At 62.4% G+C, this 42,200-nt stretch carries 53 protein-coding genes and 1 tRNA gene (1 of these 54 running past the window's edge); 43 read left to right on the top strand and 11 right to left on the bottom strand.

Annotated features, from left to right (window positions below):
* Window positions 1-174: 174 nt before the first annotated feature.
* The 30 genes from rpsJ to bfr all read left to right on the top strand — a co-directional run bounded on the left by rpsJ (window position 175) and on the right by bfr (window position 16,120).
* Window positions 175-486, top strand: a complete 312-nt coding sequence (rpsJ, locus tag DN388_RS20310; RefSeq protein WP_003186070.1) for a 30S ribosomal protein S10 — start codon at window positions 175-177, stop codon at window positions 484-486.
* 81 nt (window positions 487-567) lie between these two features.
* Entirely contained in the window at window positions 568-1,203 is a 636-nt protein-coding gene (gene rplC, locus DN388_RS20305; protein WP_043861931.1) for a 50S ribosomal protein L3, read from the top strand.
* Between the two features lie 12 nt (window positions 1,204-1,215).
* Complete coding sequence (gene rplD / locus DN388_RS20300) at window positions 1,216-1,818, top strand: 50S ribosomal protein L4 (protein WP_010220305.1); 603 nt, start codon at window positions 1,216-1,218, stop codon at window positions 1,816-1,818.
* Window positions 1,815-2,114, top strand: a complete 300-nt coding sequence (rplW, locus tag DN388_RS20295; protein ID WP_009397515.1) for a 50S ribosomal protein L23 — start codon at window positions 1,815-1,817, stop codon at window positions 2,112-2,114. The genes rplD and rplW overlap by 4 nt, the downstream gene beginning before the upstream one ends.
* 14 nt (window positions 2,115-2,128) lie before the next feature.
* Window positions 2,129-2,953: a 50S ribosomal protein L2 gene (gene rplB, locus DN388_RS20290; protein ID WP_078481646.1), complete on the top strand. Its 825-nt coding sequence runs from the start codon at window positions 2,129-2,131 to the stop codon at window positions 2,951-2,953.
* Between the two features lie 16 nt (window positions 2,954-2,969).
* Window positions 2,970-3,245: a 30S ribosomal protein S19 gene (rpsS, locus tag DN388_RS20285; RefSeq protein WP_002555486.1), complete on the top strand. Its 276-nt coding sequence runs from the start codon at window positions 2,970-2,972 to the stop codon at window positions 3,243-3,245.
* Between the two features lie 11 nt (window positions 3,246-3,256).
* Window positions 3,257-3,589, top strand: coding sequence for a 50S ribosomal protein L22 (gene rplV / locus DN388_RS20280; protein WP_003103908.1), 333 nt, complete (start codon window positions 3,257-3,259; stop codon window positions 3,587-3,589).
* A gap of 13 nt (window positions 3,590-3,602) precedes the next feature.
* Window positions 3,603-4,289, top strand: coding sequence for a 30S ribosomal protein S3 (gene rpsC, locus DN388_RS20275; RefSeq protein WP_010220308.1), 687 nt, complete (start codon window positions 3,603-3,605; stop codon window positions 4,287-4,289).
* Between the two features lie 12 nt (window positions 4,290-4,301).
* On the top strand, window positions 4,302-4,715 hold the full coding sequence (gene rplP, locus DN388_RS20270; protein WP_003255479.1) for a 50S ribosomal protein L16: 414 nt from the start codon (window positions 4,302-4,304) through the stop codon (window positions 4,713-4,715).
* Entirely contained in the window at window positions 4,715-4,906 is a 192-nt protein-coding gene (gene rpmC, locus DN388_RS20265) for a 50S ribosomal protein L29 (protein WP_002555481.1), read from the top strand. Before rplP ends, rpmC begins: the two co-directional genes overlap by 1 nt.
* A gap of 2 nt (window positions 4,907-4,908) precedes the next feature.
* Complete coding sequence (rpsQ, locus tag DN388_RS20260; protein ID WP_008374160.1) at window positions 4,909-5,175, top strand: 30S ribosomal protein S17; 267 nt, start codon at window positions 4,909-4,911, stop codon at window positions 5,173-5,175.
* Between the two features lie 23 nt (window positions 5,176-5,198).
* A complete protein-coding gene (gene rplN, locus DN388_RS20255; protein ID WP_002555479.1) occupies window positions 5,199-5,567 on the top strand; it encodes a 50S ribosomal protein L14 in 369 nt (122 codons plus the stop codon).
* Between the two features lie 11 nt (window positions 5,568-5,578).
* Entirely contained in the window at window positions 5,579-5,893 is a 315-nt protein-coding gene (gene rplX / locus DN388_RS20250) for a 50S ribosomal protein L24 (RefSeq protein ID WP_008374158.1), read from the top strand.
* A 20-nt stretch (window positions 5,894-5,913) separates the two neighbouring features.
* Entirely contained in the window at window positions 5,914-6,453 is a 540-nt protein-coding gene (gene rplE / locus DN388_RS20245; RefSeq protein ID WP_043861930.1) for a 50S ribosomal protein L5, read from the top strand.
* A 13-nt stretch (window positions 6,454-6,466) separates the two neighbouring features.
* Window positions 6,467-6,772 carry a 30S ribosomal protein S14 gene (gene rpsN / locus DN388_RS20240; RefSeq protein WP_043861929.1) on the top strand — a complete coding sequence of 102 codons (306 nt, stop codon included), beginning with the start codon at window positions 6,467-6,469 and terminating at the stop codon, window positions 6,770-6,772.
* 208 nt (window positions 6,773-6,980) lie between these two features.
* Window positions 6,981-7,373 (top strand): 30S ribosomal protein S8, encoded by a 393-nt coding sequence (gene rpsH / locus DN388_RS20235; protein ID WP_010220313.1) that lies wholly within the window; start codon window positions 6,981-6,983, stop codon window positions 7,371-7,373.
* Window positions 7,374-7,385: 12 nt separating this feature from the next.
* Window positions 7,386-7,919: a 50S ribosomal protein L6 gene (gene rplF, locus DN388_RS20230; RefSeq protein ID WP_043861928.1), complete on the top strand. Its 534-nt coding sequence runs from the start codon at window positions 7,386-7,388 to the stop codon at window positions 7,917-7,919.
* Between the two features lie 10 nt (window positions 7,920-7,929).
* Window positions 7,930-8,280, top strand: a complete 351-nt coding sequence (rplR, locus tag DN388_RS20225; RefSeq protein WP_043861927.1) for a 50S ribosomal protein L18 — start codon at window positions 7,930-7,932, stop codon at window positions 8,278-8,280.
* A 3-nt stretch (window positions 8,281-8,283) separates the two neighbouring features.
* Entirely contained in the window at window positions 8,284-8,784 is a 501-nt protein-coding gene (gene rpsE / locus DN388_RS20220; RefSeq protein WP_043861926.1) for a 30S ribosomal protein S5, read from the top strand.
* A 2-nt stretch (window positions 8,785-8,786) separates the two neighbouring features.
* Window positions 8,787-8,963, top strand: coding sequence for a 50S ribosomal protein L30 (rpmD, locus tag DN388_RS20215; RefSeq protein WP_010220317.1), 177 nt, complete (start codon window positions 8,787-8,789; stop codon window positions 8,961-8,963).
* A 3-nt stretch (window positions 8,964-8,966) separates the two neighbouring features.
* Window positions 8,967-9,401, top strand: coding sequence for a 50S ribosomal protein L15 (gene rplO / locus DN388_RS20210; protein WP_010220318.1), 435 nt, complete (start codon window positions 8,967-8,969; stop codon window positions 9,399-9,401).
* The gene (gene secY, locus DN388_RS20205) at window positions 9,402-10,733 is read left to right on the top strand and encodes a preprotein translocase subunit SecY (RefSeq protein ID WP_043861925.1); all 1,332 of its coding nucleotides are present in this window, start codon (window positions 9,402-9,404) and stop codon (window positions 10,731-10,733) included.
* Window positions 10,734-10,761: 28 nt separating this feature from the next.
* Window positions 10,762-10,878, top strand: coding sequence for a 50S ribosomal protein L36 (gene rpmJ / locus DN388_RS20200; RefSeq protein ID WP_002555468.1), 117 nt, complete (start codon window positions 10,762-10,764; stop codon window positions 10,876-10,878).
* A gap of 131 nt (window positions 10,879-11,009) precedes the next feature.
* Window positions 11,010-11,366, top strand: coding sequence for a 30S ribosomal protein S13 (rpsM, locus tag DN388_RS20195; RefSeq protein ID WP_043861924.1), 357 nt, complete (start codon window positions 11,010-11,012; stop codon window positions 11,364-11,366).
* A 30-nt stretch (window positions 11,367-11,396) separates the two neighbouring features.
* Window positions 11,397-11,786, top strand: a complete 390-nt coding sequence (rpsK, locus tag DN388_RS20190) for a 30S ribosomal protein S11 (RefSeq protein ID WP_002555466.1) — start codon at window positions 11,397-11,399, stop codon at window positions 11,784-11,786.
* Between the two features lie 15 nt (window positions 11,787-11,801).
* Window positions 11,802-12,422 (top strand): 30S ribosomal protein S4, encoded by a 621-nt coding sequence (gene rpsD, locus DN388_RS20185; RefSeq protein WP_043861923.1) that lies wholly within the window; start codon window positions 11,802-11,804, stop codon window positions 12,420-12,422.
* Between the two features lie 22 nt (window positions 12,423-12,444).
* On the top strand, window positions 12,445-13,446 hold the full coding sequence (gene rpoA / locus DN388_RS20180; RefSeq protein WP_003186012.1) for a DNA-directed RNA polymerase subunit alpha: 1,002 nt from the start codon (window positions 12,445-12,447) through the stop codon (window positions 13,444-13,446).
* Window positions 13,447-13,489: 43 nt separating this feature from the next.
* The gene (gene rplQ / locus DN388_RS20175) at window positions 13,490-13,876 is read left to right on the top strand and encodes a 50S ribosomal protein L17 (protein ID WP_002555463.1); all 387 of its coding nucleotides are present in this window, start codon (window positions 13,490-13,492) and stop codon (window positions 13,874-13,876) included.
* Between the two features lie 175 nt (window positions 13,877-14,051).
* Window positions 14,052-15,500, top strand: a complete 1,449-nt coding sequence (locus DN388_RS20170) for a catalase (protein WP_078481647.1) — start codon at window positions 14,052-14,054, stop codon at window positions 15,498-15,500.
* Window positions 15,501-15,655: 155 nt separating this feature from the next.
* The gene (gene bfr, locus DN388_RS20165; protein WP_043861921.1) at window positions 15,656-16,120 is read left to right on the top strand and encodes a bacterioferritin; all 465 of its coding nucleotides are present in this window, start codon (window positions 15,656-15,658) and stop codon (window positions 16,118-16,120) included.
* Window positions 16,121-16,218: 98 nt separating this feature from the next.
* On the opposite strand, the gene uvrA is transcribed toward bfr, so the two are convergent.
* Window positions 16,219-19,053 (bottom strand): excinuclease ABC subunit UvrA, encoded by a 2,835-nt coding sequence (uvrA, locus tag DN388_RS20160; protein WP_255001920.1) that lies wholly within the window; start codon window positions 19,051-19,053, stop codon window positions 16,219-16,221.
* A 129-nt stretch (window positions 19,054-19,182) separates the two neighbouring features.
* On the opposite strand from uvrA, the gene DN388_RS20155 reads away from it, so the two are divergent.
* Both DN388_RS20155 and DN388_RS20150 read left to right on the top strand, forming a co-directional pair.
* A complete protein-coding gene (locus tag DN388_RS20155; protein ID WP_054916437.1) occupies window positions 19,183-20,577 on the top strand; it encodes an MFS transporter in 1,395 nt (464 codons plus the stop codon).
* 9 nt (window positions 20,578-20,586) lie between these two features.
* The gene (locus DN388_RS20150) at window positions 20,587-21,102 is read left to right on the top strand and encodes a single-stranded DNA-binding protein (RefSeq protein WP_043861918.1); all 516 of its coding nucleotides are present in this window, start codon (window positions 20,587-20,589) and stop codon (window positions 21,100-21,102) included.
* Between the two features lie 174 nt (window positions 21,103-21,276).
* Here DN388_RS20150 and DN388_RS20145 read toward each other — a convergent pair whose 3' ends face one another.
* Complete coding sequence (locus DN388_RS20145; protein ID WP_100634175.1) at window positions 21,277-21,849, bottom strand: hypothetical protein; 573 nt, start codon at window positions 21,847-21,849, stop codon at window positions 21,277-21,279.
* A 193-nt stretch (window positions 21,850-22,042) separates the two neighbouring features.
* Here DN388_RS20145 and fdnG point away from each other — a divergent pair, with 193 nt between their 5' ends.
* The 7 genes from fdnG to DN388_RS20110 all read left to right on the top strand — a co-directional run bounded on the left by fdnG (window position 22,043) and on the right by DN388_RS20110 (window position 31,162).
* On the top strand, window positions 22,043-25,108 hold the full coding sequence (fdnG, locus tag DN388_RS20140) for a formate dehydrogenase-N subunit alpha (protein WP_146094976.1): 3,066 nt from the start codon (window positions 22,043-22,045) through the stop codon (window positions 25,106-25,108).
* The gene (fdxH, locus tag DN388_RS20135) at window positions 25,108-26,055 is read left to right on the top strand and encodes a formate dehydrogenase subunit beta (RefSeq protein WP_229590318.1); all 948 of its coding nucleotides are present in this window, start codon (window positions 25,108-25,110) and stop codon (window positions 26,053-26,055) included. Before fdnG ends, fdxH begins: the two co-directional genes overlap by 1 nt.
* Window positions 26,052-26,705 carry a formate dehydrogenase subunit gamma gene (locus DN388_RS20130; RefSeq protein ID WP_088514373.1) on the top strand — a complete coding sequence of 218 codons (654 nt, stop codon included), beginning with the start codon at window positions 26,052-26,054 and terminating at the stop codon, window positions 26,703-26,705. The genes fdxH and DN388_RS20130 overlap by 4 nt, the downstream gene beginning before the upstream one ends.
* Window positions 26,702-27,622, top strand: coding sequence for a formate dehydrogenase accessory protein FdhE (gene fdhE / locus DN388_RS20125; protein ID WP_210014652.1), 921 nt, complete (start codon window positions 26,702-26,704; stop codon window positions 27,620-27,622). Before DN388_RS20130 ends, fdhE begins: the two co-directional genes overlap by 4 nt.
* Window positions 27,623-27,725: 103 nt before the next feature.
* Window positions 27,726-29,150: an L-seryl-tRNA(Sec) selenium transferase gene (gene selA / locus DN388_RS20120; RefSeq protein WP_210014651.1), complete on the top strand. Its 1,425-nt coding sequence runs from the start codon at window positions 27,726-27,728 to the stop codon at window positions 29,148-29,150.
* A complete protein-coding gene (gene selB / locus DN388_RS20115; protein ID WP_229590321.1) occupies window positions 29,147-31,060 on the top strand; it encodes a selenocysteine-specific translation elongation factor in 1,914 nt (637 codons plus the stop codon). The genes selA and selB overlap by 4 nt, the downstream gene beginning before the upstream one ends.
* Before the next feature lie 6 nt (window positions 31,061-31,066).
* Window positions 31,067-31,162, top strand: a tRNA-Sec gene (locus DN388_RS20110).
* 14 nt (window positions 31,163-31,176) lie between these two features.
* Here DN388_RS20110 and DN388_RS20105 read toward each other — a convergent pair.
* Window positions 31,177-32,169, bottom strand: coding sequence for an asparaginase (locus DN388_RS20105; RefSeq protein WP_054916430.1), 993 nt, complete (start codon window positions 32,167-32,169; stop codon window positions 31,177-31,179).
* 80 nt (window positions 32,170-32,249) lie between these two features.
* Window positions 32,250-33,698 (bottom strand): sodium:alanine symporter family protein, encoded by a 1,449-nt coding sequence (locus DN388_RS20100; protein WP_058541924.1) that lies wholly within the window; start codon window positions 33,696-33,698, stop codon window positions 32,250-32,252.
* 168 nt (window positions 33,699-33,866) lie between these two features.
* Here DN388_RS20100 and DN388_RS20095 point away from each other — a divergent pair, with 168 nt between their 5' ends.
* Complete coding sequence (locus DN388_RS20095; RefSeq protein ID WP_058541923.1) at window positions 33,867-34,685, top strand: helix-turn-helix transcriptional regulator; 819 nt, start codon at window positions 33,867-33,869, stop codon at window positions 34,683-34,685.
* Window positions 34,686-34,697: 12 nt separating this feature from the next.
* Here DN388_RS20095 and DN388_RS20090 read toward each other — a convergent pair whose 3' ends face one another.
* The gene (locus DN388_RS20090; protein ID WP_054916428.1) at window positions 34,698-35,540 is read right to left on the bottom strand and encodes an alpha/beta hydrolase; all 843 of its coding nucleotides are present in this window, start codon (window positions 35,538-35,540) and stop codon (window positions 34,698-34,700) included.
* Window positions 35,541-35,794: 254 nt separating this feature from the next.
* On the opposite strand from DN388_RS20090, the gene DN388_RS20085 reads away from it, so the two are divergent.
* Together DN388_RS20085 and DN388_RS20080 are read left to right on the top strand one after the other, a co-directional pair.
* Window positions 35,795-36,679 (top strand): sugar nucleotide-binding protein, encoded by an 885-nt coding sequence (locus DN388_RS20085; RefSeq protein ID WP_100634165.1) that lies wholly within the window; start codon window positions 35,795-35,797, stop codon window positions 36,677-36,679.
* Window positions 36,672-37,601 (top strand): NAD-dependent epimerase/dehydratase family protein, encoded by a 930-nt coding sequence (locus DN388_RS20080; RefSeq protein ID WP_058541922.1) that lies wholly within the window; start codon window positions 36,672-36,674, stop codon window positions 37,599-37,601. The genes DN388_RS20085 and DN388_RS20080 overlap by 8 nt, the downstream gene beginning before the upstream one ends.
* A 102-nt stretch (window positions 37,602-37,703) precedes the next feature.
* On the opposite strand, the gene DN388_RS20075 is transcribed toward DN388_RS20080, so the two are convergent.
* The 5 genes from DN388_RS20075 to DN388_RS20055 form a co-directional block, all read right to left on the bottom strand.
* The gene (locus tag DN388_RS20075; protein ID WP_043861904.1) at window positions 37,704-38,387 is read right to left on the bottom strand and encodes an OmpW family protein; all 684 of its coding nucleotides are present in this window, start codon (window positions 38,385-38,387) and stop codon (window positions 37,704-37,706) included.
* 110 nt (window positions 38,388-38,497) lie between these two features.
* A complete protein-coding gene (locus DN388_RS20070; protein WP_043861948.1) occupies window positions 38,498-39,010 on the bottom strand; it encodes a DUF3299 domain-containing protein in 513 nt (170 codons plus the stop codon).
* 11 nt (window positions 39,011-39,021) lie between these two features.
* Window positions 39,022-40,287 (bottom strand): ABC transporter permease, encoded by a 1,266-nt coding sequence (locus DN388_RS20065; protein ID WP_043861903.1) that lies wholly within the window; start codon window positions 40,285-40,287, stop codon window positions 39,022-39,024.
* Entirely contained in the window at window positions 40,287-41,006 is a 720-nt protein-coding gene (locus DN388_RS20060) for an ABC transporter ATP-binding protein (RefSeq protein WP_255001905.1), read from the bottom strand. Before DN388_RS20060 ends, DN388_RS20065 begins: the two co-directional genes overlap by 1 nt.
* A 1-nt stretch (window position 41,007) precedes the next feature.
* On the bottom strand, window positions 41,008-41,571 hold the full coding sequence (locus DN388_RS20055; RefSeq protein WP_088514366.1) for a DUF2796 domain-containing protein: 564 nt from the start codon (window positions 41,569-41,571) through the stop codon (window positions 41,008-41,010).
* 125 nt (window positions 41,572-41,696) lie between these two features.
* Between DN388_RS20055 and DN388_RS20050 the strand changes: the two genes are divergently transcribed.
* Window positions 41,697-42,038: a hypothetical protein gene (locus tag DN388_RS20050; RefSeq protein ID WP_213606396.1), complete on the top strand. Its 342-nt coding sequence runs from the start codon at window positions 41,697-41,699 to the stop codon at window positions 42,036-42,038.
* 79 nt (window positions 42,039-42,117) lie between these two features.
* Here DN388_RS20050 and trxA read toward each other — a convergent pair whose 3' ends face one another.
* Window positions 42,118-42,200: the final stretch of a thioredoxin gene (trxA, locus tag DN388_RS20045; RefSeq protein ID WP_054916424.1), read on the bottom strand. Its footprint extends 790 nt past the window's final position; only the last 83 of its 873 coding nucleotides appear in the window; the start codon falls outside the window, past its right edge; its stop codon occupies window positions 42,118-42,120.

The raw sequence follows: 42,200 nt of genomic DNA, 5'->3' as shown, positions 1-42,200 counted from the left end.
CGCCGGCGTCGTAGCCAAAATCATCGAGTAATCGTTGATCGTTTAGAAAGGCCCCCGCTTTTGCGGGGGCTTTTTTATTGGGTTGACACTCAGTGGGGGTGTCTATAGAATCACGCCTCCTTTTAACGGGCGTAGTGCGCCCGGTGGGAATAGCAGCCTGGAGTCTGAAATCCAATGCAAAATCAGCAAATCCGTATCAGGTTGAAGGCTTTTGACCATCGCCTGATCGACCAATCCACCCAGGAAATCGTGGAAACCGCGAAACGTACTGGTGCTCAAGTGCGTGGTCCAATTCCACTGCCTACCCGTAAAGAGCGGTTCACCGTTCTGGTCTCCCCGCACGTCAACAAAGACGCGCGTGACCAGTACGAGATCCGTACTCATAAGCGCGTACTGGACATCGTCCAGCCAACGGATAAAACCGTTGATGCTCTTATGAAGCTCGATCTTGCGGCAGGCGTGGAAGTGCAGATCAGCCTCGGCTAAGACTCGGGTCTTAGTCGTGTAACGCTCTGAAATGGGCGGCCATAGCGGGTGAAAGCCCCGTACACTCATGAGGTTTACAACATGACTATTGGTGTAGTCGGTCGTAAATGCGGTATGACCCGTATTTTCACCGAAGAAGGTGTCTCCATTCCGGTCACGGTCATTGAGATCGAGCCGAATCGCGTCACCCAGTTCAAAACCGAAGAAACTGATGGCTATCGCGCAGTGCAAGTCACTGTTGGCGAGCGTCGCGCTTCGCGTGTGACTGCTGCTCAAGCAGGTCACTTCGCTAAAGCGAACGTTGCCGCTGGTCGCGGTGTCTGGGAATTCCGTCTTGAAGAAGGCGAGTACCAGGCTGGCGACTTGATCAATGCAGAAATCTTCGCTGCTGGCCAAATGGTAGACGTTACCGGTCAGTCGAAAGGTAAAGGCTTTGCCGGTACCATCAAGCGTTGGAATTTCCGCGGTCAAGACAATACCCACGGTAACTCCGTTTCCCACCGCGTCCCGGGCTCTATCGGCCAGTGCCAGACTCCTGGTCGTGTATTCAAGGGCAAAAAAATGTCCGGTCACATGGGCGCCGAGCGCGTGACCGTTCAGTCCCTCGAAGTAGTGCGCGTCGACGCTGAACGCAATCTGTTGCTGGTCAAGGGTGCCGTTCCTGGCGCTACTGGCGGCAATCTGGTTGTGCGTCCGGCTGCCAAGGCTCGCGGTTAAGGGGAAGCTGACATGCAACTAAATGTAAATGACGCTCAAGCGATCGAAGTTTCCGAACTGACTTTCGGCGGCGAATTCAACGAGACGCTGGTACACCAAGCAGTCGTGGCCTACATGGCCGGCGGCCGTCAGGGCACCAAGCAGCAGAAAACCCGTTCCGACGTTGCTGGTGGCGGCAAGCGCCCATGGCGTCAGAAAGGCACTGGCCGCGCTCGTGCCGGTACTATCCGTAGCCCAATCTGGCGTGGCGGCGGTACCACTTTCGCAGCTCGTCCTCAAGACCACTCGCAGAAGCTCAACAAGAAGATGTACCGCGCAGCAATGCGTTCCATCCTCGCCGAGCTGGTGCGTACCGACCGTCTGGTCGTGGTTCAGGACTTCGCTGTTGAAGCACCGAAAACCAAAGACCTGCTGAACAAACTGAACGGCATGGGTCTGAGCGACGTACTGATCGTTTCTGATGCTGTTGATCAGAATCTGTACCTGGCTGCTCGCAACCTGCCGCACGTCGACGTACGTGACGTACAGGGTTCCGATCCGGTCAGTCTGATCGCATACGACAAGGTGTTGATCACCGTGTCGGCCGTGAAGAAATTCGAGGAGCTGCTGGGATGAACCAGGAACGCGTATTTAAAGTTCTACTTGGCCCGCACGTTTCCGAGAAGGCCACGGTTCTGGCTGACAAGAAAGGCCAGTTCGTTTTCAAGGTTGCTACCGACGCAACCAAGCTGGAAATCAAGAAGGCCGTCGAAAGCCTGTTCAGCGTGAAAGTGGAAAGCGTGACTACCCTGAACGTTCTGGGTAAGACCAAGCGTACCGCTCGCGGTCTGGGCAAGCGTAATGACTGGAAGAAGGCGATCATCTCCCTTCAACCCGGCCAAGATCTCGATTTCAGCAGCAGTGCTGAGTAAGGAAGGGGTGCATCATGGCAATCGTTAAATGCAAACCGACTTCCCCTGGCCGCCGTTTCGTGGTCAAGGTGGTCAACAAGGAGCTGCATAAAGGCGCTCCTCACGCACCGCTGCTCGAGAAGAAATCGAAGTCTGGTGGTCGTAACAACAATGGCCGCATCACTACGCGTCACGTAGGTGGTGGTCATAAGCAGCATTACCGTATGGTCGACTTCCGTCGCAACGACAAGGACGGCATCGTCGCCACTGTCGAGCGTATCGAATACGACCCGAACCGTACTGCTCACATCGCACTGCTCTGCTACGCAGACGGCGAGCGCCGCTACATCATCGCCCCTAAAGGCGTGAGTGCTGGCGACCAGCTGATCGCAGGTGCTCTGGCTCCAATCAAGCCAGGCAACTCCCTGCAACTGCGCAACATTCCAGTGGGTAGCACCATTCACGGCATCGAACTGAAGCCGGGCAAAGGTGCACAGATCGCTCGTTCCGCTGGTGCTTCGGCTCAGCTGATCGCTCGCGAAGGTGTCTATGTGACCCTGCGTCTGCGCTCTGGTGAAATGCGTAAAGTCCTGGCTGAGTGCCGTGCGACCCTGGGCGAAGTCTCGAACTCCGAGCACAGCCTGCGTTCGCTGGGTAAAGCTGGTGCCAAACGCTGGCGTGGCGTTCGCCCAACCGTTCGTGGTGTTGCCATGAACCCGGTTGACCACCCACATGGTGGTGGTGAAGGTCGTACCTCCGGTGGTCGTCATCCGGTATCGCCATGGGGCTTCCCGACTAAGGGCGCGAAGACTCGTGGTAATAAGCGTACCGACAAAATGATCGTCCGTCGTCGCAAGTAAATAGAGGGATACGACAGTGCCACGTTCTCTGAAAAAAGGTCCTTTTATCGATCTTCACCTACTGAAGAAGATCGAAGTGGCGGCGGAAAAGAACGATCGCAAACCAGTTAAGACCTGGTCGCGCCGTTCGATGATCCTGCCACAAATGGTCGGTCTGACCATCGCGGTACACAACGGTCGCCAACACGTCCCAGTTCTCGTGAACGAAGACATGGTCGGCCATAAACTGGGCGAGTTCGCCGGTACCCGCACCTACCGCGGGCACGTGGCTGACAAGAAAGCCAAGCGTTAAGGGGTAAGGAAATGGAAGTAGCCGCTAAGTTGTCGGGCGCTCGCATCTCCGCCCAGAAAGCCCGCTTGGTCGCCGACCAGATCCGCGGGAAGAAGGTGGGCGAAGCGCTCAACCTGTTGGCCTTCAGCAGCAAAAAAGCCGCTGAAATCATGAAGAAAGTCCTCGAGTCGGCCGTAGCCAACGCCGAGCATAACGAAGGCGCAGACGTTGATGACCTGAAGGTCTCCACCGTTTTCGTCAACGAAGGGCGTTCGCTGAAGCGCATCATGCCGCGTGCCAAAGGCCGCGCTGATCGCATCGTCAAGCGGTCTTGCCATATCACTGTCAAGGTTGCGGACAAGTAACGGAGTCGATCAGATGGGTCAGAAAGTACATCCCACTGGCATTCGCCTGGGAATCGTCAAGGAGCACACCTCCGTCTGGTACGCAGACGGTCGGACTTATGCGGACTATTTGCTCGCAGATCTGAATGTGCGTGAGTACCTCCAAGACAAACTAAAAAGCGCGTCCGTTAGCCGTATCGATATCCATCGTCCGGCTCAAACTGCACGCATCACCATCCACACCGCTCGTCCAGGTATCGTTATCGGGAAGAAAGGTGAAGATGTTGAGAAACTGCGTCAGGACCTGACCAAGCAAATGGGTGTGCCTGTGCACATCAATATCGAAGAGATCCGCAAGCCGGAACTCGACGGTATGCTGGTAGCTCAGAGCGTAGCTCAGCAGCTGGAGCGTCGTGTGATGTTCCGTCGCGCCATGAAGCGCGCCGTACAGAACGCCATGCGTATTGGTGCCAAGGGCATCAAGATCCAGGTGAGCGGTCGTCTCGGCGGTGCTGAAATCGCACGTACTGAATGGTATCGCGAAGGTCGTGTGCCACTGCACACCCTGCGTGCCGACATCGACTATGCCACTTACGAAGCTCACACCACTTACGGTGTGATCGGTGTGAAGGTTTGGATTTTCAAAGGCGAAGTTATTGGTGGTCGCCAAGAAGAACTGAAACCACAAGCACCAGCGCCTCGTAAAAAAGCTGCTAAGTAAGGGGTACGCCAAATGTTGCAACCAAAGCGTACAAAATTCCGCAAGCAGATGACTGGCCACAACCGTGGTCTGGCACTGCGCGGTAGCAAAGTCAGCTTCGGCGAGTTTGCTCTGAAAGCTGTTGCTCGCGGTCGTCTCACCGCTCGCCAGATCGAATCGGCACGTCGTGCCCTGACCCGTCACGTAAAACGTGGCGGCAAGATCTGGATCCGTGTATTCCCGGACAAGCCGATCTCCAAGAAGCCTCTCGAAGTGCGGATGGGTAAAGGTAAGGGTTCCGTGGAGTACTGGGTTGCCCAGATCCAGCCAGGCAAGGTCCTGTACGAGATCGAGGGTGTTTCTGAAGAGCTGGCGCGTGAGGCATTCGCCTTGGCGGCTGCAAAGCTGCCTCTCGCCACCTCCTTTGTTAAGCGGACGGTGATGTGATGAAAGCGAATGAACTTCGTGAAAAATCAGCACAGCAGCTGAACGAGCAACTGCTCGGCTTGCTGCGCGACCAGTTCAATCTGCGTATGCAGAAGGCAACTGGCCAGTTGGGGCAGTCGCACCTGCTCTCGCAAGTTAAGCGTGACATCGCTCGCGTGAAAACTGTGCTCAACCAGCAGGCAGGTAAGTGATCATGGCTGAAGCTGAAAAAACCGTCCGTACGCTGACTGGCCGTGTCGTCAGCGACAAGATGGACAAAACCATCACCGTACTGATCGAGCGTCGCGTAAAGCACCCGATCTACGGTAAATACGTTAAGCGTTCGACTAAGCTGCACGCGCACGACGAAACCAACCAGTGCCACATCGGCGACAAGGTCTCCATCCGCGAGACTCGTCCGCTGGCCAAGACCAAGTCCTGGGCACTGGTTGAAGTTCTCGAACGCGCTGTTGAAGTCTAAGGGCTAGGGGTCGGAGAAATTTTATGATTCAGACTCAATCCATGCTCGATGTGGCCGATAACAGCGGCGCTCGTCGCGTCATGTGCATCAAGGTGCTCGGCGGTTCGCACCGTCGCTACGCCGGTATCGGTGACATCATCAAGGTAACCGTCAAGGAAGCAATTCCTCGCGGTAAAGTGAAGAAAGGCCAGGTGATGACTGCTGTTGTAGTCCGCACTCGCCACGGTGTCCGTCGTGCTGACGGCTCCATAATCCGCTTTGATGGCAATGCTGCTGTTCTGCTGAACAACAAGCAAGAGCCGATCGGCACCCGTATCTTTGGGCCAGTGACCCGTGAACTTCGTACTGAGAAGTTCATGAAGATCGTCTCGCTCGCCCCAGAAGTGCTGTAAGGAGATCCGACATGCAAAAGATTCGTCGTGACGACGAGATCATCGTGATCGCCGGCAAAGACAAAGGTAAGCGCGGTAAGGTGCTCAAGGTTCTCGCTGACGACCGTCTGGTCGTTGGTGGGATCAACCTGGTGAAGCGTCATACCAAGCCTAACCCTATGTCGGGCGTACAAGGCGGTATCGTCGAGAAAGAAGCGCCACTGCACGCTTCCAACGTCGCCATCTTCAACGGCGAAACCAACAAGGCTGACCGCGTTGGTTTCAAAGTAGAAGAAGGCAAAAAAATTCGTGTCTTCAAGTCGACCCAAAAAGCGGTTGATGCTTGAACACTGCTAGGTAGAAGACCATGGCACGACTGAAAGAGATTTACCGGAAGGAAATTGCTCCCAAGCTTAAGGAAGAACTTAAGCTGGCGAACGTGATGGAAGTTCCGCGCGTTACCAAGATCACCCTGAACATGGGTCTGGGCGAAGCTGTCGGCGACAAGAAAGTCATCGAGCACGCTGTAGCTGACCTCGAGAAGATCACCGGTCAAAAAGCCGTTGTGACTTTCGCTCGGAAATCCATCGCGGGCTTCAAAGTCCGTGAGGGCTGGCCGATCGGCGTCAAAGTCACTCTGCGCCGTGATCGTATGTACGAATTCCTGGACCGCCTGCTGGCGATCTCCCTGCCTCGGGTTCGCGACTTCCGCGGCCTGAATGCCAAGTCCTTCGACGGTCGTGGCAACTACAGCATGGGCGTGAAAGAGCAGATCATCTTCCCGGAAATCGACTACGACAAGATCGATGCTCTGCGCGGTCTGGACATTACCCTGACCACCACTGCTCGTACGGATGACGAAGGTCGCGCTCTGCTGCGCGCTTTCAAATTCCCGTTCCGCAACTGATTGGAGTAGGAAAATGGCCAAGAAGAGCATGAAAAACCGCGAGCTGAAGCGTCAGCTCACGGTTGCTAAATACGCCAAGAAGCGTGCTGAGCTCAAAGCTACCATCGTTAATCTGAATGCAACTCCAGAAGAACGTTGGGCAGCCTCGATCGCTCTGCAGAAGCAGCCACGTGACGCAAGCGCCTCGCGCATGCGTAACCGCTGCCGCATCACCGGTCGTCCGCACGGCGTTTACCGCAAGTTCGGCCTCGGCCGTAACAAGCTGCGTGAAGCAGCAATGCGCGGTGACGTTCCAGGTCTGGTCAAAGCCAGCTGGTAAGACGTACCGGCAGGGCCCTGGCGGCGGGGGAGTGATCTTCCGACCGCCGGTGATCTTGCAACGAAACAAGCCCCTTATGGGGCTTGTTTCGTTTCTGGGATGTGTCTAGAATGACCGGCTCACCTGAGCCCGGGTTTTTTGCCCGTTGCGATCAGGTGACTGTAGTAGCCGAAAGGCTAATTTTTCTTGTATCAGGAGCGTCTAGCCCATGAGTATGCAGGACCCGTTAGCGGACATGCTAACTCGAATCCGTAATGCCCAGATGGCTGAAAAGTCCGTCGTAAGCATGCCGTCCTCGACCCTGAAGGTGGCTGTAGCCAAAGTTCTGAAAGACGAAGGTTACATCGCGGGTTATCAGGTCAGCAGTGAAGTCAAACCTTCGCTGTCCATCGAGCTGAAATACTTCGAAGGCCGTCCGGTCATCGAGGAAGTCAAGCGCGTAAGTCGTCCAGGCCTGCGTCAGTACAAGTCCGTCGAAGAACTGCCGAAAGTACGTGGCGGTCTGGGCGTGTCTATCGTCTCCACCAACAAAGGTGTGATGACTGATCGTGCTGCGCGCGCTGCCGGTGTCGGCGGCGAAGTACTCTGCACAGTGTTCTAAGGGGGGATAAGCATGTCTCGCGTCGCTAAGAACCCCGTTAAGCTGCCAGCCGGTGTCGAAGTCAAATTCGTCGGCCAACAGCTTTCGGTGAAGGGTGCCAAGGGCACTCTCGAACTGAACGTTCACTCGTCCGTTGAAGTTGTTGAAGAAGCTGGTGAGCTGCGTTTCGCTGCTCGCAACGGCGACCAACAAACTCGCGCAATGGCCGGCACTACCCGTGCACTCGTGAACAACATGGTCCAGGGCGTAAGCCAAGGCTTCGAGCGCAAGCTCCAGCTGGTCGGTGTTGGTTACAAGGCGCAAGCCAAGGGCACCGTGCTGAACCTGGCGCTCGGCTTCTCGCACCCAGTGGATTATGAACTGCCTGAGGGCATCACCGCTGAGACCCCTAGCCAGACCGACATCCTGATCAAGGGTATCGACAAGCAGCTGGTAGGTCAGGTGGCCGCTGAAATCCGCGACTTCCGTCCACCAGAGCCGTACAAAGGCAAGGGTGTGCGTTACGCGGACGAAGTCGTCCGTCGTAAAGAAGCCAAGAAGAAGTAGGGCATAGCAAATGACCGACAAAAAAGTTACTCGACTGCGTCGCGCTCGCAAAGCACGCCTGAAAATGCACGAACTCGAAGTCGTGCGTCTCTGCGTGTTCCGCTCCTCGCAGCACATCTATGCCCAGGTCATTTCGGCCGACGGCAGCAAAGTCCTGGCCAGCGCCTCGACTTTGGACAAAGACCTGCGTGATGGCGCCACTGGCAACATCGACGCGGCCACTAAGGTTGGCAAGCTGGTAGCTGAGCGCGCGAAAGCCGCCGGTGTATCTCAAGTTGCCTTTGACCGTTCTGGCTTCAAGTACCACGGCCGCGTTAAAGCGCTGGCAGATGGTGCTCGTGAAGGCGGACTGGAGTTCTAAGTTATGTCAAATAACGATCAAAAGCGCGACGAAGGCTACATTGAGAAGCTGGTTCAAGTTAACCGCGTAGCCAAAACCGTAAAAGGCGGCCGTATCTTCACTTTCACCGCGTTGACCGTGGTAGGTGATGGCAAGGGTCGCGTTGGTTTCGGCCGTGGCAAATCGCGCGAAGTACCTGCTGCGATCCAGAAAGCCATGGAAGCTGCCCGTCGCAACATGATTCAGGTAGACCTGAACGGCACCACTCTGCAGTACGCCACCAAGTCCGCCCATGGCGCTTCGAAGGTGTACATGCAGCCTGCTTCCGACGGTACCGGTATCATCGCCGGTGGCGCGATGCGTGCTGTCCTGGAAGTTGCTGGCGTTCAGAACGTCCTGGCCAAGTGCTACGGCTCGACCAACCCAGTGAACGTGGTTCATGCCACTTTCAAGGGTCTGAAGGCTATGCAATCTCCTGAATCCATTGCTGCCAAGCGCGGCAAGAGCGTCGAGGAGATCCGCTGATCATGGCTACCGTCAAAGTAACGCTGATCAAAAGCACCGCCGGCCGTCTCCCTAACCACAAACTGTGTGTTAAGGGTCTGGGTCTGCGCCGCATCGGTCACACTGTAGAAGTCCTGGATACTCCCGAGAATCGCGGGATGATCAACAAGGCTTACTACATGCTGCGCGTCGAGGGTTAATCGATGAAACTCAATGATCTGAGTCCAGCGCCGGGTTCCCGTCGCGAGAAGCATCGTCCGGGTCGTGGTATCGGTAGTGGTTTGGGCAAGACCGGTGGCCGCGGCCACAAAGGTCAGACCTCCCGCTCCGGTGGCACCATCGCTCCAGGCTTTGAAGGCGGTCAACAGCCGCTGCACCGTCGTCTGCCGAAATTCGGCTTCGTTTCCCTGAAAGCCATGGACCGCGCAGAAGTGCGTCTGTCCGAGTTGGCCAAAGTGGAAGGCGACGTTGTCACCGTGCAATCCTTGAAGGATGCCAACGTGATTAACCAAAACGTACAGCGTGTGAAAATCATGCTGTCCGGCGAAGTTACTCGCGCGGTCACCATCAAGGGTATCGCAGCCACCAAAGGTGCGCGTGCGGCTATCGAAGCAGCTGGCGGCAAGTTCGAGGAATAAATGGCTAAGCAAGGTGCTCTCTCTTCGCTCGGTAAAGGCGGGATGTCTGAACTTTGGGCTCGTCTGCGTTTTCTGTTTCTGGCGATCATCGTCTATCGGATAGGCGCACACATCCCAGTTCCAGGCATCAACCCGGACCGGCTGGCGGAACTGTTTCGACAGAATGAGGGGACCATTCTTAGCTTGTTCAACATGTTTTCCGGCGGCGCGCTGGAACGGATGAGCATCTTTGCACTGGGGATCATGCCGTACATTTCGGCATCGATCATCATGCAGCTGATGACCGCCGTCAGCCCGCAGCTGGAGCAGTTGAAGAAGGAAGGTGAAGCTGGCCGTCGCAAGATCAGCCAGTACACCCGCTACGGCACCGTTATCCTGGCGCTGGTCCAGGCTGTTGGCATGTCCATCGGCCTGGCCGGTCAGGGTGTAGCGTTTTCTGCTGACTTTGGCTTCCATTTCGTCGCTGTCTCCACGTTTGTGGCGGGTGCGATGTTCATGATGTGGCTGGGTGAGCAAATCACGGAGCGCGGTGTAGGCAACGGTATCTCGATGTTGATTTTCGCAGGTATCGTCGCCGGTCTTCCGAGAGCAATCGGGCAGTCTTTCGAGTCTGCACGTACGGGCGATATCAACATTTTCGCTCTGGTCGCTATCGGTTTGCTGGCAGTAGCGATTATCGGTTTTGTGGTGTTCATTGAGCGTGGTCAGCGTCGAATCGCCGTTCACTACGCCAAGCGTCAGCAGGGCCGCAAGGTCTTCGCTGCGCAGACTAGCCACTTGCCGCTGAAGGTGAACATGGCCGGGGTCATCCCAGCCATTTTCGCAAGCAGCATTTTGCTGTTCCCGGCTTCGCTGGGTGCCTGGTTTGGTCAGTCTGAAGGTATGGGCTGGCTGCAGGACATCTCGCAGTCGATCGCTCCTGGTCAGCCGTTGAATATTCTGCTGTTTAGTGCAGGGATTATTTTCTTCTGCTTCTTCTATACGGCGTTGATGTTCAATCCGAAAGACGTAGCGGAAAACCTGAAGAAGTCCGGTGCCTTTATTCCGGGCATCCGTCCAGGCGAGCAGTCGGCGCGCTACATTGATGGCGTTCTGACCCGCTTGACCATGTTCGGTGCTCTTTATATGACGGCCGTGTGTCTGTTGCCCCAGTTCCTGGTGGTAGCGGCAAACGTTCCGTTCTACCTTGGCGGGACCTCGTTGCTGATTGTGGTAGTGGTTGTGATGGACTTCATGTCCCAAGTACAATCGCACCTCGTTTCGCACCAGTACGAATCCCTGATGAAGAAAGCCAACCTGAAAGGCTACGGTGGCAGCGGAATGCTGCGCTGAGAGACCCTTAAGGTTCGAGGAGTTGGTGATGAAAGTTCGTGCATCGGTGAAAAAGCTGTGCCGTAACTGCAAAATTATTCGCCGCGAAGGTGTTGTGCGAGTGATTTGCAGCGCGGAACCACGTCACAAGCAGCGCCAAGGCTGAGTGTGATCTGTGCTTCAAACCCAGCAGCTAGTGCGCTGCTGGGTTGATTATTTGTTTCTACAGCGATATTATCTCGCGCCCTATTTCTTGGCTTCCGGGGCGTAGGTAGCTGTCAATTGGAGTCCCACTGAATGGCCCGTATTGCAGGCGTTAACATTCCAGATAACAAGCACACTGTTATCTCGCTGACCTACATCTATGGTGTCGGTCGCACAACTGCACAGAAAATCTGTGCAGACACTGGGGTCAACCCAGCCGTGAAGATCAAAGATCTGAGCGACGAGCAGATTGAACAGCTGCGTAGCGAAGTTGCGAAGTTCACCACTGAAGGTGACCTGCGTCGCGACATCAACATGAAAATCAAGCGGTTGATGGACCTGGGTTGCTACCGCGGCCTGCGTCATCGTCGGGGTCTGCCAGTACGCGGTCAGCGTACCAAGACCAACGCGCGTACCCGTAAAGGTCCGCGTAAGCCGATCCGCAAGTAATCGCACCAGCGAATCGACAGGAATATAGACATGGCAAAACCTGCTGCTCGTCCTCGTAAAAAAGTTAAAAAGACAGTGGTTGATGGCATCGCCCACATCCATGCGTCCTTTAACAACACCATCGTGACCATTACCGATCGTCAAGGTAACGCCCTGTCCTGGGCTACCTCCGGCGGTTCGGGTTTCCGCGGTTCCCGCAAGTCCACCCCGTTCGCTGCTCAAGTAGCTGCTGAGCGTGCTGGTCAAGCTGCGCTGGAATATGGTCTGAAGAACCTCGACGTCAACGTCAAGGGTCCAGGTCCAGGTCGTGAGTCCGCTGTTCGTGCTCTGAACGGCTGTGGCTACAAGATCGCCAGCATCACCGACGTGACGCCAATCCCGCATAACGGGTGCCGTCCGCCGAAGAAGCGCCGCGTGTAATCAGGAGACAGATAAATGGCACGTTACATTGGTCCAAAATGCAAACTGTCTCGTCGTGAAGGCACCGATCTGTTCCTGAAGAGCGGCGTTCGCGCTCTGGAATCGAAGTGCAACATCGAAGCAGCCCCAGGTATTCACGGTCAGCGCCGCGGTCGTCAGTCCGACTACGGCACCCAGCTGCGTGAAAAGCAAAAAGTCCGTCGTATCTACGGCGTGCTCGAGCGTCAGTTCAGCGGTTACTACAAGCAAGCGGCCTCCTCGAAGGGCGCTACTGGTGAGAACCTGCTGCAACTGCTCGAATGCCGTCTGGATAACGTCGTTTATCGTATGGGCTTTGGCGCTACTCGTGCCGAATCCCGTCAGCTGGTTTCGCACAAAGCGATCAGCGTTAACGGCAAGACTGTAAACGTTCCGTCCTACCAAGTTCGTCCGGGTGACGTGGTCGCGGTTCGCGAGAAGTCGCTGAACCAGCTGCGCATTGTTCAAGCCCTTGAACTGTGCGCCCAGCGTGGCCGCGTTGAGTGGGTAGATGTAGACACCGCGAAGAAGTCGGGCGTTTTCAAGAACGTTCCTGCTCGCAGTGATCTGTCTGCCGACATCAACGAAAGCCTGATTGTCGAGCTCTACTCCAAGTAAGGGCTAGAAAATAGGTGCATCCATGCAGATTTCGGTAAATGAGTTCCTGACGCCCCGCCACATCGATGTGCAGGTCGTCAGTCCAACCCGCGCTAAAATCACTCTCGAGCCTCTCGAGCGTGGTTTTGGCCATACCCTGGGCAACGCGCTGCGCCGCATCCTGTTGTCCTCCATGCCTGGCTGTGCAGTAGTCGAGGCCGAGATCGACGGTGTACTCCACGAGTACTCCGCCATCGAAGGTGTTCAGGAAGACGTCATTGAAATCCTGTTGAACCTGAAAGGCCTGGCTATCAAACTGCACGGTCGTGACGAAGTTACGCTGACCTTGTCGAAGAAGGGTTCGGGGGTGGTTACCGCTGCCGATATTCAGCTGGATCATGATGTCGAGATCGTTAACCCCGATCACGTAATCGCTAACCTGGCGTCCAATGGCGCCTTGAACATGAAGCTCACCGTAGCTCGTGGTCGTGGTTATGAACCGGCCGATTCGCGTCAGAGCGATGAAGACGAAAGCCGCAGCATTGGTCGCTTGCAGCTCGACTCTTCGTTCAGCCCGGTTCGCCGTATCGCATACGTGGTGGAAAACGCCCGTGTCGAGCAGCGTACTAACCTGGACAAGCTGGTTATTGATCTGGAAACCAACGGTACTCTGGATCCTGAAGAGGCAATCCGTCGTGCTGCAACCATCCTGCAACAGCAGTTGGCTGCATTCGTCGACCTCAAGGGTGACAGCGAACCAGTGGTAGTCGAACAGGAAGACGAGATCGATCCGATCCTGCTTCGTCCGGTTGACGATCTGGAATTGACCGTGCGTTCGGCCAACTGCCTTAAGGCGGAGAACATTTACTACATCGGCGACCTGATTCAGCGTACCGAAGTAGAACTGTTGAAGACTCCGAACCTGGGCAAGAAATCCTTGACCGAAATCAAGGACGTTCTGGCCTCCCGTGGTCTGTCCCTCGGCATGCGCCTCGACAACTGGCCGCCTGCAAGTCTTAAGAAGGACGACAAGGCGACTGCCTGATCGTCGTAATCACCGAACGTAGTGTTTGGTAAGGAATGAACCCATGCGTCATCGTAAAAGTGGACGTCACCTGAGCCGTACCAGCTCTCACCGTAAGGCCATGTTCCAGAACATGGCGGTGTCGCTGTTCGAGCACGAGCTGATCAAAACTACTCTGCCAAAAGCCAAGGAACTGCGCCGCGTTGCCGAGCCGCTGATCACCCTGGCCAAGGAAGACAGCGTTGCTAACCGTCGTCTGGCTTTCGACCGTACCCGTTCGAAAGAAATCGTCGGTAAGCTGTTCAACGATCTGGGCAAGCGCTATGCCACCCGTCAGGGCGGCTACCTGCGTATCCTCAAGTGCGGTTTCCGCGCTGGCGATAACGCACCTATGGCGTACGTCGAGCTGGTTGATCGTCCTGTTGGTGGCTCGGTTGAAGCTGCTGAGTAAGGCGAACAGTCTGTAACAAGGAACCGGGCCCAGTGCCCGGTTTTTTGTTTCTGCATGAATTGAAATAACCTATTGATCTCAGTCATGTAATGAATTTGATGGTGTCATGTTCCTGGTCGATACTTCTGCCTACGCCGATTAGCCGGCCGCAAAAGTCTGATTAAGGAGAGAGTGCATGAGCCAGAACAAAACGCTGACCACCGCCAGTGGCGCGCCGGTCGCCGACAACCAGAACTCGCGTTCGGCAGGCCCGCGGGGTCCGTTGTTGCTGGAAGACTTCCACCTGATTGAAAAGCTTGCGCACTTCAACCGCGAGAACATCCCTGAGCGCCGTGTGCACGCCAAGGGGTCGGGTGCCTATGGCACGTTCACCGTCAGCCGTGATATCACCCAGTACACCTGCGCCAAGCTGTTCAGCAGCGTCGGCAAGCAGACCGAGACCTTCCTGCGTTTCTCCACCGTGGGTGGCGAGCGGGGTTCGGCCGATACCGAGCGTGACCCTCGGGGTTTTGCACTCAAGTTCTACACCGAGGAAGGCAACTGGGACATCGTGGGCAACAACACGCCGGTGTTCTTCATCCGTGATCCATTGAAGTTCCCGGACTTCATCCACACCCAGAAGCGCCTGCCTCAAAGCAACCTGAAAAGCCCGCAGATGATGTGGGACTTCTGGTCGCATTCGCCCGAATCGCTTCACCAGGTCACCATCCTGTTTTCCGACCGCGGCATCCCGGACGGTTACCGTCACATGCACGGTTTCGGCAGCCACACCTACAGCCTGATCAACGCACAGGGCCAGCGTACCTGGGTCAAGTGGCACTTCAAGACCAAGCAGGGCATCAAGAACCTGGCGCCTGCCGAGGCGGCCCGCCTGGCCGGTACCGACCCGGATTACGCCCAGCGCGACCTGTTCGAAGCAATCGAGCGCGGTGACTTCCCGAAATGGAGCGTGTGCATCCAGGTAATGAGCGAAGCCGAGGCCGCCAGCCGTGCCGAGAACCCGTTCGACGTGACCAAGACCTGGTCGCAGAAGGACTATCCGCTGATCGAGGTGGGCGAACTGGAGCTCAACCGCAACCCGCTCAACTACTTTGCCGAAGTCGAGCAGGCCGCGTTCGGCCCCAGCAACATGATCCCGGGTGTGGGGCTGTCGCCAGACCGCATGCTGCAGGGCCGCGTATTCGCCTACGCAGACGCTCACCGTTACCGTGTGGGTACCAACCACCAGCAACTGCCGGTAAACGCCCCACGCAGCCCGGTGAACAGCTACCAGCGCGATGGTTCGATGGCCTTTGGCAGCAACGGCGGCGCGGCGCCCAACTACGAGCCCAACAGCTACGCCGACGCACCCAAGCAGGCCCCGCAGTACGCTGAGCCTGCACTGGCCCTCGGTGGTGCAGCAGACCGTTACGATCATCGTGAAGACACCGACTACTACAGCCATGCCGGTGCGCTGTTCCGCCTGATGAACGATGAGCAGAAGGCCCTGCTGATCGCCAACATCGCCGGCACCATGGCCAGCGTCTCGCGCGATGTCGTGGATCGTCAGCTGCAGCACTTCTTCAAGGCCGATCCGGCCTACGGAGGGGGAATCGCAAAGGCATTGGGTCTCAATCTGGCCTAAGTCGAAGTGATAAGAAGAACCGCCCTCATCTGGGCGGTTTTTCAATGCAATTGACTACTGTTTACCCACTTTTTTAGCGGTTTTAGCGCAATTTGCAGTGACCTTACAGTCATCCTGGTTCAAACTATGGCTTTCACACAGGGAGAGTCAGGGCAATGCAAGGTCACCCGGACGTAATCGATTATCTCAACACGTTGCTGACGGGCGAACTGGCGGCACGTGACCAATACTTCATCCACTCGCGCATGTACGAAGACTGGGGCTTCAGCAAGCTCTACGAGCGAATCAACCACGAGATGGAAGAAGAGGCACAACACGCCGACGCCCTGATGCGCCGCATTCTCATGCTCGAAGGCACCCCGCGCATGCGCCCGGACGACCTGGACATCGGCACCACCGTGCCCGAGATGATCGCTGCCGACCTGCGCCTTGAGTACAAGGTGCGCGCTGCGCTGTGCAAAGGCATCGAGCTGTGCGAGCTGCACAAGGACTACGTCAGCCGTGACATCCTGCGCGTGCAGTTGGCCGACACCGAAGAAGATCACACTTACTGGCTGGAGAAGCAGCAGGGTCTGATCAAGTCGCTGGGCCTGGAGAACTACCTGCAATCGCAGATGTAATCCGCCGCGCAACGAAAAAGGCCATCGGGGCGTACCCGATGGCCTTTTTTGTGTCCGCATGCCGCTGTGCAGGAGCCGGCAAGGCCGGCTCCTGCAGTTCAGGCCCGGTCGCGCGCCAGCAGCGGCTTGAGGTAATACCCCGTGTGCGACTGCTTCATCTCGGCCAGCTCCTCCGGCGTGCCGCAGGCGATGATCTGTCCGCCCTTGGAGCCGCCTTCCGGCCCAAGGTCCACCAGCCAGTCGGCGGTCTTGATCACGTCCAGGTTGTGCTCGATCACCACCACGGTGTTGCCGTGGTCACGCAGGCGATGCAGCACGTCCAGCAGTTGCTGGATATCGGCAAAGTGCAGGCCAGTGGTCGGCTCATCGAGGATGTACAGCGTCTTGCCGGTATCGCGCTTGGACAGCTCGCGTGACAGCTTGACCCGCTGCGCCTCACCACCGGACAGCGTGGTCGCCGACTGGCCCAGCTTGATGTACGACAGGCCCACGTCCATCAGCGTCTGCAGTTTGCGCGCCAGTGCCGGCACCGCATCGAAGAACTCGCGGGCTTCCTCGATGGTCATTTCCAGCACCTCGTGGATGTTCTTGCCCTTGTACTTTATCTCCAGCGTTTCGCGGTTGTAGCGCTTGCTCTTGCACACGTCGCACGGCACGTAGATGTCGGGCAGGAAGTGCATCTCGACCTTGATCAGGCCATCGCCCTGGCACGCCTCGCAGCGCCCGCCCTTGACGTTGAACGAGAAACGCCCCGGCCCGTAGCCGCGCGAGCGCGACTCCGGCACGCCGCTGAACAGCTCGCGGATCGGCGTGAACAGCCCGGTGTAGGTCGCCGGGTTGGAGCGCGGTGTACGCCCGATCGGGCTCTGGTCGATGTCCACCACCTTGTCCAGGTGCTGCAGGCCATCGCAGCTGTCGTGGGCCGCAGCTTCCAGCGTGCTGGCACCGTTGAGCGCGGTTGCCGCCAGCGGGAACAGGGTGTTGTTGATCAGCGTCGACTTGCCCGAACCGGACACGCCGGTCACGCAGGTCAGCAGGCCGATCGGGATCTCCAGGTCGACGTTCTGCAGGTTGTTGCCGCGTGCGCCCTTGAGCTTGAGCGACAGCTTCTTGTTGCGCGGGGTGCGCTTGGCCGGCACGGCGATCTTCACGCGGCCCGACAGGTACTTGCCGGTCAGCGAGTCCGGGTGCGCCATCACCTCGGCCGGGGTGCCCTCGGCCACGATCTGGCCGCCATGCACGCCCGCGCCCGGGCCGATATCCACCACGTAGTCGGCCATGCGGATGGCGTCCTCGTCGTGCTCCACCACGATCACCGTGTTGCCGATGTCGCGCAGGTGGTTGAGGGTGCCCAGCAGGCGATCGTTGTCGCGCTGGTGCAGGCCGATGGATGGCTCGTCGAGAATGTACATCACCCCCACCAGGCCGGCGCCGATCTGGCTGGCCAGGCGGATACGCTGGGCCTCGCCGCCCGACAGGGTATCGGCGCTGCGATCCAGCGTCAGGTAGTCCAGGCCCACGTTCACCAGAAACTGCAGGCGTTCGCAGATTTCCTTGAGGATCTTGTCGGCGATCTCGCCACGGCGCCCGGTCAGCTTGAGGCCGCCGAAGTAGTCGCTGGCATCGCCGATCGGCAGGTTGGTAACCGCCGGCAGGGTCTTCTCGCCCACCCACACATGGCGCGCCTCGCGGCGCAGGCGGGTGCCGCGGCAGTCGGGGCAGGGCTGGGTGCTGAGGAACTTGGCCAGCTCATCACGCACGGTGGCCGATTCGGTCTCGCGGTAGCGCCGCTCCAGGTTCGGCACGATGCCCTCGAAGGGGTGCGAACGCTTAACGATATCGCCCCGGTCGTTGAGGTACTTGAAGTCGACGTTGTGCTTGCCACTGCCGTTCAGGATCACCTTCTGCTGGTCGGCCGGCAGCTCGTTGAACGGCACCTCCAGGCTGAACCCGTAATGCGCGGCCAGCGAGCCGAGCATCTGGAAGTAATACACATTGCGCCGGTCCCAGCCGCGAATCGCGCCCTCGGCCAGGGTCAGCTCGCCGTTGACCAGGCGCTTGATGTCGAAGAACTGCTTCACGCCCAGGCCGTCGCAGGTCGGGCAGGCGCCGGCCGGGTTGTTGAAGGAGAACAGCTTGGGCTCCAGCTCGCTGATCGCGTGGCCGCAGATCGGGCAGGCGAAGCGCGCCGAGAAGATCATCTCTTCACCCGGCTCGTCGTCCATCGGCGCCACCAGGGCGATGCCATCGGCCAGCTTAAGGGCTGTTTCGAACGATTCGGCCAGGCGCTGCTGCAGGTCGTCGCGCACCTTGAAGCGGTCGACCACCACATCGATGCTGTGCTTCTTCTGCTTGTCGAGCTTGGGCAACTCGTCCAACTCGTACAGCTTGCCGTTGACCCGTGCGCGCACGAAGCCCTGGGCACGCAGCTCTTCGAACACCGCCAGGTGCTCGCCCTTGCGCTCGCGAATCACCGGAGCCAGCAGCATCAGCTTGCTGCCCTCGGGCTGCGCCAGCACCAGGTCGACCATCTGGCTGACAGTCTGGGCTTCGAGCGGGATGTCGTGGTCGGGGCAGCGAGGGGTGCCCACACGGGCATACAGCAGGCGCAGGTAATCGTAGATCTCGGTGATGGTGCCCACGGTCGAGCGCGGGTTGTGCGAGGTCGACTTCTGCTCGATCGAGATGGCCGGTGACAGCCCCTCGATGGTGTCGACGTCTGGCTTTTCCATCATCGACAGGAACTGGCGGGCATACGCCGACAGCGATTCCACGTAGCGGCGCTGGCCTTCGGCATACAGGGTGTCGAACGCCAGCGATGACTTGCCGGACCCGGACAGACCGGTGATGACGATCAGTTTGTCCCGGGGCAGGGTCAGGTCGATGTTCTTAAGGTTGTGGGTACGTGCCCCACGTATCAGGATCTTGTCCACTGCGGCCTCGCTTGGCGGGCATAAACGGAGGAGTATACGGCGCGCTGCCACCACGCGGCAAAGCGTCGCGTATATGCCGTTAACCGATCCGACTGGTAGAATCGCCGCCGGTTCACACGAGGTTTATCCATGCACGATCCCCACAGCGAACGCATGAGCGGCAGCGAGACCCGCGCCGCAGGCGGCCTGGCCCTGGTGTTCGCCTTCCGTATGCTGGGCATGTTCATGGTGCTGCCGGTACTGGCCACCTATGGCATGGACCTGGCGGGCGCCACGCCGGCGCTCATCGGCCTGGCCATCGGTGCCTATGGCCTGACCCAGGCCGTATTGCAGATTCCGTTCGGGGTCATTTCCGACCGCATCGGCCGTCGGCCGGTGATCTACCTGGGGCTGGTGATCTTTGCCCTGGGCAGCGTGCTGGCAGCGCAGGCCGACTCGATCTGGGGCGTGATCGCCGGGCGCATCCTGCAGGGTGCGGGCGCCATCTCCGCGGCAGTCATGGCGTTGCTCTCGGACCTCACCCGCGAACAGCACCGCACCAAGGCCATGGCCATGATCGGCATGAGCATCGGCCTGTCGTTCGCCGTGGCGATGGTCGTGGGGCCACTGGTAACGCGGGCCTTCGGCCTGTCGGGGTTGTTCCTGGCCACCGCGGCGATGGCGGTGGTGGGCATCGGCCTGATCGCCTTCGTGGTGCCGGCCTCCAACGGCCCGCTGGCGCACCGCGAGTCGGGCGTGGCCAAGCAGGCCCTGGGGCCGACCCTGCGTCACCCCGACCTGCTGCGCCTGGACGTCGGCATCTTCGTGCTGCACGCCATCCTCATGGCCAGCTTCGTCGCCTTGCCGCTGGCGTTCGTGGAGCGTGGCGGGTTGCCGAAAGAGGAGCACTGGTGGGTCTACCTCACCGCCTTGCTGGTTTCATTCTTCGCAATGATTCCGTTCATCATCTACGGTGAAAAAAAGCGCAAGATGAAACGTGTCCTGCTGGGCGCGGTCAGTGTGCTCATGCTCACAGAGCTGTTTTTCTGGGAGCTGGGCAACAGCCTGCAGTCACTGGTGATCGGCACGGTGATCTTCTTCACCGCCTTCAACCTGCTCGAAGCCTCGTTGCCTTCGCTGATCAGCAAGGTGTCGCCGGCCGGTGGCAAGGGCACGGCGATGGGGGTGTATTCCACCAGCCAGTTCCTGGGGGCGGCGCTGGGCGGGATCATGGGTGGCTGGTTGTTCCAGCATGGCGGCTTGAGCGTGGTTTTCCTGGGGTGCGCAGGCCTCTGTGCCCTTTGGTTGGCCATAGCTGTTACTATGCGCGAACCACCTTACGTGACGAGCCTGCGCTTGCCGTTGTCGCCAGAAGCGATGCGCGAAGCGGGCTTGACCGAGCGCCTCAAGGCCGTGCCGGGTGTGACCGACGCAGTGGTGGTGGCAGAGGAAGCCGCCATCTATATCAAACTGGATACACAAATTTTGGATCGTACGGCCCTGGAGCTGCTGGTAAACCCGGCGCCCGCGGCGTGCCAAGCCTAGGAGAACGTTATGGCCCGTGGGGTTAACAAAGTCATTTTGGTCGGCACTTGCGGCCAGGACCCTGAAGTTCGCCACCTGCCCAACGGCAACGCGGTGACCAACCTCAGCCTGGCCACCAGCGAGCAGTGGACCGACAAGCAGACCGGCCAGAAGGTCGAGCGTACCGAGTGGCACCGTGTGTCGATGTTCGGCAAGGTTGCCGAGATTGCCGGCGAGTACCTGCGCAAGGGTTCGCAGGTGTACATCGAGGGCAAGCTGCAGACCCGCGAGTGGGAAAAGGACGGCATCAAGCGTTACACCACTGAGATCATCGTCGACATGCAGGGCACCATGCAGCTGCTGGGTGGTCGTCCGCAGAACCAGGACGGTTCGCAGCAGGGTGGCAACAACTACAACCAGGCCCCGCGTCAGCAGGCGCCTCAGCAGCGTCCGCAGCAGGCCCCTCAGCAGCGCCCTGCGCCGCAACAGCCTGCGCCGCAGCCGGCTGCCGACTTCGACAGCTTCGATGACGACATCCCGTTCTGAGCCCTGGCCAACGCCGCGCTTCAAGACAAACGCCCGATGCGCTGCATCGGGCGTTTTGCGTTCTGGGGAAACCTCGGTGGGCGGTGGCCCTGACACGCTTGCGATGTTCAGCGCACGTGCGGGCCTCGCGGTACCTCTAGCGGGCCGCCAGGAGGTGAAGCGGCCCGTGAGCACTCACGCCGCGGCCACGCCTTGGCCCACCAGCCCGGCCAGTGCATTGAGCATCGGTGCGCGATACTCCACGTCCTTCTCGTTCCAGTACACATGACCGGCTGGCAGGTCGACATTGAAGAAGCTTTCGTAGTAGCTGCCTGGCGCCGAATCCGAACGGTCGTTGCCGAACACCTTCAGGCGCACCGCACCCGCTTCAAGCCCGGTGTCCGCCTGGTGCAGCGCAATCACGCTGAAGCGCTCGCCGACCGCCCCGGGGCCATCGACCAGCTCGATTTCATACAGCTGTGCCAGCGCCTCGATGAACCGCTCGGTCTCCAGGCCCAGCGACGAGATCTCGAGCCCGTCGCTGTAGAAGTGCGCCTGTATCACGTTCATCTCGCCATCGAACCCCGGCTGCACGTCGCGCCGCAGCCGCGCCCGCACACCCACCGAGTACCCGGCGAACGCGGCACGCAGGTCAAAGTGGTAGTGCACGTCATCCTGCATCAGGTGCTGCACCTGAAACACGCAGTCCACAAAACCTTCTTCGCCAAACTGCTCCAGCAGCGGCAACCCGTTCTTGTCCAATTGCATCATGCAGTCCCTTGGCGATGGTGGTCAGGCTGGCGATTATGCACCCGTTGCACGCATCGATAATCCGTTTTAATGGTGCTTGGCCCGATCTTGGCTAGAGTGAATATTGACGACCACCCAGTGGCCGCCACCGTGACTGTTCACGAGACGCCGGCAATGCTCCGCGCGTCCACCACCTGATCAGGAGTGCACGATGGATCTCAACCGTCGGCAATTTTTCAAGGTCGCCGCCATCGGCCTTGGAGGTTCGAGCCTGGCGGCGCTGGGCATGGCCCCCACGCCGGCCTTCGCCGAACAGATACGCCACTTCAAGCTGGCCCGCACCAAGGAAACCCGCAACACCTGCCCCTACTGCTCGGTCGGCTGCGGCCTGATCCTGTACAGCCAGGGCGATGCGGGCAAGAACGTGGCGCAGAGCATCATCCACGTCGAAGGCGACGCCGATCACCCGGTCAACCGCGGCACCCTGTGCCCCAAAGGTGCAGGCCTGCTGGACTTCATCCACAGCCCCAGTCGCCTGCAGTACCCGCAGGTGCGCAAGCCGGGCAGCAACGAGTGGACGCGCGTCAGCTGGGATGAGGCCATGGACCGCGTGGCCGAGCTGGTCAAGGCCGACCGCGACGCCAACTTCATCGAGAAGAACGCCCAGGGCCAGACCGTCAACCGCTGGCTCAGCACCGGGTTCCTCGCGGCCTCGGCGGCTTCCAGCGAAGCCGGCTACCTGACCCACAAGGTCATTCGCAGTTTGGGCATGCTGGGGTTCGACAACCAGGCGCGTGTCTGACACGGCCCGACGGTGGCAAGTCTTGCCCCGACGTACGGCCGTGGTGCCATGACCAATCACTGGACCGATATCGCCAACGCGAACCTGATCCTGGTGATGGGCGGCAACGCAGCAGAAGCGCACCCGTGCGGTTTCAAATGGGTGACCGAAGCCAAGGCGCACAACCAGGCGCGGCTGATCGTGGTCGACCCACGGTTTACCCGTACCGCCTCGGTGGCCGATTACTACGCGCCGATTCGCACCGGCAGCGACATCGCCTTCATGGGCGGCCTGATCAACTATCTGCTCAGCACTGACCAGATCCAGCACGAGTACGTGCGCAACTACACCGACGTGTCGTTCATCGTCAAAGCCGGCTTCGGCTTCGAGGACGGGCTGTTCAGTGGCTACGATGCGGCCAAGCGTACCTATGCCGACAAGTCCGGTTGGGGCTACGAACTGGGTGAAGACGGTTTCGCCAAGGTCGACCCGACCCTGCAGGACCCGCGCTGCGTCTACCAGCTGATGAAGCAGCACTACAGCCGCTACACCCCGGAGCTCGCCAGCATGACCTGCGGCATGCCCCAGGCCAGCATGCAGAAGATCTGGGAAGAGATCGCCACCTGCTCCACACCCGGCAAGACCATGACCATCCTCTATGCCCTGGGCTGGACCCAGCATTCGATCGGTGCGCAGATCATCCGCAGCGCGGCGATGGTGCAACTGCTGCTGGGCAACGTCGGCATGCCGGGTGGCGGGGTCAACGCCCTGCGCGGGCACTCCAACATCCAGGGCCTGACCGACCTGGGCCTGCTGTCCAACTCCTTGCCGGGCTACCTGACCCTGCCCGGTGATGCCGAGCAGGACTACGACGGCTACATCGCCAAACGCGCCCTCAAGCCGCTGCGCCCAGGGCAGCTGTCGTACTGGCAGAACTACGGCAAGTTCCACGTCAGTCTGATGAAGGCCTGGTATGGCGCCAACGCCACTGCCGAGAACCACTGGGGCTACGACTGGCTGCCCAAGCTCGACATCCCAGGCTACGACGTGCTCAAGATGTTCGACATGATGGGCAGGGGCGAGGTGCACGGCTACATGTGCCAGGGCTTCAACCCGATTGCCGCGCTGCCCGACAAGAACCGCGTCACTGCCGCGCTCAGCAAGCTCAAGTGGCTGGTGGTGATGGACCCGCTGGCCACCGAAACCTCGGAGTTCTGGCGCAACGCAGGGCCGTACAATGACGTCAGCACGGCCGACATCGCCACCGAGGTCATCCGCCTGCCCACCACCTGCTTCGCCGAGGAGGACGGTTCGCTGGTCAACAGCAGCCGCTGGCTGCAGTGGCACTGGAAGGGCGCAGACGGCCCGGGCGAAACCCGTACCGACGTGCGCATCATGAGCGACCTGTTCCTGCGCCTGCGTGAACGCTACCGCGCCGAGGGTGGCGCGTTTGCCGAACCGCTGCTCAACCTCAGCTGGCCGTACAAGGTCGCCGATGAACCCTCCCCCGAAGAGCTGGCCAGGGAGCTCAACGGCGTGGCCGTGACCGATCAGGTCGATGCCACCGGCGCCGCGCTCAAGGGCGGCCAGCAACTGTCGGGGTTCGCCCAGCTCAAGGACGATGGCAGTACCGCGTCCGGCTGCTGGATCTTCTGCGGCAGCTGGACCGAGCAGGGCAACCAGATGGCTCGGCGCGACAACAGCGACCCGTATGGCATGAAGCAGAACCTGGGCTGGGCCTGGGCCTGGCCGATGAACCGGCGAATCCTCTACAACCGTGCCTCGGCCACCCCGCAAGGCCAGCCCTGGGACCCGAAAAAACGCCTGGTATGGTGGAACGGCAAGGCCTGGACCGGCACCGACACCCCGGACTACAAGGCCGACGTGCCCCCCGAGGCGGGCATGAACCCGTTCATCATGAACCCCGAAGGGGTGGCCCGGTTCTTCGCCGTCGACAAGATGGCCGAAGGCCCGTTCCCCGAGCACTACGAACCCTTCGAGACGCCGATCGGGATCAACCCGCTGCACCCCACCAACAAGAAGGCCACCAGCAACCCGGCCGGACGCATCTTCGACTCGGTGTGGGACACCCTCGGCCAGGCCAAGGACTACCCCTACGCGGCCACCACCTACCGGCTGACCGAGCACTTTCACTTCTGGAGCAAGCATGCGCGCCTGAACGCCATCGCCCAGCCCGAGCAGTTCGTCGAGATCGGTGAAGTGCTGGCGCAGCAGAAGGGTATCCAGGCCGGCGACCGGGTGCGGGTGAGTTGCAAGCGTGGGCATATCGAGGCGGTGGCGGTCGTCACCAAGCGGATTCGTCCGCTGCAGGTCAACAACCAGACCGTGCACCAGGTCGGTATCCCGCTGCACTGGGGCTTCACCGGGCTGACGCGGCATGGCTACCTGACCAACACCCTGGTGCCGTTCCTCGGCGATGGCAATACACAGACCCCGGAATCGAAGTCGTTCCTGGTCAACGTGGAGAAGATCTGATGGCCAGCCAAGACATCATTGCCCGTTCGGCCACCACCACGCTGCCCCCCTCGGTGCGCCAGCAGGAGCAGGTCGCCAAGCTGATCGACACCACCAAGTGCATCGGCTGCAAGGCCTGCCAGGTGGCGTGTTCGGAATGGAACGAGCTGCGCGACGAGGTGGGTCACAACCACGGCACCTATGACAACCCGCAGGACCTCAGTGCTGAAAGCTGGACGCTGATGCGCTTCACCGAGCACGAGACCGCCGACGGCAATCTGGAGTGGCTGATCCGCAAGGACGGCTGCATGCACTGCGCCGACCCCGGCTGCCTCAAGGCCTGTCCCAGTCCGGGGGCGATCATCAAGCACGCCAACGGCATCGTCGACTTCAACCAGGACCACTGCATCGGCTGCGGCTACTGCATCACCGGCTGCCCGTTCAACATCCCGCGCATCTCGCAGAAGGACCACAAGGCCTACAAGTGCACCCTGTGTTCCGACCGCGTGGCCGTGGGGCTGGAGCCGGCCTGCGTGAAGACCTGTCCCACCGGCGCCATCGTGTTCGGCAGCAAGACCGACATGCAGGAGCACGCCGCCGAACGCATCGTCGACCTCAAGTCGCGGGGCTTCGAGCATGCCGGCCTGTACGACCCGGACGGCGTGGGTGGCACCCATGTGATGTACGTGCTGCACCACGCCGACACGCCGCGCGTGTACGCGGGGCTGCCCGACAACCCGGTGATCAGCCCGCTGGTCGGGCTGTGGAAGGGCGTGAGCAAACCGCTGGCGCTGCTGGCCATGGGTGCGGCGGTGCTGGCCGGGTTCTTCCACTACGTACGCGTCGGCCCGCAGCGGGTCGAGGAAGAGGATGACGAGCATCCTGACACCAGCGTGCATCAGGTCGACCCGTCGGTGCATGTGTATGACCCGGGCAAGCCCACCGCACCAGGGGAGCAACGGCCATGAAGCACAAGCCGATACTGCGTTACACCGCCAACGAGCGCACCAACCACTGGCTGGTGGCGATCCTGTTCTTCATGGCGGCACTGTCGGGGCTGGCGCTGTTTCACCCGGCGCTGTTTTGGCTCAGCCACCTGTTCGGCGGCGGGCCGTGGACACGCATCCTGCACCCGTTCATGGGCGTGCTGATGTTCGTGCTGTTCCTGGGGCTGGTGCTGCGCTTCTGGCGGGCCAACTTCATCACCGCCACCGACCGGCAGTGGCTGCGCCGGGTCGACCGGGTGATCCGCAACGAGGAGGAGGGCGTACCACCGGTGGGCAAGTACAACGCCGGGCAGAAGCTGCTGTTCTGGACCCTGCTGGCGTGCATGCTGGTGCTGCTGGTGAGTGGCGTGGTGATCTGGCGTGCCTACTTCAGCGCGTACTTCGGTATCGACACCATTCGCCTGGCCACCCTGCTGCATGCCCTGGCCGGCTTCGTGCTGGTGCTGAGCATCATCGTGCACATCTATGCCGGCATCTGGATCAAGGGCTCGGTCAGCGCCATGCTGCATGGCTGGGTCAGCCGCGCGTGGGCGCGCAAGCACCATGCGCTATGGTACCGGGAGGTCACTCGGGACGAGCGGCCCGACACGCACAAAGGAGCCAAGCCTTGAGTACCGTGATGGAACCCGATCAGATCCAGGCGTCGGCCAGTTCGCCGCCGTTTCTGCACCCGCCGCCGCCTCAGCTGTTTGCGCTGCGTGCCGAACGCCTCGACCTGCTGGCCGAGGGGCATGCGCTGGGCGACTACCTGCGCTTCGTGGCCGGGTTGTGCCGCGTGCAGCAGGGGTTGCTGGACAACCCGCCGGCAGCGGCCATGCCCGACCCGCAGCGCCTGCAACTGTGCGTGACCCACGGCCTGGCGCCCCTGGCCGCCGACAGCCTGGTGCGCGAGGGCGCCTGGCAGGGCTGGCTGGATGCCCTGTTGCAACGCTACGAGGCGTCTTCGCCGCTGGCGCATCAGGCCCAGACGCAATTGCGCGAGGCCGGGGCAGGGCAGCGCATGGTGTGGGCGCTGGCACTGCTGGGCGGGCAGTACAGCGCGGTGCCGGCGGCGCTGGTGCCGTTTCTGGGGGCCGCGCTGCAGGCGGCGTGGAGCCATTGGCTGCTGGCCATGCCCGGCGTCGAACTCAAGCCCGGCGACAGCCTGGGGCAGTGCCCGGCATGTGGTTCGCCGGCGATGGCGGGGGTAATCCGCCACCGCGGCAAGTACAACGGCCTGCGCTACCTGGTGTGTGCGTTGTGTGCCTGTGAATGGCACGCGGTGCGGGTCAAGTGCGTGTATTGCGAGCAAAGCAAGGGCTTGCAGTACTTCAGCCTGGAGGATGACCGCCATGTCGCCGGGCAGGCGCCGTTGCGGGCCGAATGCTGCCCCGAATGCCACAGTTACCTGAAGCTGGTCTACCTTGAAAGCGATGCGCAATCGGAGGCCCTGTCGGCAGACCTGGCCAGTCTGGCACTGGACATGCGCCTGGATCAGGAGGGCTACCAGCGCCTGGCGCCGAACCTGTTGCTGGCCCCAGGCCTGTAGGGCCGGCCTTGCGCGAAGGGCGCACTACACTGTGGGATCCGTCCCTGCGCGGTGTTCCATTCGCCGGCAAGGCCGGCTCCTACATAGGCCGGAGCGTTTTTGCATGTCCTCCAACGTCACTCAGTGCACCCACCGTCTACCCTCCATCGACACCCTCCTGCGCAGCCCCGCCTGCGTTCCCCTGGTGGACCGCTACGGCCGCGACGCCGTGCTCGCCACCTTGCGCCAACTGCTCGATGACCTGCGCGAGCCCGCCCGCCACGGCCAGCTCGGCGCTGCCGAACTGGCCCCCGAGGTGCTCGCCGGCCGCACCAACGAACGCCTCGCCGCCCGGCACCGCAGCCACATCCGCCGGGTGTTCAACCTCACCGGCACCGTGCTGCACACCAACCTGGGCCGCGCGCTGCTGCCCGAAGCCGCCATCGAGGCCGTCCAGCTTGCCGCGCGCCACCCCCTCAACCTCGAGTTCGACCTGGACAGCGGCAAGCGCGGCGACCGTGACGACCTGATCGAAGGCCTGATCCGCGAGCTCACCGGCGCCGAGGCCGTGACCGTGGTCAACAACAATGCCGCCGCCGTGCTGCTGGCGCTCAACAGCCTGGGCGCGCGCAAGGAGGGCATCATTTCGCGCGGTGAACTGATCGAGATCGGTGGTGCATTCCGCATCCCCGACATCATGGCCCGCGCTGGGGTCAGGCTGCACGAGGTGGGCACCACCAATCGCACCCACGCCCGCGACTACGAAGCGGCAATCAACCCGCGCAGCGGCCTGCTGATGCGCGTGCATTGCAGCAATTACAGCATTGAAGGCTTCACCAGCCATGTGCCCACCGCCGAGCTGGCGCAACTGGCCCACCAGCACGGCCTGCCGCTGCTCGAAGACCTGGGCAGCGGCAGCCTGCTCGACCTGACCCGCTGGGGCCTGCCCGCCGAACCCACGGTGCGTCAGGCCCTGGCCGATGGCGCCGATATCGTTACCTTCAGCGGCGACAAGCTGCTCGGCGGTCCGCAGGCCGGGATCATCGTGGGCAGCAAGGCGCTGATCGCGCGCATCAAGAAGAACCCGCTCAAGCGTGCCCTGCGGGTCGACAAGTTGACCCTCGCCGCGCTGGAAGCGGTGCTGGGCCTGTACCGCGACCCCGACCGCCTGGCCGAGCGCCTGCCCAGCCTGCGCCTGCTGACCCGGCCGCAAGCCGAGATCCTGGCCCAGGCCGAACGCCTGGCGCCGCGCATGGCACAGGCGTTGGGCGCGTCGTGGAGCGTTGCCGCGCTGCCTGCACTGGGCATGATCGGCAGCGGCAGCCAGCCGGTGGCACGCCTGCCCAGTGCTGCGCTGTGCATGCGCCCACAGGTGTCCAAGCGCCTGCGCGGGCGCAGCCTGCTGGCGCTGGAAGCGGCCTTGCGCGCGTTGCCCATCCCGGTGCTCGGGCGCCTGGACGACGACGCGCTGTGGCTCGACCTGCGCCAGCTGGATGACGAACCCGCGTGGCTGGCGCAGCTGGCGCAACTGGCGGTACTGCCCACGTGATCGTCGGCACCGCCGGGCACATCGACCATGGCAAGACCGCGTTGCTCGAAGCCCTCACCGGCCAGGCTGGCGACCATCGGCGCGAAGAGCGTGAACGCGGCATCACCATCGACCTTGGCTACCGTTATGCAGCGCTGGCGGCGGATGCGCCTTTGACCGGCTTTGTCGACGTGCCGGGCCACGAGCGGTTTATCCACAATATGCTGGCCGGCGCCCAGGGTATCGACCTGGTGCTGCTGGTGGTGGCGGCCGACGACGGGGTGATGCCCCAGACCCGCGAGCACCTGGCCATCGTTGAACTGCTGGGCATCGCGCAGGCGCTGGTGGCCATCACCAAATGCGACCGGGTCGAGCCGGCGCGGGTGCAGGCGGTGCAGGCCCAGGTGCGCGGGCTGCTTGCGCCGGGACCGTATGCCGGGGCGGCGCAGTTCGCGGTGTCGAGTGTCAGCGGCCAGGGTATCGAGGCACTGCGTCAGGCATTGCTCGCCGCGCAGCACGCCCTGCAGCCGCGTAGCCAGGGTGGCGCTTTTCGCCTGGCCATCGACCGGGCCTTCAGCGTGGCCGGGGCCGGTATCGTGGTCACGGGCACCGCGTTGTCCGGGCAGGTTCAGGTGGGCGACAGCCTGGTGCTGGGCAAGGCGGGCAAACCGGTGCGGGTGCGCGGCCTGCACGCGCAGAACCAGGTCGCGACCCAGGCCTTCGCCGGGCAGCGCGTGGCCCTGAACATCAGTGCCGAGCGGCTGGCGCTGGAGCATATCCACCGCGGCGACTGGCTGCTGGCCGAGTGGCTGCATGCGCCTACTCAGCGGCTGGATATCGAACTGCACCTGCTGGCCGGGGAAGCCCGTGCACTCGAGCATTTCAGCCCGGTGCACCTGCACCTGGGCACCCAGGACGTCACTGCCCGCGTCGCATTGCTGGAAGGCGAGCGGCTGGCGCCCGGGGCGCGCATGTTCGCGCAGCTGCTGGTCAACGCGCCGGTGCAGGCGGTGCATGGCGACTCCGTGGTGCTGCGCGACCAGAGTGCCCAGCGCACCCTTGGCGGCGGGCGCGTACTCGATCCATTCGCCCCGGCCCGCCAGCGCCGCAGCCCGCAGCGGCTGGCGCAGCTGCAGGCACTGGCGGCGGCCGACAGCCTGGAACAGGCCTTGCCGGCGCTGCTTGCGCAAGGCACGGGCGGGCTCGACCCGCAGCGCCTGGAGCGCCAGTTCAATCGCTTGCGCAACCACTGGCGGCTGGATGCGCAGGTGCAGGTGGTGGCCACGCGGCAGGGGCCGCTGCTGTTCGACACGACGCAATGGCAGGCGCTCAAGGCCCGGGTGCTGGCGCAACTGGCGCGCTTTCACGAGCTCGAACCCGACCAGCTCGGCCCTGACCGCGACCGCCTGCGCCGTTTCGCCAGCCTGGCACTGGAGCGGCCGGCGTTCATCAGCCTGGTGGACGAGTTGCTGGGCGAGCAGGCGATTGCCAGCAGCGGCCCGTGGCTGCACCTGCCCACGCACCAGGCGCGCCTGAACGAGGCCGACACGGCGCTCTGGCAACAGGTGCAACCGTTGCTGCTGGCGGCGCGTTTCGATCCGCCCTGGGTGCGCGACCTGGCCCGCGCCACCGGCAGCGAAGAAGCCGAGGTACGGCTGCTGCTGCGCAAGATGGCGCGTCTGGGCCAGGTGCACCAGGTGGTGCGCGATCTGTTCTATCCCGAGGCCACAGTGCGGCAAATGGCGGCTATGCTGTTGCGCATGGCGGGTGATGAGGTGCAGGTGACGGTTTTTCGTGATGCGCTGGGTATCGGGCGCAAGCGCAGCATCCAGGTGCTGGAATACTTCGATCGCATCGGCCTGACCCGGCGCCTGGGCGACCAGCGCCGCATTCGCCGCGACAATGCCCTGGCTCAACCGGGCGACAACTGAATTCAAGGAAGGCAATCGCGCCCGGTGGCGCGGCCGGGCTTCAAACCCGGTTGGGGACGGCAGCCGTTCCCGGGCAGGTTCGACTCCGGCTGCCTTCCGCCATTTTTCGCAGTGCCTCAGGCCACCCGTTCACCGCACAGGTCCAGGGCGAACCAGTGCTCGGCGGTGTCGATGTCCAGCCCCGCGCCCAGCAGGGCGAACAGCTTGCCCAGCGCCGCCTCGCGGGTCATGCCGCCGCCCGATACCAGGCCGGTCTCGCGCAGGCGGCTGCCGGCGGCGTAGGTATCGAACAGCACACTGCCCTCGATGCACTGGCTGATGGCGGCAATCAGCACGCCACCCTGGCGCGCCTTCTGCAACGCCTGCATCAGTGCTGCATCTTCCGATGGGCCGGTGCCGCTGCCATAGCATTCAAGCAGCAGGCCGCGCACGCCGCTCGCCACCAGTGCCTGCACCTGCTCGGCCTGCAAGCCGGGGTACACCGGCAGCACCGCCAGTTTCACCGGCACCCGCGGCTGGGCATAGCCGAGTACCGCGGGCAACGCGCTGGCGCGGCTGCCTTCGCGGTGGCGCGCCGGCGCGGCAAACGCATCGAAGGCCTCGCTGCGCAGTTTGCTGGCCCGTGCGCCGTGCAGCAGCTGGCCTGCGAAATACAGCTGCACGCCGCTTTGCAGGCCGCTTTCGAACAGGGCCAGGGCGCCGTGCAGGTTGTCCCAGGCGTCGCTGTGCGGTGCGCCGGCCGGCAGCATCGAGCCGGTGAGCACAACCGGCACATCCAGCCCCAGCAGCAGGAACGACAACGCTGCTGCGCTGTAGGCCAGGGTGTCGGTGCCGTGCAGCAGCAGGATGCCGTCGTGGCCATCACGCGTCACCGCCGTGACGATGGCCGCCTGCATGGCCAGCCAGTTGGCCTGCTGCATGTTGGCGCTGTCGAGCAGCGGTGACATCTCCTGCAGGCGCCAGTGCACCCGGGGTGGCGTCGGGTGCGTGTCCAGCCAGGCGCGCATGCGTGCCTCGAAGCCACCGGCCGGCGCCAGGCCATGGGGCGTTTGCAGCATGCCGATGGTGCCGCCGGTGTAGAGGACGAGAAGGTTCTTGACCGCGCGCATGGTGAGCATTCCAGGCAGGTGAGAAAAGGGGCATCGCGAATCGGCTGCCGCCCGCGAACGGGGCGGCGGCACAGGGTTGCTCAGCGTTGCGCTTGAGCTTGAGCTTCGCCCACGCTGGCAGGGCGTGCGCTTTCAGCGGGCTGGACAGCAGGCCAGGCCTGGGTGTCCAGGTCCAGGTCGGGGAACCTGGCCGAGTCGAATACCGGCTGCTTGATGCCTGCCTTGCGCTGGTCGTCGTAGTCGCGCATCACGCGCAGGCCGATCTTGAACAGCAGTGCCAGGGCGATCAGGTTGACGAAGGCCAGGCACGTCATGGTGATGTCGGCGAAGGCGAACACGGTCGACAGGTTCTGCACCGAGCCCCACACGATCAGCGCCAGCACCAGGGCACGGTAGACCATCAGCACCGCACGGTTGCGGGTCAGAAACTGCAGGCTGTTTTCGCCCAGGTAGTAGTTGTAGAGGATGCAGGTGAACACGAACAGCGACAGCGCCACGCTGACGAACAGGCGACCCCAGTCACCGACCACGGCAGCCAGCGAGTTCTGGGTCAGCACGATGCCGTCACCTTCGAAGCCCGGGGTGTAGAAGCCCGACAGCAGAATCAGCAGCGCGGTGCAGGTGCAGATCACGAAGGTATCGAGGAACACGCTGAATGCCTGCACCACGCCCTGGGCGCCCGGGTGTTTCACTGCCGCCACGGCGGCCACGTTGGGCGCACTGCCAAGGCCCGCTTCGTTGGCGAACACGCCACGCTTGACGCCCATCACGATGGCACTGCCCAGCAGGCCGCCGAATGCAGGGTCCAGGCCGAAGGCGCTCTTGAAGATGGTTTCGAGCATGGCCGGCACGTGTTCGATCTGGCTGCCGATCACGTACAGGGTAACGCCGATGTAGGCCAGGGTCTTGACCGGCACCAGCAGGTCGGACACCGAGGCGATGCGCTTGATCCCGCCCAGGAACACGATGGCCAGCAGCACGGCCAGGGCAATCCCGGTGTGCTCCGGGGCGAAGCCGAAGGCGTTCTGCAGCGAGTGGGTCACGGTGTACGACTGCAGGCCGTTGAAGGCGAAGCCGTAGGTCACCAGCAGCAACACCGAGAACACCACTGCCATGGTGCGCAGGTTGAGGCCGTGCAGGATGTAGTAGGCCGGGCCGCCGCGGTACAGGCCGTCACCGTCGGCGCGCTTGTAGACCTGCGCCAGGGTGCATTCGAAGAAGCTGCTGGACATGCCCACCAGCGCCGTCACCCACATCCAGAACACCGCGCCCGGGCCGCCCAGGGTCACGGCGATACCGACGCCGGCGATGTTGCCGGCACCCACGCGCCCGGCCAGGCTCAGCATCAGTGCCTGGAACGAACTCAACTGGCCCGCCTGGCCGCGCAACGATTCCTTGAATACGCCGAACATATGGATGAAATGGCGAAACTGCACAAATCGCGAGCGCAGGGTGAAATAGCTTCCCAGTCCGACGATAAGCACGATAAGGAGCTTCCCCGAAAGGAAATCGTTGAGCACTTCGAGCATGGCGTGACCTCGGTTCTTGTTCTGAATGACAGTGGCTGACGGCGTGCGCCGTTTGCCTGGGGGCGCATGGTTGGTCATGACAAACGTCGTTACAATTTCGCGGGTTGCTCTGAATTGATGCGACCTGATGCTAAACTGGCGCCTATCGCATCAATCGGTACCTGATCAATGAGTCAACACCTGGGCCCCAACCTCAAGCTGGCGTGCAGCCATTACCGCTCTATTTCCGAGGTTTGCCGGCAGCTGTCGATCAACCGGGCGCAGTTCAACAAGTACCTGAGCGGGCAGAGCCAGCCGACGGCGTACAACCTCAAGCGCATCGGCGACTTCTTCGGCGTCGAGGACTACGAACTGGGCCTGCCGCCGGAACAGTTCGCGCGCCTGATCGGTGCGCGCAGCTCGGCGCTTGCCAGCCCGGCCCAGGCCGACCCGTTGCTGGAACTGCTGCGCCCGCTGCGCGAGCACGAGGGCAATCTGTCGCGCTACTGCGGCTACTTCTTCGAATATTCCAACTGCATGTCGGTGCCGGGCAGCATCCTGTTGTCGCTGGTGCACCTGCGCGAAGAACGCGGCACGTTCCTGTTCGAGCGCCAGGAACGCCAGGAGCGCTCCAGCAGCACCGACGTGCAGGCCGAAGACTGGGTGCGCTGCCGCTATCTGGGCGCAGCCTTTCAGTTGCAGGACCGGGTGTTTCTGATCGACTACGAATCGCTGACGGTCAACGAGATGAGCCAGACCATCCTGATTCCCAGCTTCAAGAGCCGCATCACCCGGCTCAACGGCCTCAAGACCGGCGTCTCCAGCGGTGACCGGCGCACTCCGGCGTGTACCCGCGTGGTGTGGGAATACCTGGGCCCGGAAATCAACCGCATCAATGCCTACCGCCAGGTCCGGCTGTACCGCCCGGATGACCCGCGCATCGATGACGATGTACGCGCACGGCTCAACGTCGGGCCGATTCGCAACGGCCTGTTCGAGATCGAGTGAAGGGCGCCGTGCTCAGCGGCGAATGAATGCCGCCACCTGCTGCGCCAGGGCCCCGGCCTGTGGCGGATGGGCGCGCAGGTGGGCGGCGATGCCGTGGTCGCAGTCGGGCAGGGTCAGCTGTTCGAAATGCCCGGGGGGTAGGGTGTCGCTCAGCGCCTGGATGACTTCGGCCGGGATCGGGCTGTAGCGCAGCATGCCGTCGATTTCCACATGGCCTGCCGACGTGCCCGGGGTTCGCCCGTGGTGGGCGGCCAGCAGGCCATCGTATTGTCCCAGCACCAGCAGCACCTGGCCGCGATAGCTGCGCAGGAACTTGTAGCTGTCGCTGTCGAGAAACCCGTGGGGGGTGCTGATGGCGCGGGTGAAGGCCGGGCCGAACGGTGCATCGTAAGCGCTGTCGGCATAGACCGCCGGGCACAGCAGCACCAGCTTGTTCACCTGGCGTGCATGGTGCGCTGCCACTTTCAGCGCCAGCGCTGCGCCCAGGCTGTGGCCGATCACGGTGTTGCAGCGATGCTCGACGTGGCGAAAGAAGCGCAGCGCCTCGGCCAGGTTGGTGTGCAGCGAGGGCGCCCGGGCCCCCGGCAGGCTGGCCAGGCTGTGCCCCGACAGGTTGCCGGTCAGCGAGCCGATGCCCAGGGCCTGCAGGCGGTACAGCAGCGGGTTGAGGTGGGTGAAGTCGCTGCGTGCGCCGCCGAGCATGAACAGCGGCGGCGCGTGCTCGATATCGGGGATCAGCAGGCGACCTTCCTGGCTGTAGCCGTCGAACGTTTCGACCACCAGGCACTCGCGGCCCGGGCTGGGTTCGTCGAATTGCCAACGCTCACGTCCGTGTGCGGCCGTCTTGATCGGCATGAAGCGGTCCTCTTGCCCGGGGTGAAGGGTCGACAAGTCGACATGAACCAGCGAGGCTGACGCTTTTACAGTAGATGCAGTCGGGCATTTCTGGTGGGCGCGCAGGTTATTTCTTGAACTACGTTGAACCCGTCACACTTTGCGCTGACACACTCTAGACTTTGGCGCCAGTCGGCCCCGCGTTGGACTTCGCCTGCTGGAAGCCGCAAAATATCCGCTTTCCCTCAATTTATCTGACCGGACCTGCTGACTCTATGCGAATGCGCCTGATGCTGTTGGGTGGTGGAAATGCCCTTGGGCAAGCGCTGATTCGCCTCGGGGCCGAGGAAGATATCGGCTTTCTGGCGCCGCGCCCACCTGACCAGGGCTGGGATGCCGCGAGCCTGACCCAGCTGCTCGATGACACCCGCCCCGATGCGCTGATCAATCTGGCCTACTACTTCGACTGGTTCCAGGCCGAATCGGTGAGCGAGCAGCGCCTGTCTTCGCAGGAGCGTGCGGTCGAGCGCCTGGCCGAACTGTGCCAGCACCACAACATCATCTTGCTGCAACCCTCCAGCTACCGGGTATTCGACGGTTCGCGGGCCACGGCCTACAGCGAAAAGGACGAGCCGGTACCGCTCGGCCAACGTGGCCAGGCGTTGTGGCGCATCGAACAGAGCGTGCGCGCGACCTGCCCGCAGCACGTGCTGCTGCGCTTTGGCTGGGTGCTCGACGACAGCGTCGACGGCGTGCTGGGGCGTTTTCTGACCCGCGCCGAGCACTCGCAGGAACTGCTGCTGGCCGACGACCGGCGTGGCAACCCGACCCCGGTCGACGATGCAGCGCGGGTGATCCTGGCGGTGCTCAAGCAACTGGACTGTGGCGCGCCACTATGGGGCACCTACCATTACGCCGGCAACGAGGCGACCACGCCGCTGGCGCTGGGTCAGGCGATCCTCAGCGAAGCCGGGCAACTGCGTCAGCTGGCCGTCGAAGCGCCCACTGCGCAGGCCCACGCCGCCCGCCCGGATGCTGCCGAAGAACCCCAGCACGCAGTGCTGGCCTGCAAGAAAATCCTCCACACCTTCGGCATCAAGCCGCGTGCCTGGCGCGCCGGCCTGCCGACCCTACTGGACCGGTTCTATCGTCATGGCTGATGCTCCTATCCTGATTACCGGGGGGGCCGGCTTCATCGGCTCCCACCTGAGCGACGCGCTGCTGGCCAAGGGGTACGCGGTGCGCGTGCTCGACGACCTGTCTACCGGCCGGCGCCTGAACCTGCAGCTGGACAACCCGCGCCTGCAACTGATCGAGGGCGACGTGGCCGATGCCGCCCTGGTGGCCCGGGCCGCCGAGGGCTGCCAGGCCGTGGTGCACCTGGCGGCGGTGGCCTCGGTGCAGGCCTCTGTGGAAGACCCGGTCAGGACCCACCAGAGCAACTTCATCGGCACGCTGAACGTGTGCGAGGCGATGCGTGTGGCCGGCATCAAGCGCGTGCTGTTCGCCTCCAGCGCTGCGGTGTACGGCAACAACGGTGAAGGCCAGGCCATCGACGAGGACACGCCCAAGGCGCCGCTGACCCCCTATGCGGTGGACAAGCTGGCCAGCGAGCAGTACCTGGACTTCTATCGCCGCCAGCATGGGCTGGAGCCGGTGGTGTTCCGCTTCTTCAATATCTTCGGCCCGCGCCAGGACCCGTCGTCGCCGTATTCGGGAGTGATCAGCATCTTCTGCGAGCGCGCCCTCAACGGCACGCCGATCAACCTGTTTGGCGATGGCGAGCAGACCCGTGACTTCCTGTATGTGGCCGACCTGGTGGCGGTGCTGGTGCAGGCGCTGGAACAGGCGCAGGTGCAGGAGGGCGCGGTGAACGTGGGGCTGAACCGCGCCACCACGCTGAACCAGTTGCTCGAGGCACTGCGCAAGGTGGTAGGGCCGTTGCCCGAGGTCAATCACGGGCCGGCGCGCGCGGGTGATATCCGTCATTCGCGGGCCGACAATGCGCGGCTGCTGGCGCGCTTCGACCTGCCCGAGCCGACGCCACTGGCCGATGGGCTGGCGCACCTGCTGGGGCGCTGAACGTAAAAAGCTTCGCCGGCAACGCCGGCTCCTGCAGGCGGTATCTCCCTGACGGGAATCGCAGCCAAAAAAAAGCCCCGAATGATCGGGGCTTTTTCATGGTCAGAACTTGTAACCCACACCCACCATGTAGACCCATGGGTCCACATCCACGCTCACCTTGGTCTTGCCCACGCCCAGCGCGCTTGGGCCGTCGATGGTGGCCTTGGTGTCGATGTCCACGTACCAGACCGCGGCGTTGACCAGCAGGTTGTCGGTCAGCATGTAGTCCATGCCCAGTTGGCCGGCCAGGCCGACCGAGTCCTTGAGCTTCATGTTGCTGAAGCCCTGGGCCTTGCGGCTGCTGCTCAGGTCTTCATCGAAGAACAGGGTGTAGTTAAGACCGATACCGGCGTAAGGCTGGAACTTGGAAGTCGGCTCCATCGGGTAGTACTGCAGCGACAAGGTCGGTGGCAGTTGCTTGATGTTCGCCAGCTTGCCGTCCAGGCCCGCGCCCAGGCCCTTTACGCCCACTTCGTGCTGGAACGGGGTGGCTGCCAGCAGTTCCAGGCCGATGTGGTCGGTCAGCATGTAGGCAAAGGCCAGGCCCAGCTGGGTGTCGCTGTCCAGGGTGGCCTTGGTGCCGCCAACCTTGGTGCCGTCGAGCTTGATATCGCCGCTGTCTTCGTTCGGTGCGGTGGTGATCGCACCGGCACGCAGAATGAAATCGCCCGCCTGGTGGGCGTGGGCAACAGGGGCTGCAAGCGCGAGGGCAATGAGCGAGGCGCTGAGCAAGGACTTGTTCATGGAAGCTCCCAAAGGACGTTTAGAATTTAATGTGTCCAATGGTAAGGAGCTGACAGGCGGTGATTCTTGACGCAGCTCAATGAAACCGCAAACGCCCTGGCGCGGGGCTTCTATTGTAGTTCATAGGCGTAGATCTTCTCGGCTTCCATCTGGTAGCCGGCCTCGGCCAGCTCGCTGCTGGAAGCCTTGACCTGCATCGGCCCCTCGATCCAGTAGGGCTGGTACAGCTCCTCGACCTTGATGCCGATTTCGCTGAACACGTGCACGATCTGGTTCGACGGTGGGGGCGGCACGTGAATGCACGCGCCGTAGTACGGCACCAGCAGGAACTCGGTGGTACGGCCTTCCTCGCTGACTTCCAGTGGCACGATGTAGCCCGGCAGCTTCACCTGCTGGCCATCCAGTGCCTTCACCACCGGCGCGTCGGGCGCCTGCTGCTGCGCCGCCGGGCCGCTTTCGCCGGCCAGCGCGTTGCTCAACTGCGAAAGGTCGTGCAGCGGGGTCATCTGCGGCACGATCACCGGTGCACCCTCGGGGATCAATTGCGGCCATTCCAGCGTGCGCGGCTCACCCGCCCACAGGGGCGGGGCAATCAACAGCAACAACAGCAGAGCACGACGTATCACGGGCGTTCTCACAGGTGAATGGACAAACCGTCGGCCAGCGACTGGCGGTAGGCCCGCCAGGCCGGAATGCTGCCCATCAGCACGGCGGCGCCGAGGATGATCCCCAGCAGGCTCCACTCGTGGGCGCTGGGCAGCGCCAGCGGCAGGTACAGGCCGTAGTTGGCCTGCACCGTGCCCTGGGCCAGGGCGATGCCAAGGTAGAGCAGGCCCAGCCCGGCGGCAATCCCCGCCAGCGCCAGGGTGAACGCCTCCATCACCAGCAGCCCTGCAATATGCCAGGGGCGTGCACCCACCGAGCGCAGGATGGCCATTTCGCGGCGGCGCTCGTTGAGGCTGGTGAGGATCGCCGTAAGCATGCCGATCAGGCCGGTCAGCACCACGAACAGCGACACCACGAACAGCGCCTGTTCGGCGGTGCCCATCAGGCTCCACAGCTCCTGCAGGGCCACGCCGGGCAGAATCGCCAACAGCGGCTCGCCGCGAAACTCGTTGATCTCGCGTTGCAGGGTGAAGGTGCTGATCTTGTTGTTCAGGCCCAGCATGAACGCGGTGATGGCCTTGGGTGTGAGGTCCATGCCACGGGCCTGTTCGGCGCTGACGCGGCCGGCGCCGCGGGCGGGCACGCCGTTGTGCCAGTCGACGTGGATCGCCTCCATGCCGCCAAGGCTGATGTGCAGGGTGCGGTCCACCGGGGTGCCGGTGCGTTGCAGCACGCCCACCACGGTGAACGGCTTGTCGTCATGCTTGACCAGGCTGATGGCGGCCACGCCATGGGCCAGCACCAGCTTGTCGCCGAGCTTGTAATGCAGCGCGTCGGCCACCTCGGCGCCCAGCACTACCTCGAACGGGTCGCTGGCGAAGGCACGCCCGCTGGCCAGCTGCAGGTGCTGCTTGCGTCCGTACTGGTAATGCTCGAAGTAGGCTTCGGTGGTGCCCATCACCCGGTAACCGCGGTGCGAGTCGCCCAGCGAGATCGGGATGGCCCACTTCACCCGCGGGTTGCTGGCGTAGTGCTCGAAGCTGTCCCAGCGGATGTTGTTGGTGGCGTTGCCGATGCGAAACACCGAGTACAGCAGCAGGTTCACCGAGCCCGAGCGCGCACCGACAATCAGATCGGTGCCACTGATGGTGCTGGCAAAACTGGCGCGGGCCTCGGTGCGTACCCGCTCCACCGCCAGCAGCAGGCACACCGACAGGGCGATGGCGAAGGCGGTGAGCAGGGCAGTGAAGCGGCGGTTGGCGAGACTCGCCAGGGCAAGGCGGAGCAGGTACATCAGGCCTCCAGGTCGCTGGCAGGGCGCGCGGCGCGGTTGAGTTCGGCAAGCGACAGCTGGCGATCGAACAGCGGTGCCAGGCTCTGGTCGTGGCTGACGAACAACAGGCTGGAGCCGGCTGCGCGGCATTCGGCGAACAGCAGGCGGATGAAGGCTTCACGGGTGTCGGCATCGAGCGCCGAAGTCGGCTCGTCGGCAATCACCAGCTCGGGTTGGCCGATCAGCGCGCGGGCGGCGGCCACCCGTTGCTGCTGACCGATCGACAGGCTGTCGGCGCGCCGTGCCAGCAGTGCCGGGTCCTTCAGGCCCAGATGGGCGAGCAGGCTGGCGGCGGCCTTGTCCACACTGCCGTAGCGCTGGCCGGCGCGTTGCGCCCGGCTGCGCGAGAAACGGCACGGCAGCTCGACGTTTTCGCGTACCGACAGAAACGGCAGCAGGTTGAACTGCTGGAAGATGTAGCCGGTATGATCGACGCGAAAACGGTCGCGCTGGCCCTGGCTGAGCGCGCCCAGCTCCTGGCCGAGCAGGCGGATGCTGCCGCGGTCGGCCTTCTGCACCCCGCCCAGCAGGCCCAGCAGGGTGGTCTTGCCACTGCCGCTGGGGCCCTTGAGGAACAGCGACTCGCCGGCCTGCAGGCGCAACGCCGGGATGTCCAGCAGCTCAGGCTGGCCGGGCCAGGCGAAACCCAGCCGGGACAGTTCGATCAGTGCCTGGCTCATGTCAGAAGTCGATCGCGCTGCGGGTCGGGGTCAGGTCCACGCCCTTCTGGCCATTGGGGCCCACCAGTTGCAGCTGGATCTTCTGGGTGGCGGGGAAGGCCTTGAACAGTGGCGCCAGGTCCAGGCGGGTGAGCTGGGCCGGGGTGGTGCATTCGAGTTTGTAATGGGCGTTGATGTCGCTGTGTTCGTGATCGTGGGCGTCGCCATCCTCGTCATGCACCGGCTTGTCGCCGAACAGCGGGCTTTGCAGGTCCTGGTCGGTTTCGCTGCAACCGGCTGCCTTGTTCAGGCCGAACAGCGCCAGGGGTGTTTCGAGCTGGGCGCGCACGGCCGCGACCTTGGCCTTGTCGGTGGCAGAAGTGGCGGCATGTTCGAAGCCCACCAGGTTCATCGCCGGGCTGTCGAATTCCAGCTCCAGGGCATTGCCGTCGAGTGCGACGTTCAGGTGCGCCACGCCATGTTCATGGGCGCCCAGGCTGCCATGTTCATGGTCATGGTCGTCATGGGCGTAAACCAGACTCAGGGGCAGCAGGGCGAACGGCAAGGCAAGCAGCAGACGACGCATGGGCGGAACTCCGGAAGGCGCTGAAAGAGTTTCGAAATGTTATAACAACTTGTCGGCCGCGTACCAGTGTCGCTGGATGAAACTTCGTGGGAGCATGGGCGCCTGATCGAATGGAGGGTGCGAACGTGCGTATTCGTGGACACATCGGCGAATGGCCGGTGGATTTGAGCGTGGAGCTGGAGCCCCATGAGTGGGCGCAGCTGGGCGGGCAGTTGCAGGCGGCCGGGGCGCCGGCGGTTGCTGCTGTACCGACGGCGCCGGTGCGCCCGGACGATGCAGTGTGGCAGGCGGCGCGCGAGGTGTTGCGCAAGGCCGGTCAGTTGAACGGGCCCCAGTTGCTGGAGGCGCTGGAGGGGTTGGCGGGCAATACGGCGGCCGGCAAGCGCCTGCTGGTGCGTTTGCGCCATAGCAGCGAGGTGAGGGTGGAAAGCGGGGCGGATGCGCCGGTCTATCACTGGGTCGGCTGAACACCGCGTTGATCCCATCGCGGGTCAAGCCCGCTCCCACAGCGCGGGTAGGTAACCTTGTGGGAGCGGGCGGTTGACCTCAGTACAACGCAGCAAACAGCTTGCGGCGGTAATCCAGCACCAGCGGGTGCTCGTTGCCCAGCAGGTCGAACACCTGCAGCA

Origin of the sequence: Pseudomonas sp. S12(2018) (genome assembly GCF_024355235.1) — a bacterium.
Taxonomy (GTDB): Bacteria; Pseudomonadota; Gammaproteobacteria; order Pseudomonadales; family Pseudomonadaceae; genus Aquipseudomonas; species Aquipseudomonas palmensis.
This window is presented reverse-complemented; position numbering and strand designations above follow the sequence as displayed.

What these genes read in the sequence shown, in the direction of transcription:
- rpsK (WP_002555466.1), top strand. Translation starts at nt 11,397, where the DNA reads ATGGCAAAACCTGCTGCTCGTCCTCGTAAAAAAGTTAAAAAGACAGTG.
- rplX (WP_008374158.1), top strand. Translation starts at nt 5,579, where the DNA reads ATGCAAAAGATTCGTCGTGACGACGAGATCATCGTGATCGCCGGCAAA.
- rpsJ (WP_003186070.1), top strand. Translation starts at nt 175, where the DNA reads ATGCAAAATCAGCAAATCCGTATCAGGTTGAAGGCTTTTGACCATCGC.
- DN388_RS20145 (WP_100634175.1), bottom strand. Translation starts at nt 21,849, where the DNA reads ATGCAATTGGACAAGAACGGGTTGCCGCTGCTGGAGCAGTTTGGCGAA.
- DN388_RS20055 (WP_088514366.1), bottom strand. Translation starts at nt 41,571, where the DNA reads ATGCGTCGTCTGCTGCTTGCCTTGCCGTTCGCCCTGCTGCCCCTGAGT.
- DN388_RS20080 (WP_058541922.1), top strand. Translation starts at nt 36,672, where the DNA reads ATGGCTGATGCTCCTATCCTGATTACCGGGGGGGCCGGCTTCATCGGC.
- DN388_RS20090 (WP_054916428.1), bottom strand. Translation starts at nt 35,540, where the DNA reads ATGCCGATCAAGACGGCCGCACACGGACGTGAGCGTTGGCAATTCGAC.
- rplE (WP_043861930.1), top strand. Translation starts at nt 5,914, where the DNA reads ATGGCACGACTGAAAGAGATTTACCGGAAGGAAATTGCTCCCAAGCTT.
- rplD (WP_010220305.1), top strand. Translation starts at nt 1,216, where the DNA reads ATGCAACTAAATGTAAATGACGCTCAAGCGATCGAAGTTTCCGAACTG.
- rplF (WP_043861928.1), top strand. Translation starts at nt 7,386, where the DNA reads ATGTCTCGCGTCGCTAAGAACCCCGTTAAGCTGCCAGCCGGTGTCGAA.
- DN388_RS20060 (WP_255001905.1), bottom strand. Translation starts at nt 41,006, where the DNA reads ATGAGCCAGGCACTGATCGAACTGTCCCGGCTGGGTTTCGCCTGGCCC.
- rplW (WP_009397515.1), top strand. Translation starts at nt 1,815, where the DNA reads ATGAACCAGGAACGCGTATTTAAAGTTCTACTTGGCCCGCACGTTTCC.
- rplC (WP_043861931.1), top strand. Translation starts at nt 568, where the DNA reads ATGACTATTGGTGTAGTCGGTCGTAAATGCGGTATGACCCGTATTTTC.
- rpoA (WP_003186012.1), top strand. Translation starts at nt 12,445, where the DNA reads ATGCAGATTTCGGTAAATGAGTTCCTGACGCCCCGCCACATCGATGTG.
- bfr (WP_043861921.1), top strand. Translation starts at nt 15,656, where the DNA reads ATGCAAGGTCACCCGGACGTAATCGATTATCTCAACACGTTGCTGACG.
- rpsE (WP_043861926.1), top strand. Translation starts at nt 8,284, where the DNA reads ATGTCAAATAACGATCAAAAGCGCGACGAAGGCTACATTGAGAAGCTG.
- rplV (WP_003103908.1), top strand. Translation starts at nt 3,257, where the DNA reads ATGGAAGTAGCCGCTAAGTTGTCGGGCGCTCGCATCTCCGCCCAGAAA.
- fdxH (WP_229590318.1), top strand. Translation starts at nt 25,108, where the DNA reads ATGGCCAGCCAAGACATCATTGCCCGTTCGGCCACCACCACGCTGCCC.
- secY (WP_043861925.1), top strand. Translation starts at nt 9,402, where the DNA reads ATGGCTAAGCAAGGTGCTCTCTCTTCGCTCGGTAAAGGCGGGATGTCT.
- rplP (WP_003255479.1), top strand. Translation starts at nt 4,302, where the DNA reads ATGTTGCAACCAAAGCGTACAAAATTCCGCAAGCAGATGACTGGCCAC.
- DN388_RS20170 (WP_078481647.1), top strand. Translation starts at nt 14,052, where the DNA reads ATGAGCCAGAACAAAACGCTGACCACCGCCAGTGGCGCGCCGGTCGCC.
- rpsD (WP_043861923.1), top strand. Translation starts at nt 11,802, where the DNA reads ATGGCACGTTACATTGGTCCAAAATGCAAACTGTCTCGTCGTGAAGGC.
- DN388_RS20155 (WP_054916437.1), top strand. Translation starts at nt 19,183, where the DNA reads ATGCACGATCCCCACAGCGAACGCATGAGCGGCAGCGAGACCCGCGCC.
- DN388_RS20095 (WP_058541923.1), top strand. Translation starts at nt 33,867, where the DNA reads ATGAGTCAACACCTGGGCCCCAACCTCAAGCTGGCGTGCAGCCATTAC.
- rpmJ (WP_002555468.1), top strand. Translation starts at nt 10,762, where the DNA reads ATGAAAGTTCGTGCATCGGTGAAAAAGCTGTGCCGTAACTGCAAAATT.
- rplR (WP_043861927.1), top strand. Translation starts at nt 7,930, where the DNA reads ATGACCGACAAAAAAGTTACTCGACTGCGTCGCGCTCGCAAAGCACGC.
- selA (WP_210014651.1), top strand. Translation starts at nt 27,726, where the DNA reads ATGTCCTCCAACGTCACTCAGTGCACCCACCGTCTACCCTCCATCGAC.
- DN388_RS20085 (WP_100634165.1), top strand. Translation starts at nt 35,795, where the DNA reads ATGCGAATGCGCCTGATGCTGTTGGGTGGTGGAAATGCCCTTGGGCAA.
- rpsC (WP_010220308.1), top strand. Translation starts at nt 3,603, where the DNA reads ATGGGTCAGAAAGTACATCCCACTGGCATTCGCCTGGGAATCGTCAAG.
- rplB (WP_078481646.1), top strand. Translation starts at nt 2,129, where the DNA reads ATGGCAATCGTTAAATGCAAACCGACTTCCCCTGGCCGCCGTTTCGTG.
- rplN (WP_002555479.1), top strand. Translation starts at nt 5,199, where the DNA reads ATGATTCAGACTCAATCCATGCTCGATGTGGCCGATAACAGCGGCGCT.
- DN388_RS20065 (WP_043861903.1), bottom strand. Translation starts at nt 40,287, where the DNA reads ATGTACCTGCTCCGCCTTGCCCTGGCGAGTCTCGCCAACCGCCGCTTC.
- rplO (WP_010220318.1), top strand. Translation starts at nt 8,967, where the DNA reads ATGAAACTCAATGATCTGAGTCCAGCGCCGGGTTCCCGTCGCGAGAAG.
- DN388_RS20105 (WP_054916430.1), bottom strand. Translation starts at nt 32,169, where the DNA reads ATGCGCGCGGTCAAGAACCTTCTCGTCCTCTACACCGGCGGCACCATC.
- rpsM (WP_043861924.1), top strand. Translation starts at nt 11,010, where the DNA reads ATGGCCCGTATTGCAGGCGTTAACATTCCAGATAACAAGCACACTGTT.
- rpmC (WP_002555481.1), top strand. Translation starts at nt 4,715, where the DNA reads ATGAAAGCGAATGAACTTCGTGAAAAATCAGCACAGCAGCTGAACGAG.
- DN388_RS20075 (WP_043861904.1), bottom strand. Translation starts at nt 38,387, where the DNA reads ATGAACAAGTCCTTGCTCAGCGCCTCGCTCATTGCCCTCGCGCTTGCA.
- DN388_RS20130 (WP_088514373.1), top strand. Translation starts at nt 26,052, where the DNA reads ATGAAGCACAAGCCGATACTGCGTTACACCGCCAACGAGCGCACCAAC.
- rpmD (WP_010220317.1), top strand. Translation starts at nt 8,787, where the DNA reads ATGGCTACCGTCAAAGTAACGCTGATCAAAAGCACCGCCGGCCGTCTC.
- DN388_RS20150 (WP_043861918.1), top strand. Translation starts at nt 20,587, where the DNA reads ATGGCCCGTGGGGTTAACAAAGTCATTTTGGTCGGCACTTGCGGCCAG.
- rpsH (WP_010220313.1), top strand. Translation starts at nt 6,981, where the DNA reads ATGAGTATGCAGGACCCGTTAGCGGACATGCTAACTCGAATCCGTAAT.
- rpsQ (WP_008374160.1), top strand. Translation starts at nt 4,909, where the DNA reads ATGGCTGAAGCTGAAAAAACCGTCCGTACGCTGACTGGCCGTGTCGTC.
- rplQ (WP_002555463.1), top strand. Translation starts at nt 13,490, where the DNA reads ATGCGTCATCGTAAAAGTGGACGTCACCTGAGCCGTACCAGCTCTCAC.
- rpsN (WP_043861929.1), top strand. Translation starts at nt 6,467, where the DNA reads ATGGCCAAGAAGAGCATGAAAAACCGCGAGCTGAAGCGTCAGCTCACG.
- DN388_RS20100 (WP_058541924.1), bottom strand. Translation starts at nt 33,698, where the DNA reads ATGCTCGAAGTGCTCAACGATTTCCTTTCGGGGAAGCTCCTTATCGTG.